Annotated in this window: 52 protein-coding genes and 2 tRNA genes (1 of these 54 running past the window's edge); 23 read left to right on the forward strand and 31 right to left on the reverse strand. The window is 68.8% G+C overall.

Features of this window, described 5'->3' with window-relative positions; genetic code table 11:
* From ACFO3J_RS30460 to ACFO3J_RS30480, 5 genes are all read left to right on the forward strand, one after another.
* Positions 1-27: the final stretch of an alpha/beta hydrolase gene (locus ACFO3J_RS30460; RefSeq protein ID WP_386436267.1), read on the forward strand. Its footprint begins 1,602 nt before the window's first position; 27 of the gene's 1,629 nt are visible here — the last part of the coding sequence; the start codon falls outside the window, past its left edge; it ends in the stop codon at positions 25-27.
* Positions 28-166: 139 nt separating this feature from the next.
* Positions 167-240: transfer RNA gene (locus ACFO3J_RS30465), tRNA-Thr, on the forward strand.
* A 1,125-nt stretch (positions 241-1,365) separates the two neighbouring features.
* Positions 1,366-2,571, forward strand: a complete 1,206-nt coding sequence (locus ACFO3J_RS30470; RefSeq protein ID WP_386436270.1) for an ABC-three component system protein — start codon at positions 1,366-1,368, stop codon at positions 2,569-2,571.
* A complete protein-coding gene (locus tag ACFO3J_RS30475) occupies positions 2,568-3,056 on the forward strand; it encodes a three component ABC system middle component (RefSeq protein WP_386436273.1) in 489 nt (162 codons plus the stop codon). The genes ACFO3J_RS30470 and ACFO3J_RS30475 overlap by 4 nt, the downstream gene beginning before the upstream one ends.
* A gap of 34 nt (positions 3,057-3,090) precedes the next feature.
* Positions 3,091-5,040 carry a DUF3732 domain-containing protein gene (locus ACFO3J_RS30480; RefSeq protein ID WP_386436276.1) on the forward strand — a complete coding sequence of 650 codons (1,950 nt, stop codon included), beginning with the start codon at positions 3,091-3,093 and terminating at the stop codon, positions 5,038-5,040.
* Positions 5,041-5,201: 161 nt separating this feature from the next.
* Here the strand turns inward: ACFO3J_RS30480 and ACFO3J_RS30485 are convergent, their stop codons facing one another.
* Positions 5,202-6,815: a tyrosine-type recombinase/integrase gene (locus ACFO3J_RS30485; RefSeq protein WP_386436279.1), complete on the reverse strand. Its 1,614-nt coding sequence runs from the start codon at positions 6,813-6,815 to the stop codon at positions 5,202-5,204.
* Positions 6,812-7,471 carry a helix-turn-helix domain-containing protein gene (locus tag ACFO3J_RS30490; protein WP_386436282.1) on the reverse strand — a complete coding sequence of 220 codons (660 nt, stop codon included), beginning with the start codon at positions 7,469-7,471 and terminating at the stop codon, positions 6,812-6,814. Before ACFO3J_RS30490 ends, ACFO3J_RS30485 begins: the two co-directional genes overlap by 4 nt.
* 94 nt (positions 7,472-7,565) lie before the next feature.
* Here ACFO3J_RS30490 and ACFO3J_RS30495 point away from each other — a divergent pair, with 94 nt between their 5' ends.
* Together ACFO3J_RS30495 and ACFO3J_RS30500 are read left to right on the forward strand one after the other, a co-directional pair.
* Positions 7,566-7,850: a hypothetical protein gene (locus tag ACFO3J_RS30495; protein WP_386436285.1), complete on the forward strand. Its 285-nt coding sequence runs from the start codon at positions 7,566-7,568 to the stop codon at positions 7,848-7,850.
* A 97-nt stretch (positions 7,851-7,947) separates the two neighbouring features.
* Entirely contained in the window at positions 7,948-8,334 is a 387-nt protein-coding gene (locus ACFO3J_RS30500; protein WP_386436288.1) for an HIT domain-containing protein, read from the forward strand.
* Between the two features lie 3 nt (positions 8,335-8,337).
* Here the strand turns inward: ACFO3J_RS30500 and ACFO3J_RS30505 are convergent, their stop codons facing one another.
* The 11 genes from ACFO3J_RS30505 to ACFO3J_RS30555 all read right to left on the reverse strand — a co-directional run bounded on the left by ACFO3J_RS30505 (position 8,338) and on the right by ACFO3J_RS30555 (position 17,739).
* On the reverse strand, positions 8,338-9,444 hold the full coding sequence (locus ACFO3J_RS30505; RefSeq protein WP_386436415.1) for a UDP-N-acetylglucosamine--N-acetylmuramyl-(pentapeptide) pyrophosphoryl-undecaprenol N-acetylglucosamine transferase: 1,107 nt from the start codon (positions 9,442-9,444) through the stop codon (positions 8,338-8,340).
* A 120-nt stretch (positions 9,445-9,564) separates the two neighbouring features.
* Positions 9,565-9,638, reverse strand: a tRNA-Thr gene (locus tag ACFO3J_RS30510).
* Between the two features lie 194 nt (positions 9,639-9,832).
* Positions 9,833-11,485, reverse strand: coding sequence for a proline--tRNA ligase (locus ACFO3J_RS30515; RefSeq protein ID WP_386436291.1), 1,653 nt, complete (start codon positions 11,483-11,485; stop codon positions 9,833-9,835).
* Complete coding sequence (locus tag ACFO3J_RS30520) at positions 11,478-12,587, reverse strand: glycosyltransferase family 4 protein (RefSeq protein WP_386436294.1); 1,110 nt, start codon at positions 12,585-12,587, stop codon at positions 11,478-11,480. The genes ACFO3J_RS30515 and ACFO3J_RS30520 overlap by 8 nt, the downstream gene beginning before the upstream one ends.
* A complete protein-coding gene (locus ACFO3J_RS30525) occupies positions 12,584-13,318 on the reverse strand; it encodes a WbqC family protein (RefSeq protein ID WP_386436297.1) in 735 nt (244 codons plus the stop codon). The genes ACFO3J_RS30520 and ACFO3J_RS30525 overlap by 4 nt, the downstream gene beginning before the upstream one ends.
* Positions 13,315-14,010 carry a PIG-L deacetylase family protein gene (locus ACFO3J_RS30530; protein WP_386436300.1) on the reverse strand — a complete coding sequence of 232 codons (696 nt, stop codon included), beginning with the start codon at positions 14,008-14,010 and terminating at the stop codon, positions 13,315-13,317. The genes ACFO3J_RS30525 and ACFO3J_RS30530 overlap by 4 nt, the downstream gene beginning before the upstream one ends.
* Before the next feature lie 31 nt (positions 14,011-14,041).
* Positions 14,042-14,566, reverse strand: coding sequence for a dCTP deaminase (locus ACFO3J_RS30535; RefSeq protein WP_386436303.1), 525 nt, complete (start codon positions 14,564-14,566; stop codon positions 14,042-14,044).
* On the reverse strand, positions 14,563-15,108 hold the full coding sequence (locus ACFO3J_RS30540) for a dCTP deaminase (RefSeq protein ID WP_386436306.1): 546 nt from the start codon (positions 15,106-15,108) through the stop codon (positions 14,563-14,565). Before ACFO3J_RS30540 ends, ACFO3J_RS30535 begins: the two co-directional genes overlap by 4 nt.
* Complete coding sequence (locus ACFO3J_RS30545; protein WP_386436309.1) at positions 15,105-15,926, reverse strand: TauD/TfdA family dioxygenase; 822 nt, start codon at positions 15,924-15,926, stop codon at positions 15,105-15,107. Before ACFO3J_RS30545 ends, ACFO3J_RS30540 begins: the two co-directional genes overlap by 4 nt.
* On the reverse strand, positions 15,926-17,116 hold the full coding sequence (locus ACFO3J_RS30550) for a metallophosphoesterase (protein WP_386436312.1): 1,191 nt from the start codon (positions 17,114-17,116) through the stop codon (positions 15,926-15,928). Before ACFO3J_RS30550 ends, ACFO3J_RS30545 begins: the two co-directional genes overlap by 1 nt.
* Positions 17,113-17,739 (reverse strand): rRNA adenine N-6-methyltransferase family protein, encoded by a 627-nt coding sequence (locus ACFO3J_RS30555; protein WP_386436315.1) that lies wholly within the window; start codon positions 17,737-17,739, stop codon positions 17,113-17,115. Before ACFO3J_RS30555 ends, ACFO3J_RS30550 begins: the two co-directional genes overlap by 4 nt.
* Positions 17,740-18,100: 361 nt before the next feature.
* On the opposite strand from ACFO3J_RS30555, the gene ACFO3J_RS30560 reads away from it, so the two are divergent.
* Positions 18,101-19,540, forward strand: a complete 1,440-nt coding sequence (locus ACFO3J_RS30560) for a Twin-arginine translocation pathway signal (RefSeq protein ID WP_386436317.1) — start codon at positions 18,101-18,103, stop codon at positions 19,538-19,540.
* Between the two features lie 76 nt (positions 19,541-19,616).
* On the opposite strand, the gene ACFO3J_RS30565 is transcribed toward ACFO3J_RS30560, so the two are convergent.
* The 8 genes from ACFO3J_RS30565 to ACFO3J_RS30600 form a co-directional block, all read right to left on the reverse strand.
* Positions 19,617-19,862, reverse strand: a complete 246-nt coding sequence (locus ACFO3J_RS30565; RefSeq protein ID WP_386436320.1) for a helix-turn-helix domain-containing protein — start codon at positions 19,860-19,862, stop codon at positions 19,617-19,619.
* A 120-nt stretch (positions 19,863-19,982) separates the two neighbouring features.
* Positions 19,983-22,169 carry a regulator gene (locus tag ACFO3J_RS30570; RefSeq protein ID WP_386436322.1) on the reverse strand — a complete coding sequence of 729 codons (2,187 nt, stop codon included), beginning with the start codon at positions 22,167-22,169 and terminating at the stop codon, positions 19,983-19,985.
* Positions 22,166-23,434, reverse strand: a complete 1,269-nt coding sequence (locus ACFO3J_RS30575; RefSeq protein WP_386436325.1) for a tetratricopeptide repeat protein — start codon at positions 23,432-23,434, stop codon at positions 22,166-22,168. The genes ACFO3J_RS30570 and ACFO3J_RS30575 overlap by 4 nt, the downstream gene beginning before the upstream one ends.
* Before the next feature lie 276 nt (positions 23,435-23,710).
* Positions 23,711-25,570 carry a glycoside hydrolase family 15 protein gene (locus ACFO3J_RS30580; protein ID WP_386436417.1) on the reverse strand — a complete coding sequence of 620 codons (1,860 nt, stop codon included), beginning with the start codon at positions 25,568-25,570 and terminating at the stop codon, positions 23,711-23,713.
* 87 nt (positions 25,571-25,657) lie between these two features.
* A complete protein-coding gene (locus tag ACFO3J_RS30585; protein WP_386436328.1) occupies positions 25,658-28,942 on the reverse strand; it encodes a lantibiotic dehydratase in 3,285 nt (1,094 codons plus the stop codon).
* On the reverse strand, positions 28,939-29,499 hold the full coding sequence (locus ACFO3J_RS30590; RefSeq protein WP_386436331.1) for a DUF6302 family protein: 561 nt from the start codon (positions 29,497-29,499) through the stop codon (positions 28,939-28,941). The genes ACFO3J_RS30585 and ACFO3J_RS30590 overlap by 4 nt, the downstream gene beginning before the upstream one ends.
* Positions 29,496-29,978 (reverse strand): hypothetical protein, encoded by a 483-nt coding sequence (locus ACFO3J_RS30595; protein ID WP_386436334.1) that lies wholly within the window; start codon positions 29,976-29,978, stop codon positions 29,496-29,498. The genes ACFO3J_RS30590 and ACFO3J_RS30595 overlap by 4 nt, the downstream gene beginning before the upstream one ends.
* Before the next feature lie 50 nt (positions 29,979-30,028).
* The gene (locus ACFO3J_RS30600) at positions 30,029-30,490 is read right to left on the reverse strand and encodes a hypothetical protein (protein ID WP_386436337.1); all 462 of its coding nucleotides are present in this window, start codon (positions 30,488-30,490) and stop codon (positions 30,029-30,031) included.
* 519 nt (positions 30,491-31,009) lie between these two features.
* Here ACFO3J_RS30600 and ACFO3J_RS30605 point away from each other — a divergent pair.
* Both ACFO3J_RS30605 and ACFO3J_RS30610 read left to right on the forward strand, forming a co-directional pair.
* Complete coding sequence (locus ACFO3J_RS30605) at positions 31,010-31,879, forward strand: helix-turn-helix domain-containing protein (RefSeq protein ID WP_386436340.1); 870 nt, start codon at positions 31,010-31,012, stop codon at positions 31,877-31,879.
* A 186-nt stretch (positions 31,880-32,065) separates the two neighbouring features.
* Complete coding sequence (locus ACFO3J_RS30610) at positions 32,066-32,287, forward strand: DUF397 domain-containing protein (RefSeq protein WP_386436420.1); 222 nt, start codon at positions 32,066-32,068, stop codon at positions 32,285-32,287.
* 211 nt (positions 32,288-32,498) lie between these two features.
* Here ACFO3J_RS30610 and ACFO3J_RS30615 read toward each other — a convergent pair whose 3' ends face one another.
* The 3 genes from ACFO3J_RS30615 to ACFO3J_RS30625 are packed head-to-tail and all read right to left on the reverse strand — an operon-like array spanning position 32,499 to position 35,393.
* Positions 32,499-33,662: a cytochrome P450 family protein gene (locus ACFO3J_RS30615; protein ID WP_386436342.1), complete on the reverse strand. Its 1,164-nt coding sequence runs from the start codon at positions 33,660-33,662 to the stop codon at positions 32,499-32,501.
* A gap of 4 nt (positions 33,663-33,666) precedes the next feature.
* Positions 33,667-34,851: an MAB_1171c family putative transporter gene (locus ACFO3J_RS30620; protein ID WP_386436344.1), complete on the reverse strand. Its 1,185-nt coding sequence runs from the start codon at positions 34,849-34,851 to the stop codon at positions 33,667-33,669.
* Positions 34,848-35,393 carry a regulator component gene (locus tag ACFO3J_RS30625; protein WP_386436346.1) on the reverse strand — a complete coding sequence of 182 codons (546 nt, stop codon included), beginning with the start codon at positions 35,391-35,393 and terminating at the stop codon, positions 34,848-34,850. Before ACFO3J_RS30625 ends, ACFO3J_RS30620 begins: the two co-directional genes overlap by 4 nt.
* A 350-nt stretch (positions 35,394-35,743) precedes the next feature.
* Here ACFO3J_RS30625 and ACFO3J_RS30630 point away from each other — a divergent pair, with 350 nt between their 5' ends.
* The gene (locus ACFO3J_RS30630; protein ID WP_386436348.1) at positions 35,744-36,583 is read left to right on the forward strand and encodes an MmyB family transcriptional regulator; all 840 of its coding nucleotides are present in this window, start codon (positions 35,744-35,746) and stop codon (positions 36,581-36,583) included.
* A 41-nt stretch (positions 36,584-36,624) separates the two neighbouring features.
* On the opposite strand, the gene ACFO3J_RS30635 is transcribed toward ACFO3J_RS30630, so the two are convergent.
* Entirely contained in the window at positions 36,625-37,089 is a 465-nt protein-coding gene (locus ACFO3J_RS30635; RefSeq protein ID WP_386436351.1) for a Secondary metabolite protein, read from the reverse strand.
* 417 nt (positions 37,090-37,506) lie between these two features.
* Between ACFO3J_RS30635 and ACFO3J_RS30640 the strand changes: the two genes are divergently transcribed.
* The 9 genes from ACFO3J_RS30640 (at position 37,507) to ACFO3J_RS30680 (ending at position 44,620) form a co-directional block, all read left to right on the forward strand.
* Positions 37,507-37,830 carry a transcriptional regulator gene (locus ACFO3J_RS30640; RefSeq protein WP_386436354.1) on the forward strand — a complete coding sequence of 108 codons (324 nt, stop codon included), beginning with the start codon at positions 37,507-37,509 and terminating at the stop codon, positions 37,828-37,830.
* 1 nt (position 37,831) lies between these two features.
* Entirely contained in the window at positions 37,832-38,860 is a 1,029-nt protein-coding gene (locus ACFO3J_RS30645) for a hypothetical protein (RefSeq protein WP_386436357.1), read from the forward strand.
* Positions 38,860-39,564 (forward strand): ATP-binding protein, encoded by a 705-nt coding sequence (locus ACFO3J_RS30650; protein ID WP_386436360.1) that lies wholly within the window; start codon positions 38,860-38,862, stop codon positions 39,562-39,564. Before ACFO3J_RS30645 ends, ACFO3J_RS30650 begins: the two co-directional genes overlap by 1 nt.
* A gap of 120 nt (positions 39,565-39,684) precedes the next feature.
* Positions 39,685-40,251: a WhiB family transcriptional regulator gene (locus tag ACFO3J_RS30655; RefSeq protein ID WP_386436363.1), complete on the forward strand. Its 567-nt coding sequence runs from the start codon at positions 39,685-39,687 to the stop codon at positions 40,249-40,251.
* Positions 40,248-41,360, forward strand: a complete 1,113-nt coding sequence (locus ACFO3J_RS30660) for a DUF2637 domain-containing protein (protein ID WP_386436366.1) — start codon at positions 40,248-40,250, stop codon at positions 41,358-41,360. The genes ACFO3J_RS30655 and ACFO3J_RS30660 overlap by 4 nt, the downstream gene beginning before the upstream one ends.
* A gap of 103 nt (positions 41,361-41,463) precedes the next feature.
* Positions 41,464-41,688, forward strand: coding sequence for a hypothetical protein (locus tag ACFO3J_RS30665; RefSeq protein WP_386436369.1), 225 nt, complete (start codon positions 41,464-41,466; stop codon positions 41,686-41,688).
* A gap of 200 nt (positions 41,689-41,888) precedes the next feature.
* A complete protein-coding gene (locus tag ACFO3J_RS30670; RefSeq protein ID WP_386436371.1) occupies positions 41,889-42,353 on the forward strand; it encodes a plasmid mobilization protein in 465 nt (154 codons plus the stop codon).
* Complete coding sequence (locus tag ACFO3J_RS30675) at positions 42,353-44,110, forward strand: relaxase/mobilization nuclease domain-containing protein (protein WP_386436374.1); 1,758 nt, start codon at positions 42,353-42,355, stop codon at positions 44,108-44,110. Before ACFO3J_RS30670 ends, ACFO3J_RS30675 begins: the two co-directional genes overlap by 1 nt.
* A gap of 105 nt (positions 44,111-44,215) precedes the next feature.
* Complete coding sequence (locus ACFO3J_RS30680) at positions 44,216-44,620, forward strand: hypothetical protein (protein WP_386436423.1); 405 nt, start codon at positions 44,216-44,218, stop codon at positions 44,618-44,620.
* A 68-nt stretch (positions 44,621-44,688) separates the two neighbouring features.
* On the opposite strand, the gene ACFO3J_RS30685 is transcribed toward ACFO3J_RS30680, so the two are convergent.
* The 5 genes from ACFO3J_RS30685 to ACFO3J_RS30705 all read right to left on the reverse strand — a co-directional run bounded on the left by ACFO3J_RS30685 (position 44,689) and on the right by ACFO3J_RS30705 (position 48,314).
* Positions 44,689-44,919, reverse strand: coding sequence for a hypothetical protein (locus ACFO3J_RS30685; RefSeq protein ID WP_386436377.1), 231 nt, complete (start codon positions 44,917-44,919; stop codon positions 44,689-44,691).
* 398 nt (positions 44,920-45,317) lie between these two features.
* Positions 45,318-46,331 carry a hypothetical protein gene (locus ACFO3J_RS30690; RefSeq protein ID WP_386436380.1) on the reverse strand — a complete coding sequence of 338 codons (1,014 nt, stop codon included), beginning with the start codon at positions 46,329-46,331 and terminating at the stop codon, positions 45,318-45,320.
* Positions 46,332-46,390: 59 nt separating this feature from the next.
* Positions 46,391-47,119, reverse strand: a complete 729-nt coding sequence (locus ACFO3J_RS30695; RefSeq protein WP_386436383.1) for a class F sortase — start codon at positions 47,117-47,119, stop codon at positions 46,391-46,393.
* Between the two features lie 21 nt (positions 47,120-47,140).
* The gene (locus ACFO3J_RS30700) at positions 47,141-47,902 is read right to left on the reverse strand and encodes a hypothetical protein (RefSeq protein ID WP_386436386.1); all 762 of its coding nucleotides are present in this window, start codon (positions 47,900-47,902) and stop codon (positions 47,141-47,143) included.
* A 202-nt stretch (positions 47,903-48,104) separates the two neighbouring features.
* On the reverse strand, positions 48,105-48,314 hold the full coding sequence (locus tag ACFO3J_RS30705; protein WP_386436389.1) for a hypothetical protein: 210 nt from the start codon (positions 48,312-48,314) through the stop codon (positions 48,105-48,107).
* Between the two features lie 219 nt (positions 48,315-48,533).
* On the opposite strand from ACFO3J_RS30705, the gene ACFO3J_RS30710 reads away from it, so the two are divergent.
* The 3 genes from ACFO3J_RS30710 to ACFO3J_RS30720 all read left to right on the forward strand — a co-directional run bounded on the left by ACFO3J_RS30710 (position 48,534) and on the right by ACFO3J_RS30720 (position 51,627).
* Entirely contained in the window at positions 48,534-49,007 is a 474-nt protein-coding gene (locus ACFO3J_RS30710) for a hemerythrin domain-containing protein (protein ID WP_386436393.1), read from the forward strand.
* A gap of 107 nt (positions 49,008-49,114) precedes the next feature.
* On the forward strand, positions 49,115-51,331 hold the full coding sequence (gene tkt, locus ACFO3J_RS30715; protein ID WP_386436396.1) for a transketolase: 2,217 nt from the start codon (positions 49,115-49,117) through the stop codon (positions 51,329-51,331).
* Between the two features lie 125 nt (positions 51,332-51,456).
* On the forward strand, positions 51,457-51,627 hold the full coding sequence (locus ACFO3J_RS30720) for a hydrophobic protein (protein ID WP_386436398.1): 171 nt from the start codon (positions 51,457-51,459) through the stop codon (positions 51,625-51,627).
* A gap of 179 nt (positions 51,628-51,806) precedes the next feature.
* Here the strand turns inward: ACFO3J_RS30720 and ACFO3J_RS30725 are convergent.
* A partial coding sequence (locus ACFO3J_RS30725; protein WP_386436401.1) for a hypothetical protein occupies positions 51,807-52,025 on the reverse strand: 219 nt, incomplete at its 5' end.

A 52,025-nucleotide genomic window follows, 5' to 3' on the forward strand; every position in this document is an offset into this window, starting at 1 on the left:
CCCCCCAACGGCAAGAAGTGCACCTGACCGCCCCACCTCCCGAGCCCACCTCCCGGGTGCCCTCTGACCAGCCCCTCCCCATGATCCGAACGGCGTCCGGACCACCCCCACGAAGCCTGTAGACTTTCCCCGCTGCTGCTGCCACCCTGTGTCAGCACCCCAGCAAGCCGCCTTAGCTCAGTTGGCCAGAGCAACGCACTCGTAATGCGTAGGTCTCGGGTTCGAATCCCGAAGGCGGCTCCGGAAGGCCCCAGGACTCACTCGCCGTGACCTGGGGTTTTTCCTTGTCCTTGACCCTTCCCGGCGGGCGCAGGAGTGTCCAGTCGGCGTGGCGACGGCGATGTGCGGCCGAGGTGTGGCCATTTCTGCAGCGCCGCTGCAGACGTGAGGCCGACGCGGCCTTGCCCCGGGAGATGCCTCTCAGCTGGATTTTGTGGGGTCTCTACAAGCGCGTGCAAACGGGCGCATCGCTCGCCCCAGCCCAGGAGCCTTAGCTATCCTCCCCCCGAGTGCCTATGTCTACCCGACCGGCACAGATCTCCCACCCCGGCACGTTCCAGCCGGTCCGACCGGTCCGAGAACGGTCTGCGGTGCTCCCCCATCACCGCCCGCAATGAGGCCGGCATTCCGAAGAGCACGGCCTGGATTGACTGCTGCCGCACGTGGGCTCCGCGCTTGGCCTTGCGTGCACTACCTCACGGGTCTGAAGTCGAGCCTCTGCCCGAAGCTGAGATCTCCGTGGTCAATACCCGGAACGACCTGGACTGACTGATCCAGGTGCACCGACCGCCAGAGGATGCGCCGATGCACTGCGGCGCGCCGGATTGGGGGCTTTGGTCGAGAGCGGCTGCGACGCCATTTTCGTCTCCGAGGAGGAGCTGGCCGCGAACGAGGAACGGCATCCGATTACGGAGCCCTCGCTATCGGGATGGGAGTGCCCCAGCCTGCTGTGGTTGCGGCCAGCCCACCGGCTCACCGGGCCAGCCGGCGCGGGCTGCGCTGGCTACGGCCGAAGTGCAACGCCTCGATGGTCTAGCGCGCAACCCGCGCGAACTGCGAGCGCAGCTACGGGCATTGGGCAATTGAACCCGGTTCCACCCTTCTCGGCCAAGACGGCACCTACTCCTCCGCTATCGGCTTAAATGCCGAGCATCGGCTGGTAAGTTCGGAGTGCGGTTGGGGGACTGCGGGCGCTCGGGATCCGAGACATGCCGTTCGATTCGGGGGGACGCGGTCAGAGGACTCCCGGCCATCCCGGCAGGGCTAGTCAACAACGCGCCGCAGAGGCGGGGTTGAGGTGTAGGACGGTCTCGAGCACTAGTGGGGAACGTGGCGCAAGTAGGATCGCATTCGGCCGCCGGTCAGATGACTGGCTATCTCTATCAGTGTGAGCTGGCCCTAGTGGAACTGGCCGAGCGCAGCCTGGACGACCCCGTAGTCGAGGTGAGGATGGAGGTCCTGGACGACGTCGAGTTCCTCCACGGGGCCGGGTCCCCGAGTGAGTTACTGCAGTCCAAGCACCGGAGGAGTGCCGGGCAGCTCAGCGAGACCGGTAAGGACTTTTGGCGGTCAGTTGCCTCGTGGATCGATGCACTGACAGTCCTGGGCACGAGCACATCCGGGCCGATGCCACTGCTGCGCCTGGTAACCACGCAGGTCGCGACCGAAGGTACGTTTTTCTATCTGCTGCGCGGAAGCCCGCAGCGCGACGTTGCGGCTGCCCTCGACCGCATGGAGGCGGTGGCCATCGCAAGCGAGCCGGAAACCACCGCAGAGGACCGTAGGAAGTTCATGGATCTGACGCCACCCCAGCGCTACCGGCTGGTCGCTGCGATCGAGATCAGCGACGGCGCACCGCTGATGTCAGATCTCGACCATAGGCTCGCCAGAGCACTGGGGATTGCGGCACGCCGGCACGGGCAGGCCGTCCTCGACCAGATCAAGGGGTGGTGGTACCGCATGGCAGTCCAGTTGCTGGAGCGGAAGAACCCGGCCCTGAACAGGCCGTCGGTGAGCGCGCAGGAGCTGCAGTGTCGGATCGAGGAGATCACCGACCAGTTCGCCGGGCAGAACCTGCCCGTAACTCAGGAACTGCGCCGTCTGACCGAGGCGGAGACCGCCGCGTATCGCGACCAGTTGGTCGTGCGGCAGATGCAGTGGATCGGACTGAACAACCGCTCAATCGCCATGTACCTGCGGGACTACCACCACGCATCGGCCCAGCGATCACAGTGGCTGCGCGCTTTCACGATCACCGAGCAGGGGTTGGAGGAGTACGAACAGCGCCTGTGGGACGAATGGGATCACATCTCCGCTGACCTGACCGACGGCCATGATCAGGACTCCGAAGACAAGCAAGCGAGTGTCGGCAAGGAGGTGCTGAAGGAGACGATGGACGCGGTAGCGGACGAGCCAGCACGTCTGGGCAGCACCACGGTCGGCTGGATCGGCCGAGGCACCATGCATAGTCTCGCCGACCGAGCTGGGACCGCTCAGGAACCAGTGGGCTGGCATCCCCGCTTCCGGCACCTGCTGGGCCAGAGTGCCGAGGATGAGGAGCAGGGGCAGTGACCGAGACAGCTGCCCCTCAGGTACCCGAGGCACGCGCCCTGCTTAACCCTGCGTTCGGCGCCTACTTGCTGGCCTGCAGTGTCAACGCAGCTACGAGATCCGCCGCTCGAACGCCGGTGCCCTGGCCCGCGGCCTTCCTGGTGCTGCCGCTGGTGCTGCCAGCCGACACGCGTGCGGACATGCCGGCACGCGCCAGTCGTTCCATGGGCGCGTGGCTGACCCAATACCCTCACCACCAAGCTCGGTTCGCCGAACGCGCTCACGAACTGACCGGCTACACCCGCGCCAGCCTGCGCACCGCCCTGCGCCACCATGCGATAGAAGTCACCGGTACCGGCTTGCGTACGCCGCGCGCACCGACCCCGCTGCCCTCGGACTTCGGCGAGGAAGTCACCGACTGCGCCCAGCGCGCCGCGCTGGTGGGCAGGTGGCTGGCTGCGACCGACCTAGCGACTGCCTTCACCTTGCTGGGCGTCCGTCCCTGACCTGCCTCTCCCGTAAGGAAGTCACCAACCCGCCATGCAGCTAATCGCCCTGGCCCTCTACCATCGCGACGGACGGCCCGAGCCCCGGGTTATCCGTTTCCGGCTAGGGGCGCTGAACATCCTCACCGGTGAATCCGAGACTGGGAAGTCGGAAGTCCTCGACATCGTCGACTACTGCCTGGGACGCAAGCAGCCCAATCTTCCCGACGAGCCGATCGACCAGACCGTTGGGTGGTACGCGCTGTTAGTCTCCTTCGGGACCAGCCGAATGCTTACTGTGCGCCCCCGCCCGTCAGGAGCTTCGACTATCAAGGCCATGGTCCGCACTGGCGACGAGACGCTGGACTTCCCACGCGGCGATGAATTGCGCCTCGACTCGGATGTCAGCGTAATTCGCAGTCAGCTCAGTGCCCGCCTGGGCATCGAGGACTTCCACTTCCAACCGCCAACTGGCGCAGCTCGCGCCGCCTTCGACGTCTCCATCGGGCAGGCCGCTCTCCTCTGCTTCCAAAAGCAGGGCGAGATCGCCAACCAGGGTGCTCTCTTCCACCGCCAGAGCGAAGACGGCATCCAGCAGGCAATCAAAGACACACTGCCCTACTTCCTCGGCGCAGCAGGACCGGAACAGGCCCTGCGCCGTCACCAACTGGGTCAGGCTCTACGCGCCCAGCGTGCCGCGCAGCGCGCCCTGGAAGATGCAAGCCGCCGGCAGGAAGGGACCGACACGCGGGCAGTGGCGCTGCTGCGCCTAGCCGAAAGCGAGGGACTGCTCAGTGACGTCCCGGTCACTGTGGACCCTCGTCGGATCCCACAGTTGCTGGATCAAGCCCTCAGTGTCTCCTCTGCGGTGGAACAGGCCGCCCCGGCCGACCGCCGCCAAGCGCTCCAAGACGAACGGCGCATTTTGCGCGAGCAGTGGCAGCAACTGGGTGACGCCCTTGCGCTCGTGGACCGCTGGCACGAACAAGGACAGGCATATACCGGAGAACTGCACCTCCAGCTCAACCGCCTAAAGACCCTCGACCTACTAGGGCCCGCGCAGCCCGGCCATGACTCGGGCACCTGCCCCCTGTGCACTCAGCCGCTGCCCGAACCCGACCCGTCCGCCGCGGACATCACCGAACTGACCTCGAACCTAAGCGTGGAGCTTGAGCACGCTCAGACACTCCAACCCGTACGCGACGAGCACCGCCGGAGCCTGCAAGTTCAGCGCGACGCCGCTGCCGAACGTCTCCGTTTGAACAGCGCCCAGCTTAGAGACCTCAACGCCAGCGACGAGCGCATGCGCAGCCTGCAGGACCAGCAACTGCGCGCCGCATACATTCAGGGGCGCATCGCCCAGGAAATCACCGCCGCTGGCCAACTGTCACCCGACGACATCAGTGGACTCCGCAACGAGCTGGTCCTGGCCCAGGAGCGCGCCGAGCAACTTCAGGAACTGGTTGACGAGGACGACATCACCGCAGAAACAGAACGACGCCTCACCGATGTTGCCGCCTACATGACGCCCTGGGCACGCCGCCTCAACCTCGGCCAGGCCGCAGCAGCAGACGAAGTACGCATCAGCCTCGCCCAGCTCAACGTCGTTTTGCGGCGTCCCGCAGGCCGCCTGCCACTGACCCGCATCGGCAGCGCGAAGAACTGGATCGGTTACCACCTAGTTGCCCACCTCGCCCTGCATACTTACTTCCTGCAACACCAGCGGCCTGTACCGCGCTTCCTGATGCTCGACCAGCCCACCCAGGCGTTCTTCCCCGAAAAGATCCGCGACGCCACCACTGTCCAAGACGCGGACTGGGCTGCCGTCACTAGCTACTTCGAGCTTCTCAGAGACGTCGCCGACTCCAGCGACGGTGGACTGCAAATCATCGTGTGCGACCACGCCAACCTGCCCGAGCAGTGGTTCCAGGAAGCGCTGGTCGAGAACTGGCGACCTCGAGATGGCCGCAGGAACGCTTTGATCCCCGAGGACTGGCTCGAATAACAGCGTGGCGTAATGAACCAGACCGTCTTTCGTTACGGGTCGTGCCCTTCCCGTTTGCTGCTCTTCCCCTACCCCTCGTGCGGAGCGGGACGCGGACTGGCTTGCCGAAGGTGCTCCGGTCAGATACCCCCGCTGACCGGAGCCTCTCCTTGCCACCGTTCTCAGGCGGTGTCCTTCTCTTCCTTGCCCGGGGGCCGCTTGGGGGGTTGCATCCTCGGCAGGGCGCGCGTCGGATCCGGTGTCCGGTTGTCCGGGACTGCGGTCAGGTGCGAGCGGCTGTGGGGTACGAGCTGGACGACCTTCTCGGCGGCGTCGCGGGCGAGGTCGTCCAGGACAGCCTGATAGATGTCACGGGTGATATGGGTGTCGGAGTGGCCAAGGGTTTCGCTTACGACCTTGATGTCCACCCCGGCCGCGAGCATGAGGGTGGCAGCGATGTGGCGTAGGTCGTGGAGTCGGATCGGGGGGAGGCCGGCAGCAGCGATCAGGCGCTCGAAGAGGTCGCTGACCTTGCCCGGGTGGAGCAGGGAGCCGTCCTCCTGGGTGAATATTCGCCCGGTGTCTATCCACCCCTCGCCCCATTCGTCGCGCTCGCGCTCCTGGCGAAGGCGGTGAGCCTGGAGAACCTCGAAGGTTTCGTCGTCCAGGGCGATGAGGCGGATGCCCGAGTCGGTCTTCGGAGTGCCCTCGTGGATCTCCCAGCCGTCCTGGACGAGTTGGGTGGCGATGGCCAGAGAGTGCTCGGTGGCCGACAGATCCTCCCAGCGGACACCACACGACTCACCGCGCCGGGTACCCCGGAAAGAGATGAGCCGCCACAGCGGGTAGAGCCGGTCTCCGGCAACGAAGTCGAGGAACCGCCCCGTTTGCTCCGGGCTCCAGACCATGACGGGCGACGGCCTGACGCCGGTCGCCTGCCAGCGAGCTATGCGCTCGTCAGTCCAGATGAGGGCCTTCGGCCTCGTGCCGGGTAGGAGTTCGACGTGCTCGGCCGGGTTGAAGGGGGACATCACCTGCTGGGCGATGGCCACGTTCAGGGCGGCCCTGAGCGTGGCCTTTATGTGCGGCTGGGTGTTGAGGCCGGTGATCCGGCGGAACGGCGGCATCGCGTCGAGCTGGGCCCGGAGCGACGTGCGGCGGGCCCGGTTATCGGCGCCCCGGTTCGGGGTGGCATTGAGTTCGGCCTGGACCGCCCTCCGCTGGGTGTTCTGCTCCTGGATCTCGATGTTGCGCTCGTTGATCGTGTCGAACATCGTGTTCAGGTGGTGGACCCTGAGCTTGTCCAGCCGGATGCTGCCCAGTTGGGGCTTGAGGTGGACGCGGACGTCGCAGGCGTAGCGCTTGTAGCCGGTGACGCGAAGACGCTTACGTCCGGTGAGCCAGGTGTCTAGCCATTCCCCGACGGTGGTCTTGGAGTTAAGGGTCTGGCCGGTCTTGAAGCGGCGCAGAGTCTCGTCGTAGTCCGGCAGCGGCTCCTTGGCCGCCGCGCACGCTTCGAGGAGATCGCTGATGGAGAGCTGACCGGCCGGGTCGTCCTCGTCCGGAATCGCCATGAGTGCGGCGGCCTTGGACAACTCGGTCTTCGCGTCGGTCGCAGTCTCGAATCCGCCCCGGCGGAAACGGCGGCGGGTGCCGTCCTGACGTGGGACAAGCTCCTGGACGGCGTACCAGAGGCCGTGCCGGGTGTTGGACGCCTTCGGGCAGGCCGCCCCGTACGGCTTGCCAGTGGCGGGATTGCGGCAGGCGCACCGCCGGACGGTGGTGCCCTTTTTCACTTGTCGGCCCCCGGGCTGTTGCTGGTGTCAGGGTCATCGACGAAGGCGAGTTCGTCGGGAAGAGCGGGGGGCACGAGGCTCCGCTCGCGCATGTTGTTCCGCAGGGCCCGCAGTTCCTGGCAGTCCTCGAAGGCGTGCTCCTCGTAGCCTTCGGCACGCTGCAGGAGGGTGGTCCGGCGGGCTCGGTCCAGGGTGGTGCTCGCACTGCGGCGGCGTTCCCTGGCCAGGGCTGTGGAAGCTGCCGCACCGGCTACCAGGTCGCCGTGCTGCCGGAATACGTCGAGGACATCGCGGGCAGTGCCTTCGGTGGCAGGCCGGTCCACGGGCGCCTCACCGGTGAACCACGTGAGGGCGTCCCAGGTGGACACTTCCTGTCCCGGCAGGACCTCTACGGTGGCAGCGGAGCCAAGGGGGAAGAGGAGGGTCACGGGCGGAACGCCGAGAACGTCGGCCAGGACGAAGAAGTCGGCGACCGTGACGCTGGTCTTGCGCCCCGATTCCAGGTTTTTCAAGGAGTGCTCCGTGACCTCGGGCAGTCCGCGGTCGGCACAGCCCTGGGCGACGGCAGCCATGGTGAGGCCGGCCGCCTTGCGTGCGTCTCGCATCCTGTGGGCGATCCGACCGGTGAACGCTGTTGGCCATTGATCGGGTGTCATGGAGACACTTTAGATCGATAAAAAGCGCATCCGCAACACCGTGATACATATATAGCGGCACCGCGACACCAGGAGACACAAGGAGAGCGCCGTGATGGCATCCGATTTTTCCCGCGGAACACAAGGGCTCACGAGTGACGAGCTGCTCACCCTCCCGGTGGTCATCGACCTCGACACCGCGAACAGGGCCCTGATGATCGGCCGTTCAACGGGGTACGGGCTCGCCAAGCAAGGTGCGTACCCGGTCAAGGTGCTACGCCTCGGCAACGCCTACCGGGTGGTGACAGCCGACCTCTTGAAACTGCTCGGCCTAGAGCGCCGCACGTCGGACGCATCCCGTGAAGCATCTGGAGGCGAGCGACACGGTCTCTGCGCGTAGAACATGATCGCCTCACGTGGTCCCTCCGCGAGGGGCGCCCTGCCGGAACTGTAGGGTGTCGGGAGCTATCACTGCCTGACGCGGAAGGCTACCTACTGTGACCGCTGCTGCGCCCCCTTCGACCTCCGACTTCTACTGCCACCAGGCCATCCCTGGGCTTACGCCGGTCAAGGTGGTGGCGGAGACCGAGCACGTGCTCGCATTCGAGCACACCAACCCCGCGCACCCGGTTCACGTCGTGGTCGTCCCGAAGGTGCACACGCCATCCCTGGTCGATCTGGGTGGCGGGGGCGAGGAGCTGCTCGCCAAGGTGATGGCAGTGGTCCGGCAGGTCGCAGCGCAGGTGGAGGAGGAGCATGGGGCCGCCTCAGTCACCACGAACGTCGGTCTCTACCAGGAGTCCCGGCACCTGCATTTCCACGTGTACCACCGCGGGGAGTCGGACGAGCAGATTCTGGCGATGTACGGACACCACGACGGCTGAGTCCTACCGGGCGTGCAGCGCGCGCCGTGGCCGGGCTGCTGCCACGGTCTCGTGCGCGATGAGGTCGGACGCGCGGTGAACCGCCTTCGGGTCAGGGCGCTCCACCGGGCCGGAGCGGGTTTCGGCGGCCAGCTCCATGCATGCTTTGGCGAGCGACGCTCCGCCCTGCAATTCCTCGTTGTCTGGGATCACGACGCACTGTCCCGGGTGGCGGCGTGCGTAGGCGTCGGCGTTGTCGAGCTGGTCGCCGCGACTGACGGTTGAGGGCAGCGGGATGAGGACGGCTCGTTTGCCGAGCGCTTCGAGTTCGGCGAGCGTGGTGGCGCCGGCGCGTCCGATCACGAGGTCGGCGAGCCACAGGGCGTCGGCCATCTCTTCGTGCAGGTACTCCAGTTGCCGATAGTCCGGCATGCCGTGGAGCGAAGGGTCGAGGTTCCCCTTGCCGCGCACGTGGACGACCGCGAAGCGCGAACACAGAGTGTCGAGCTGGCTTTTGACGGCGTCGTTGACGCGCTGGGATCCGCTGCTGCCGCAGAAGATCAGAAGGACGGGCCTCGCCGGGAGGTCGAGGCGGTGCCGCAGCCGTTCCGGGTCGCCAGCGGCCAGATCGTGCCGCAGGGGCAGGCCGGTGACGACGGACTTACGGGCAAGCCATCGCGGTGCACCGGTCGGGGGCGCGACGGACAGGCACACCCGGTGGGCCATCCGGGCGACGATCTTGTTGGCGAGCCCGAGGGAGTGGTCGGACTCGTGGACCACGATGGGAACCCGGCAGAGCCAGGCTGCGACGCCGACGGGTACGGAGACATAACTGCCCTTGGAGAACAGGGCGTCGGGCCGCTCGCGGCGCATGGCCCGTACGGCGGCGCCGATTCCGCGCAGGACCGTGAAGGGCATGAGCAGGTTGCTCCACGAACCGTAGCGCTTCAATCCTGCTGAGGGTACAGCCCGGAACGGGACGCCGGCCTTTATGGCGTATTCGTGTTCGATGCTGTCAGCGCGTCCGAAGAACACCAGTTCCGTCACGCCCTGGGCGGGGAGCCGGGCCGCTACTGCGAGCGCGGGAACGACGTGCCCGGCGCTTCCGCCTCCGGTAATTCCGATTTTCATCTGCACCGCACCTGGTCCACGTAATCGTCGTTGCGTTCGGTCTCGGGGTTGTCGTTCTCCCGGCCTCCCGGGTGCACGGCCTGCTGTACCGGGCACCCGGGCCACTGGTGCCAGAGGGCTTGGTCGGGCCGGCTGGAGTTGAACCAGCTCCTCGGCAACACTTATGCCGTGCTCCGCCTTTGAGCTACGACCCGGTGGCTGATCCGAGGCTAGAGGGCATGAGGCTTGGCGGTCAATGCGCTGCCCGGTATTGGCGGCGGCTTTCGGTCATTCGATTTTCGCGGTTCCGCACCGGAGCTTATTTGTTTTTCGGCAGCCCAATTCTGTCGCCGTCCATAACTGCCAGACGATGACGTGAATTGGGTTCCACCTGTTGGTGGGCCGTGACTTAGTGCAGGCTCCAGGTGTCGGGGATCTGGCTGATTGGCGCGCGGCTGGTCCGGGTTGTCCACCGGTTGACGAGTTCGACCTCGTCGTCCTGCTGTTGCGGGGAGAGGACCAGCCTGTGCGGGAGGCCGAGGAGGCTGGCGTACCGGAACTTCTCGCCGGCCGGTTCGTGCCGGTCGTCGATGAACAGGGCTGCGCCGCGTCCGCGCAGGTGCTGTACGACGCGCTCGGTTCGTTCGCGCATGGCGGGCAGGTCGGGGCGCAGGACGGTGATGTGGAAGTCGGCCGGGGCGGTGTCTGGTTTCCACCGCAGGCCGGCGTTGTCGCGGTGGAGGTCGGCGAGGGTCTGCAGGCAGCGGGTGATGCCGATGCCGGAGCATGCTGAGTAGGGGGTGTGGGCGGTGCCGTGCTCGTCGGTGAAGGACAGGTTCATTGGGGCGGCGTACTGGGTGCCGAGTTCGAAGACGTGGGCAAGCTCGATGGCGCGTGCTTCGCGGTAGTGGCCGTCTTCGCAGTGGCTGCATTTCATGCCTTCGGCCGCGCGGTGGAGGTTGACGGCGGTGGGTGACAGAGCGGCGAGGTCTTTGGTGCCCGACCAGGTGACGTTACGGCGAAGGCCGGTTGCGCCGTCGGAGATGGCGAAGGTGTCCAAATGGGCGACTGATTCGTCGAAGAAGGTGGCCGTTCCCGTGCAGTCCCAGGGGGTGATGGTGCCGGCCTCCTTGCCGAAGTGCTCGGGCAAGTGGGCGGGTTCCAGGAGAGCGACGCGGGCGGCGCCGGAGGCAGCAGCGAGCTTGCGGGGGCTGACCTGGAGGTCGGACCGGATCACTACGGCAGCCGGAGTGGTGGTGCCGTCGTGGGCGGTGAGGGCGAAGGCGATGACGTTGACGACCGGGTCGCTCTGCGGGACCGGCCGCCCGCCCAGGATGGCGTGATCGCCGCGGTGACCGCAGTGGTCGCAGACGAGGATGCTGCTCTGTCCGGTGTCGCCGAGGACGAGGTGCTCGGTGGTCGGGCCGGCCGAGATGCTGCCGCCGTCGGCAGCGGCCTGAAAGACGCCGGTCAGGCCCATCCCCACCAGGGCCGCCCGGCAGGCGTCGTTGAGGAAGCTGGCCGAGGTGCGCATCCCTTGGGGATCGGTGTCGAAGGTGTAGGCGTCGGCCATCGTGAACTCGCGGCCACGCATCAGCCCGCCGCGCGGAGCGATCTCGTCGCGGAACTTGGAGGTGCTCAGGAACAGCCGTACCGGCAGGTCGCGGTGGGACCGCACGTGCTCCCGTACGGTGGCCGAGGCGATCTCCTCGGAGGTGGGGGCGAGGCACATCTGTTCGCCGCCCCTGCTCGTGGACGTCAGCAGCGCACCCTCGGACTGGTAGACCTCCCACCGGCCCGACTGCTCCCACAGCGAGCGGCTTTGCAGCGTGGGGAAGGCGACCGTGTTGGCGCCGCGCTCCTCGAACGCGGTCCGGGCGATCCGGACCAGCCGGTCGTGGACGCGCAGCCCCAGCGGCAGCAGGGTGAACACTCCTGTGGCGTCGGTCCTGGCGACGTACCCGAGGGATTCCAGCAGGTTCATGGTGGAGGCGGAGGCGTCAGCCGCGCGGCGCCGTACGGGGGGGAACAGCCGGCTCGCGTAGAGCGGGGTCTCAGACACGGGCAACTCCCAGGACGGACTTCGACAGGTTGCGCAGGTGCGCGGCGGTCGTCCTGATGTCGTGACGCCGGGCGCTGACTGCTGCGGCGATGCTCAGGGTGCGGCGCAGGCCGGGGTCCTCGGCGAGCTGGTCGACGCACGCGGCCAGGGCGGCGGCGTCGCCCGGCTGGTAGGCGAGGGCCCCTGCGCCGAGCGTGTGTCGCAGGCCGGGCAGGTCGCCGTAGACGACTGGAAGGCCATGGGCCTGGGCCTCGACGGCGACCAGGCCGAACGCCTCCAATTGCTTGGTGGTGAACAGGAACGCGTCGAAGTCGGCGAAGCGGCGCCACAGCTCCTCGCGTGGCATGAAGGGCTCGAACCGAATCCGGTCGGTGAGGCCGAGGTCGGCGGCTCGGGAGGTGAGGGCGAGCAGTTCGCTGCCGCTGCCGATGACGGTGAGGTCGTGTCCCTCGGAGGTGAGCGCCAGGGCGTCGATCGCTGTGGCCGTGGACTTGTTAGCGTCCAGGCGCCCGGCGTGCAGCAGCCGTAGTCGGCGGCCTTCGGTGGGTCGGACGGTGGGGCGGTCTGGCAGCGGCAGGCCCCAGGGCACGGTGACCAGCCGGTCGGCGAACCTTCCTCCGGTCAGGGCGTTCACCCGCTCAGCCATCGGCGCGTTCGGGACAGCGACGGCCGTACTTGCGGTCACGATCTCGATCAGTGCCTCGGACGCCTGATCGTTCTCGGCGGCGGCGATCACGTCGGTACCGTGCGCGATGGAGATCAGCGGGGTGCTGCCCGCAGCACGGGCGAAGGCGAGGGCCAGTCCGAAGCCCAGGTGCTGGGCGTGAATGAGGTCAGGGCGCCGGTCGCGCACCAGGCGCGCGACCTCGTCGGTCAGTTCCTCGGCGTACCGGGGAAAGTCCGGGCCGTACGGCTGCTTCGCGGCGCGGAGATCGGTGGTCTCCTCGAACCGGTGCTGCCAGACGCCGGAGCCGGGCAGGGCCAGGAATGTGCTGCGGAAGTCGCCGGCGAGTCGGTGGTAGACGTCGCTGCACCAGATGGTGGAGCCGCAGGACGGCTCCAGAGGAAGGTCGATGCCCGTCAGGATGCGCGGTCGGGTCATCGTGCTTCTCCGGAAGGGGCGGTGGGGTGGTAGGCGCGCAGGCCGGCGCGGAGCATGGCCGACATCCCGGCCCAGCCGATCGCGCAGGCCGCATCAATGACGGACAGGCCCGGCACAAAGCCCTGCTTGGGCCACGCCTGGGCATAGCGGGGATGGCGGCCGGAGAACTCGTTCCAGGTGACCGTGATCCCGCTCGCACTCAGCGCTGCCGTGTCGAGGTACTCCCGTGTGCCCGAACCGGCCCACAGATTCGTCTCCCCAGCGGCCTCACAGATGTTGACCAAGCGCACGTTCTTGTCGTCGCAGTCCGATGAGGCCATCTGGGACGTGAGGAGCAGTGCGGCCCGGGAGCCGAGCGCGAGCGCGATCTGCGTCACGAGGTCGAGGTTGAGGTCGGTCAGCCAGCGGTGCCCTGCGGACAGCGCCGGGGCGATGACCTGGAGAGCTTCGTCGATGTACGCGGTTCGTCCGTACGCCAGGCGGATGCCCTTGATCACGGCCGTGGGGTCGAAGCTGTCGGCGATCCGGGTGTCGCGAATGAGCTGCCCGGTCTTGCGGGAGGCGGGGACGGTGATCCAGTTGACGCCGTTGGCGGTCTTGATCCGGTTGCGGTTCTGCCACCCGCGTTCGGTGAACTGCACGTCGTCGTAGAGCGCGACGGTGGTGGAGGCGAGCAGCGCTTCGCAGAAGCCAAGCCACGGCAGGAAGGGCGGTTGCTCGATGTAGATCACGGGCGCTCCTGTTCCGGCTGGGAGTTCAGCAGGGTGAGCAGGGGGGTCTCGAAAGCCTCGAAGACCCGGCCCGCCGCGGCGTCGGTGGGCCGCAGCCGCCAGCCGGCCGCCGCTGCCCGCTGGCGGGTGTAGGACTCCTCCAGGTACCAGCGGCCTCCTTGGGTCCTGTGCTGGGCCAGCGCTTTGACCTTGTCGTCGAGGAAGGCGGTGATGTCGACCAGGACGGTGGGGGCGAAGTTGCTGCGCGGGGCATGCGGTTCGCCATACAGCACGGTGCGGCAGGAGAGCACGCGGGCGGCGGCGTTGGCGGTGGCCGTCGCGAGCGCAAGGTGGTCTTGGTGGTCGTTGTCCGCGTGCGGGCTGTGGGTGATGACGGTCGTGGACCCCAGTCGCACCAGTTCGCCTTCGACGGCGGAGATCAGACTCCGGTCGGGGCGCAGCGCTCCGTCGGCCAGGCCGAGCCAGGCCACCTCGACACCGGTGCCGGCCCACGCGGCCTGGACCTCGCGCGTGCGGGCGTCTTCGGCCAGACGGATGCCGCGGGCGGCATCGGCGAGCGAAACGCCGCCGGCGCCGTGGGTCGCCATCAGCACGGTGACATCGGCGCCGAGCTGCCGGTAGCGCAGCAGAGTGCCGTAGGCGAGCAGTTCGGCGTCGTCGGGATGCGCCACCACGGCCACCACGCGCTCCATCGGGGCCGGTTCCTTCTTCGGAGGCACCGGGTCACCGCCCCTCGAAGTCGCGGTGGATCTGTGAGGGCATCGCCTGCTGGGCACCCTGGTATTTGCCGTCGTACAGGACGATGTCGCCCTGGACCGTCCAGAACGTGACCTGCCCGATCCTCAAGTTCGGGTAGACCCTCACCGGCTGTACCGCGTGCAGTTGCATCGTGAGGTGGTTGTGCGAGCCGATGTCGATCAGGTCGGCGGTCACATGGACGAACAGGCCGAGGCGTGCCACGGAGGAGCGGGCGCGGATGATCGGCACGAAGTGGTCGCTGCCGATGCGCTCCGCGGTGGCGGCGAGGTAGATCCGCTCCGGGGCGAGGACCATGCCCTCGGGCGGGATGGTGTGGATCTCGAACGCGTTGTCCCGGGCACAGTCGAGACGCTGCTCGCTGTACCAGCCGACCGTATCGCCGAGGTGGAAGTCGTAGCTGTTGGGGCTCAGCAGGGCGGGGTCGAACGGATCGATGTCGATCTCTCCGCTCTTGACCCGGAGGTCGATCTCGGGTCCGGTGAGGATCACGCCGCGCTCTCCTCTCGCAGCGGTACGCCGGCCAGAGCCCGAGGTGAGCAGGCCGTCGGGTCGCTGAGTGAGCCGTAGTGGCCGCGGTAGGGCATCGACGCTCCGACCGTGTCCCAGAAGGAGACCTGGCCGACGCGCATCCCTGGGTAGACGGTCAGCGGCTGGACCACGGTGATCTCCAAAGTCCACTGGTGGAGCGAGCCGAGCTGCTGAAGGTCGGCGGAGATCTGAAGGAAGCACCCGAGGCGTCCCAGCGAGGACCGGCCGATGAGGGTCGCCACGTAGCGAGCGCTGCCGATCTGCTCGGCCGTGACTCCGAGGTAGACCGTGCCCGGCTGCAACTCGTACCCGCCGACCGGGATGCGGATGGTCGCCAGCTCCGTCTCCTGACGGGGGTCGGCCGGGCCGCCGACAGCGACCTTCAATGTCGGACCGAGTCGGTAGTTGTAGCTGTTGGGGTTGAGCAGGCCCGGATCGAAGGGGTCGATGGTGATGTCCCCGCGCTCCACGGCCTGCCGGACGGCGGATCCGGTGAGAATCACCGAGCACCTCCGGAACTCGCGTGGCCGACATAGCCCTGCTTGAGCAGGCGCCGCTGTTCGGCGGGCACCTTGTCCTGACCACGTCCCAGCGGCATCCGACCGTGGGCGTAGCGCCACTGGTCGAAGACGAGCAACTGCCGCGGAGCCAGCCGGACAGTGATGCGATGCTCGTAGGTGGCACCGACGAGGCGGTCGAACGCCTCGGTGATACAGGGGACGGTGCTGCTGTCGGCCTCGACGAGTTCACCGCGCCGCAGGTGGGGGAGCATCTTGCTCGTGAAGCGGATCGGTGTGCCGGCATCGGTCCGCTCGGGGAGGACAGCGAAGCGGGGCAGGCTCCCGCCGACACCGTGCACGCCCTCGTCGGCCCAGTAGGAGAACACAGGGCGGCTGAGCAGCCTCCGGTCAGCGGTGCTCAGGTCGCCGGCGGCGGCCCACAGATCGGACAGGGCCGACGCTCCCCCCACTCGGGGATCGTCGCGGACGCAGTAGAGGGCGATGTAGCGCGGACTCAACTCGCGGTCCACCAGGTCGACGTGCAGCCGGTTCTCGCCGACGCCGTGGGTGCGCGCGGGGTCGGCGTCGAGGCGGACCTTCAGGTCGCTCCAGCAGCCGTCGTCCGGGTACACGCTCAGCACCGGGCCCAGCGTGGACATCAGCCCGAGGCCGAGTTCCAGGTTGCGGCGGTGGTCGGTGCCTTCGGGGAAGGAGACCAACGCGGCTCCGGCGCCCTCGCCGGTGAGCCGGGCCGCGAACTCGCGCGGAGCGGTTGGGCCGTGCAAGAGGTCGTTGCCTTGCAGGGTCAACACGTCGCTCATCAGGACTCCTTAACGAGATCGGTGAGGATGCCGCGCAGCGTGCGCGGCGGGTCGACAGGCCGGGCGACCAGACCCAGCCGTTCCGCGAGGTAGCTCGTGGTCGCCACGGTGCGCGCATCGCCCACACCGCTGGCCGAGGAGTATGTGACGGGCTCTTCGCCGAGCAGACGCAGCCGTTCCTCAACCGCTTCCGTGAGGTGCTCGCCGTCCAGGAGAACGAGGTCGGCGTCGAAGGGAGCGCAGCTCGTGAGCGCCTGGCGGGTGACGCTCTGCGGCAGCCCCTCACGCAGGGTCCACAGGCTGAAGACGAAAGCGTCGGCGCCGGCGGTGGCCTGGGCTCGCTGAGCCAGAAGGCGGGCGACATCTCCGCGATCCGGGAGGGACGCAGGCAGGGTGCCGACCGGTGCAGCACCCCAGTCCGCGTACCGGGCCAGCGCTTCCTCCAGCCCGTCCCGAACCACTGGCTCGATGATGGTCGGGAAGGTCTCGATGGTGAACCGGTGATGTCCGTGCCCCGGGTCGAGATCGAGGCGCAGCAGTCCTTGTCCGATTTCTGGGGCCTTGAGAACCTGCCGGCCGCCCGACGCCCAGTGGTACCAGGCGCTGTGGCAGTGCCCGGAGACGACCAAGGGCAGCGGCCAGCGAGCCTCCTGATCGGTGACGTCCACAACGAAGCCGCTGTGGCTGACGCCGATGACTATGTCGGCACCCGCTGCCTGGAGCCGGTCGCGCTCGGCCGCGATCAGGCCCGCGGTCGGGTCCACGAAGGAGAACCCGGCACGCTCATGGGCAGGAACGGCGTCGTACGCCTGCCGGCCCAGGTAGCCCACCATCCCCACCCTGGGCCCGGACCCCGGGAGCAGCAGGCCGCTTTCCCATCGGCCGGCGAATGCCCGGGGCGGCCGAAGGTTCGCGCACACCACCGGTGGAAACCGGGCGGGGTTTTCCAGGCGCATCAAGTCGGCGAAGTCGTGGTTACCCGGCACGAGCGCGTCGTACAGCTCGGCGAGCAGCCGCTCCTCCACCCTCCCTTGCGAGAACTCGTGGAAGGCGGTGCCGCCGAAGAAATCCCCGGCGTCCACGATCCGTGCACCGCGGGCGCGGTGCTCGCGCACAGCGGCCAGCAGGGCACGTCCCCCGGGCACGCCGGAGTGGAAATCGGCCGTGACCACCAGCGGCGCGGTGTTCATCGGTGCCTCTCGATGGACACCACGCGCAGCGCCTCGGGGGCCTTCGGCCAGAATTCGGAGCGCGAGATGCCGTCGACTTCGCGCAGCCGCAGCCCGCCCGCTTTCTCGCCGGCCGCCTGGTACTGATCCAGCGTCCGGCTCGGCACAACCACAAGCCCACGTTCCACTTTCGGCGTGGCCGCGAAGACGTGCCGGGTGAGCGCTGCCGACAACTCCCAGTCGAAGGGCATGATCGCCAGGAGCACAGCGCCGACGTCGAGACCTTCGTGCAGGTCCACCTCGCGCACGTCCGAGATGCTCACTCGGGCCAGCGGACCGAAGCGGCGCAGCGCCCCCTGAAGGATTTCTCCGAGCCGCCTGTCCTTCTCCACCGCCCAGATCCGGCAGCCGGCCTCCGCCACGGTGCCGGACAGCGTGCCCAAGCCCGCCCCTACCTCCAGGACCTGGCCTTGGTATGGCAGCTCGGCGGACTCCAGGAGCCGGAGCGCCGCCTCCTTCGACCGTAGGAAGTGCTGGCCGAGATCGGAACGAGCGTCGAACCCTGCCTGCGCCAGAAGGTCGGCGGAGGCCGGAGTGACTAACGGGGGCGGCGAATCAGCCCGTTCGTGGGGTTGTCGCGTCATGGGCGCAGACGTCCCTTCGAGGTTCTGGGGTGTGGCAGTCACTGAGGTCGCTCCCATCGGGCGGGGGGACGCTCCAGCCGTGGCGGAGGCTGGGGCAGCTACATGGCGCCAGCAGGCCGCCGGCCGGGCCACGCCCGGCGGTCGGTAGGCAGCCATTTCGGACAGGGTGCGGAGCCGAGGCGAGGAATTCACTACGCCTGTTCATCGTCTGATCCGCAGGACGGCGGGTCATTGCCGCTCGGCTTTGCGCGCATTGCGGGCAACTCGCAATGTCGGCAGCACACCTCGGAGGCGCACTGCCCACGGACCGGGTCCTCGGATACCGTGACGCGCAGTCAGCCTCATTGCCGGGGGTGAACGAATGATCACGGTCAGTCGATCGCGTCGCGCCGTAATCAAGAAGACCGCCGCCGAGATCCGAGCACGGTGTTTGCACAGCGGACGAGGAGTCGAGCAGACGGCTGCCGCAATCTGCGCTGAACTGCCCGAAGTGCGCTCGCTGGAGGCATGGCGTCTGGCCCTCGGCTGGCCCCGCTCGCGCACCGTCGAGCGAGTCGGCGCGCTGTACCAGTCCCGTGGGCTGCTGCCGCCGGGCCTGTCGGAGTCGATGCTCTGCCGGTGGGAGCATCGGCCCTACGAGCGCCCCAGCCAGGAGTACGTCGAAGCGCTGTGCAGCGTGTACCAGGCACCGCCCGCATCGCTCGGACTCGACCGTGCCGCCGAACGCGACCGGGCTGATGGGGACCAGGGCAGTGGATACAGTGCTTTTGGGCCTGAAGCGTTCGTGCTGCCCGCACGGGAAAGCATGGTGACCATGACGACCTCTGCCGGTCTGCCAGCCGTCCGGGACTCGCTCCACCTCGCGCTGCTCGCCGACCCCGCGGGCAGCACTGCGGTGGTCGACCTCACCGAGGCCGCGGTCGAGCACTACGCCCTCGGCTACAGCAAGCACCCGCCGCACATACTGTTCACCGAAGTGCACGGCGCGCGCACCCTGCTCATGCACGCCCTCACCAACGGCACGGCTGTACCGGCACCCATTGAGGCCGAACTGCGCCGGGGCATCGGATGGCTCTCCGCCCTGCTGGGCAACCTCGCCTTCCATCTCGGTGACGCCACCGGGGCACGTGCCCACCTCGCCACCGCCGTCACCTATGGCGACCGCGTGGGTGACGCCCGCCTGGCGGCTTGGGGATGGAGTGCCCAGGCGATGGTCGCGCGTGCCGCCGGCGAGCACATCGTGGCCCTGACTCATGCCGAGCGGGCAGCGGCTTGCGCACCGTCCGGCCTGCCACGCGCTCAAGCACACGCCTGGGCACGGCTTCCGTCCCTCGCCGAACTTGGGCGCGAACGGGAGGCCGACGCGGCCGTGGCGATGGCCACCCGAGAACTGGAGTCCGACGCTCGTGGATGGGCCCCCGGACGGTTCGGTTACGACGCCGCCGAACACGCCCTCCACGAAGCGGAGGCCCATCGCGCCCTTCGGCGTACGGAGCGCGCGATGGCTTGCGCCGAACAGTCGCTGAACGCTGCCACGCCCGGTACGCCGGGATGGGCCGCCGCGTCCCTGCTCATGGCCCAGGCCGAGGCTGCCACCGCGCCGTCCGATGCGGCACAGCGTGCAGACCAGGTGCTGACGCGAATTCCCGCCGCACGGCTGCGCTCCACCTCGCGCGCGCGCCTCACGCAGCTCGCGTCCACCCTCGCCGGAGTCGATGCCGCCGGAGTTACTGATCTGCGCGAGCGCGTACGCGCCATGCCGCCGTCCATCGACGCACACGGCGGAGCCGCGAGCGCCTGACACGGCGGTACCACGGCTGATCAGCCCGGGAAGCAGCACCTGGTGCATCGCGACCAAGGCCGTAGACCGGGCAGTGTCATTGGTCATCGTTGTTCTTCCTTTTCCGGGAGGCGCCACCCCGTCCACGGAGCGGTACGCCGCGGTCGGACAGCAGCCTGTGGACGAATCCGTAGCTGCGGCCGGTGAGTTCGGCGATGTCGCGTATGGAGCCACCGCCTTCGTAGACGGGCTGGATCTTTGCCCCTGCTGTCTCCCGCTGCTCGGGCGTGAGCCGGCTACGGGGCTTCAATTTGGGAAGGTCGTACTCGTTGCTCTCAGGCACTTGCGGACTGCTCCTTGCTAGTCGTTGACAGAGTGGGGTCAGGGGGTGGGAGGCGGATCCGGGCCAGCGGAAGGCCGCGACAACGGCGCAACGCGAGCTATACCGGGGGAGGATGAGGCTTTACGGCGTGCTGCCGCCGGTTTCAAGGCTGTGCAGCGCCGTGTCGAGTCGGCCGACGTCTCGGGGGCTGTGCAGGGTCGCGTACAGCTCGCGGGATGCGGTGAACAACTCCCCTGCCTGGCCGAGTCGATGGTCATACCGGGCGGCTTCGCCGAGCCATTCGAGGATGCGCGCCCGCCAGTGATGGGATCCCGTTGCGGCGAACTCCTCTGCGGCCTGCTGCAGGCAGATCTCACCGGTCTCGATACGACCGTCACGCACATTCGTCCGGCCGAGCAGGGCCAGAGCGCGGGCGCCGTCGTACGCGTCGCGGATCTCAAGGAGGATGGTGCGCGCCTTTTCCAGGTGGTCCAGGGCCTGCAGCAGATCACCCTGGTCGGCAAAGGCTTCGGCCAGCCGGATCCGCGTCAGCCCCGTTCCCCGGTCATAGCCGATCTCCTCACGAATGCTCAGGGCCTCCAGCAAGGGGGGAACAGCCTGTTGTGCACGACCGGCCTGCTGGTGACAGGCCCCGATCCCATCAAGGGCCTGGGCTTCGTCCCTGCGGTGACCGTTCTGGCGGGCGTTGGCCCAGGCCAGCTCGTACTGGATGAGGGCCCGGTCGTACTCGGCGGCGCTGCGCAGGCCGCCGCCGAGGGTGGTGAGCATTCTGCGCACGACGCGGGGATCGCCGTCCCGCTCGGCGGCGGGCAGGCCGTACTCCTCGTGGACGCTGATCCAGTCCTCCGTGTGACGTCCGCGCAGAAATAGCGGCCACATCGCGTCCGTGATCTGCCATGTCAGGTCGTACCAGCCGGCGGCGAACGCCGTGTGCACGGCCGACAGCAACTCGCTGCGTCGGTGCTCCAGCCAGGCCAGCACCTGCCGGTCGGACATGCCGTCGAACAGGGCCCTCCCGTGAAGGACGTAGCGGGGGCTGCGGCGGAGCGACCGGTGGCTGGGGGCCAGCCGCTCCTCCGCCTGGGTCGCGGCGAGCAGATACCACTCAACCCAACGGCGCCGTGCCTCCTGCTGGGCTGAGGGGGGATCACTGTCGGCTTCACGCCGGGCGAGGTCAGCCACCACGTCGTGGAAGGAGCACTCCAGTGCCGTGCGTGCCTGACGCTGGTCGTCGGGGCGCCGGTCCTGGACCAGCTCGGCCGACAGGAGCTGTTCCAGCAGCCGGGTCGCTTCGGTGTGATCGATGTCGCGGACGGCCGCCACCACGTCCGGGTCGAAGGTGTGTGCGGGGAGGGCACCGAGCAGCCGGAAGGTGCTCGCCACGTCCGCGCTGAGGGCTTGATAGGTCTGCTGAAGGCTGTCCACGACGGCTCCTTCGTCTTTGTCCTGGTCGTGGGGGACGGACGGGGCAGAGGCGGGGTGCAGTGCTGGCGCGAGCTGGGTCAGTGTCGTTCGGGGCTGCAGTACGGACCGGGCGGCGGCAGTCCGCAGGGCCAAGGGATTGCGGGCGCACATACGGGTGATCCGAGTGGCCGCCGCGATGTCGCCGTCGCTGATCGCCAGGCCGGAGCAGCGCGTCAGCAGCTCGATCGCGGCGTTCTCCGGCAGGGGCAGCAAGTTGTGGAGTGCGGCGCCGTCAACAACGAGGTCCGCAAGGGGATGGCGACTGGTCACCACGATCAAGGAGCCGGGCCTTGCGGGCAGGAGCGGCCGGATTTGGTCGGCGTCGCGGGCGTTGTCAGCGAGGACAGTGACATGACGCTCGGCCGTCGCCGACCTCCACCAGGCGGACAGCTCTTCCACGTCGGAGGGGAGCGTGCCGTATCCGAAAGCCCGCAGAAACCGGCTCAGGACCTCGACGGGCCGCAGCGGAACCCCGCCGGGGTGTCCGCGCAGGTCGACGTAAAGCTGGGCGGAGCCGGCGGCGGCCCCCAGACTTCTCAGCAGCCGGATGGCCAGAGCGCTTTTACCGATGCCGCCGGGCCCGCTGATGGCCACACAGTGGATCCCCTCACCTTCGCCGCAGCATGCTTGTATCAGCTGGTGCAGATCGTCCTCGCGGTCCACCCACACCTGGGGTGTGGCGGGAAGCTCGCGCGGAGTGGGCGGGAGGACCTGTGCCCCGTGGAAGTGAACTGCCTGGACGGTGCCGGCTTGGATGCTCGGCCCGTAGGCCACGCCATCCACCAGCTCGTTGTGGACCACGTTGGCAGCCGGGCCCACGCCCGAGCGGGGAGTGGCGCTCACAGGGCGCGCTCCAGTTGTCGGAGTCGGTCTGCATCGGCGGGGCGGATGACTGCGTACAGCTCCGCGGCCTCGCGGTAGCACTGCCGGGCGGTTGCGGGGTCCAGCCGGTCGCGGTGGGCGCTGCCGAGCAGCTCCAGGACGCGCGCGAGCCACCGGGTGCTGCCGGCGGCCCGGCAAACGTCGGCGGCGTCTTCCATCTCTCCGATGCCGGTTTCGATGTCACCGGTAAGGACGCGAGCGTGGCCGTGGAGGGCGAGTGCGCAGGTGGCGTCGTACGAGTCCTCGGCGCCGAGCAGGATGCCGCGGGCGTCCGTCAGCATCGCTTGTGCTCGGCGGGGGTCGTCGGTGAGGACGATTTCTCCGAGCAGGATGGTGGCCAGAGCGACCCCTCGCGGGTAGCCGCACCGCTCCCACAGGTCAGTGGCCTCCTGCAGGTACGGCTCGGCTTGCTGCGCACGGCCGGCTTCGTGGTGGCAGGCTCCGAGGCCGAACAGCGCCTGCCCCTCGTCGCGGATATCACCTGCCTTCCGGGCGGCTACCAGTGCCTCGATGAACCAGGCGAGGGCTTCGTCCAGCCGACCCGCCGTTTTCAGACCGATGGCACCGGAATTGAGCATCTGCCGCACTGCGGCGGGGTTGTTCGCGCGGCGGGCTGAAGCGAGGCCGATCTCGTGGGCCTCGGCCCATAGCGCGTAGGGATGCCGCCGCAGGAAGAGAGGCCAGAAGGCATCGACCAGCCGCCAGACGATCTCGTCCCATCTGCGCTCCTGCGCCATCCGCAGCACTCCGGGCAGGCTGCGCTCGTGTCTCTCCAGCCAGGCCATCGCCCCTGCGTCGTCCTCGAAGGGAACGCGGACCGCCGGTACGAGCGCGTCCGGCTGCTGGAGAGCGGCCTGCGCGCGGGTGAGCCGCACCTGCGCAAGCTGGGCGATGGACAGCATCCACTCGGCCAGGCGGCGCAGGACGCGGCTTCGGACCACCGGCCCGTCGTGGCGAAGGGCGAGCAGGCGGGCGTGCTCGTGCGCTGTGGCAGAAAGGCGGTACCGCTCGGTGAAGTTGGCGACGGGAGGGAGTAACTCCAGCATCCGCTCATCGGCAAGCATTTCGAGCAGCCACTGCGCCTCCCCCCACGTCATCCGGCAGGCAGCGGTGATCAAGTCAGGGTCGACGACGTCGACCGGGAGTAAGCCCAAGCTCCGGTAGACCCTTTGGGCGCGGGCCTCCAGTCCTGCATAGCTTTCGTCCAGTCCAGCGGTGGTGGCCATTCCTGCAAGGTCCTTATCTTCGGAGTGGGCATCATCGGAGTGACGGGCGGGAAGTTGGCGACGCCCGCGAGGGTGTGCTGGGGGTGGGAGGCCAGCAGGACGCCGACCAGGACGAGCGGCTACGGGTGGTGCGCACGCACGCGGCCAGCCGGACGGCGGCGCCAGGTTCGGCGGCGAGGCGCTCCTTGCCCGCGAAGCGGGACTGCAGGTCGACTGGAGCTGCGGGGCCCAGGGGCCCGATCCGGTGGAGGCTCGCTCCATCGGTGAGGTGAGCGGTCATCGGACGTACCCGGTATCCAGGACGAGCGCGTCGTCACGAGGCACCCCGGCCGCAACCGGTGGGGCCGCGAGCCTGAGCGCGGCCAGGACAAGGGCGAACAGCGAGAACGCCTGGGGGAAGTTACCGACCTGCCGCTGGTGGTGCGAATCCCACTCCTCGGCGAGCAGGCCGAGGTCGTTGCGCAGGCCCAACAGCTTGTCGAACAGCCGGTCAGCCTCGTCTAGACGGCCGATCATCACCAACGCCTCGACCATCCAGAAGCTGCAGGCCAGGAATGCTCCCTCATCGCCGAGCAGACCATCGACGCCGGCGCTGCTGCCCGCGGTCGGGTAGCGCAGAACGAAGCCGTCCTCGGTGGACAACTCGCGCTGGATCGCCTCGATGGTGCCGATGACGCGCTTGTCGGTTGGCGGCAGGAAACCCGTCTGCGGAATCAGCAGCAGGCTGGCGTCCAGCTCACTGGACCCATAGGACTGGGTGAAGGTGTTGCGCTCCGTGTCGTATCCGTTCTCGCACACGTCCCGGTGAATCTCGGCGCGCAGATCCGTCAGGTGTTCCAGGGGTCCGGCAGCGTCGCCGGACTCGATGAGTTGGACCAAGCGGTCCACCGCCACCCACGCCATGACCTTGGAGTGCACAAAGTGACGGCGCGGACCGCGCACCTCCCAGATCCCGTCGTCCGGATCCCGCCACACCTTCTCCAGGTGACGCAGCAGCTCCAACTGGAGCTGGTGCGCGTCGTCGTGGAAGTCCAAGCCGGTGAGGTGGCCCAGGTGAAGGGTGTCGATGACCTCGCCGTAGACGTCGATCTGGAGTTGTCCGGCGGCTGCGTTGCCCACCCTCACCGGGCGGGAGTCCGCGTAGCCAGGGAGGTCGATCTCCCGCTCGGGGAGGTCGCGTTGCCCGGTGATGCTGTACATGATTTGGAGCTGTTGCGGGTCGCCGGCAACCGCCCGCAGCAGCCACTCGCGCCAGGCGCCGGCCTCCTCTCGGTATCCGGTGCGCAGGAAGCAGGCGAGGGTAATCGCGGCGTCCCGTAGCCAGCCGAAGCGGTAGTCCCAGTTCCTCTCGCCGCCCACCTCTTCGGGCAGCGAGGTGGTGGGAGCGGCGACAACAGCTCCGGTGGAGGCGTAGGTCAGCGCCTTCAAAGTGACCAGGGCGCGAATGACCGCTTCGGTGTGCTGTCCGGTGTAGGTGCACCGGCTCGCCCAGCCGGTCCAGTAGGCGTCAGCGTCGGCCAGGGCCTGGTGCGGGTCAGGTGCTGGCGGCGCGGGGAGGTGGGAGTGCTGCCAGGTCAGGGCGAACTCGGCTGTCTCGCCCTCCCGGATGGTGAAGTCAGCACGTGTGGTGCCGTCGGGAGCGTCAAAGGTCTCTACGGAGCTGTCCGACCAGACCGCGTCGGGCCCTGCAACCGCCAGGCCACGGGCCAGGCCGAAGGGCCGCTGAAATCGTGTACGACGTGGGATGACCTGCCCGTAGCCGAAGACCAGCCGCATCGTCGAGGACATCTCGACCGTGCCGCGGACGCCTCGGACGATCCGGATCAACTGCGGCACGCCCGGGGCTTCCGCCGGGCGAGGCGGCATGAACTCCGTAATCCGAACCGTGCCCGTGCTCGTAACCCACTCGGTTTCCAGGATGACTGTGTCACCGCGATAGCGCCGGGAGCGCGGGAGAGCCTGGCCGACCGGCGCAATCCGCCACATCCCATGGGCGTCGGTACCGAGGAGGCCGGAGAACACCGAGGGAGAGTCGAAGGTCGGCAGGCACAGCCAGTCGACCGAGCCGTCTCGGTGCACCAAGGCTGCAGTCTGCATGTCTCCGATGAACGCGTAGTCCTCTATACGGCGGTCCATGGATTTCCAATCGGGTGCGGCCACGGCGGTGTGGCGTGACGAACGAACTTGGGGCACTGCTCGGCGGACAAGGCGGTAGTCACCGGTTCACCGCTGCCGTTGGTGCGGTGATCGGGCTAGATGGGCGAGCGCAACCGAGCGGGCCAGGCGCCTCACGGTGCGTTCGCTATCCGAGCTGCTGCCGTCGACCCGGAGGATGTGCTCGTGGAGCAGCCGGTCCAGGACCTGATCCGGATCGACATGCGGGTGCTCGATGAGGCTGGCGCGGTAGGCGGTCAGCGCTTCGCGGCGGGCCGGCCACCCGGCGGTGAGGGCCGCCCCGCCGGGTATCGACCGCAGGACTTCGAACTGACCCTGCGGGTCGGCCACCCGGACGGCTTCCTTCTGTACCGGCCGGGGCAGTGTGCCGGATGCCGGGGCTGACACCGGGCGGTCGGCCAGCCAGCGCATGCCCCCGGGGATGCTGCCCGTGAAGGCGACGCTGATCGCGATGAGGTTGGCGGCGCTGAGCACTCGTGGGTCGAGTCCTGCAGGGTGCCTTACCTGCTCTAGGACCGCGCGTGAGTCGCTGGCGAAGACCTCCTCTGCCACCCGGAGCAGGGCCCCAGTGCCCCATTGCGTGTCGGGGCAGTAGGCGACGATCTCGATGTCCTCGCCCCGGACCACCCGCTGCACGGCCAAGCGCTGGGCAAGAGAGCTGACGCGGTGTACGGCTTTGGCGAATTTGTCGGCTTCGGCCAGTTCAAGGTGCAGCCGAAGGTGATCTTCCTGGGGGGCGAACCACCAGAGAGGGTCCTGCCCGTCGTTGCTGAATTCGGCCAGCAGCTCGGGTAAGTAGTGTGCTACGAAATCGTGCTGACGCTGGCGGCGGGCGGGCAAACGGATGGACAGCCAGGATGAGTCCCCGGGCATCTGTGCTGTGCCGGGGAGTACGGGGGCTGCTTCCGGCAGGTGCGACCCGATCGGCCACGGGTCCGCGGGTTGTACTGCGCGGAGCAGCGCGACGACCTCGTGAGGGTGGCCGTTGAGCCATCCGTACACCTCCGGCCCGGCAGCCTCGATGAGAGTGATCGGTCCTACGTGCGGTCGTTCGAGGTGCGAACGTAGTACGGCGCGGTGGCCGGACTGGTCGAGGTCCAGCCGCAGCCGCTGGTCGAAGTACGTCAGCAGAACCAGGGCCGGTATCCGAAGGCGCGCGCGTAGGGCGGCCAAGGCATCGTTCCACTCCTGCGTGGACGCGGCCCGGTCCGGGAGCCCGGTGTGGTCCAGAAGCCACCGTGCCGGGGAGAGTACGGTCCGCCGGTAGCGGACGCGTGGCAGGAACGGCAGGCCGGCGGCGGCTCCCCAGTCGAACCCGGTGACCACGGCAGCCCGGCCCCGCGCGATCTCGGACAGGAACCGGACCAGCGTCGGAGTGTGAAATTCGAGCTGAAGCGGGTGGAACGCGGCGGCCTCCAGCCGCTGGCCGTAGGAGTGGGACATCAGGAACAGGCGGTCGTCATCAGCGCCGACAACGAGGTCGTCCAGCGAGATCACCCCAGGCCCAGGAGCACGGTGCTCACCGACGCTGATCAGGGCCGGCAGGAGCTGAGGGGTACGGGTGATGTGCGTGGCGCTCGGCGCGAGCGCTGGAAAAGCGAGCTGAACAGGCAGGGCGTCCAGCTCGCTGGTGGGCAGGTTTCCCAGCGCAGCCGGAACTCCATCGCGTCCCGAGGGATCGAGCAGCGCGGCGAAACGGCCGCCGCTCATGGTGCCGAAACCGCGCGTGACGCTCCCCACAACGATCTCGAACTCGCCCTCCGACAGGGCAGTCTGGCTGGCGGCCCTGACCTCGAACGCCATCTCCAGATGGGCCGGAGCCCGCATCTCCTCGGCGTCGCCGGTCGTCAGCTCCCGGATCAACTGCTCGTCGAGGACAATCTCGTCCCAGCCGTCCAAGGCCGCCAGCTCCACCAAGGACAGCAGCCGCCCGTCGCGCGCTGAAAGAGGCGGCACGGGCACCGGACCGGTCCCGAGATAGCCCTGGGGATACCCCAGCCCGACGTCCGGATCCAGCAGGTCCAGCACTGGCACCAGCGCGTGTTGCCCGTACCGACTCAGAAACCGCCGGTGGTAGTCCCGCCAGGCACCAGGACCGTACGGGTGAGGAGAGACGCGGGTGAGCACCGCAGCCGCTGCTTCGGTTTCCCGAGCGACCTTGCGCGGCAGCACTACGTCGCAGTCCAGACGGACATCGACTGCCAGCGCCCTGTCCGCAGCGCTCAGCTCCGACATCCGCCGGACCAGTACCTTCCGCAGCGCAGCGCTGAGGACTGCGGGGAGGCGGTTGTGCTTGCCCATGAGCTGGCGGACTTCGCGCAGCGCGGCGATGGTCGATGCGGCCACCGCCTCACTGGCGGCGTCGGACCTTTCCAGCTCCGCCACGATGTAGCCCAGGGCGTCGATCGCGGTGCTGGGCGGTTGCAGGCTGCTGAGCAGGACCCGGCACTCGATGAGCTGGTCAAGCAGCGCGTGGGCCGCCGGACCGTCGATGGAGAACCCGGCCCGAACCTTGGCCACCAAGTCCCGGTAGGACACCGGGCTCTTCGCCAGGACGGTCACAGCGCGGACTTCCGGCGTGAAGAGCAGTGACACCTCATCGATCCCAGTCGAGGTGCTATCGAGGTCGCGCGGGCGCCACGGAACGACAATGCGGCCCCCACGCACCATCACCGTGTTGTTGGTGACCATCGCCAGGCGGTGCCTTATCTCCGGCACCGCCTCCAACTGAGCGACCACGTCTGCGATCCAAGCGCCGCCCGCGCGCGCCACCGCGCGGTGGTTGGCGCCCCAGCGCGCAGTCACCGCAGGGGAGAAGGACGCCGGAGCCACCCCAGCGAACAGCCCGAATGGCGTGGGCCGACTGGTAAGCCGCAGTACGTAAGCGCCGAGCCGCAGCACCATACGAACGGCGTGCGGGACGAGGATGGTGGCGGGGTCGAGATGGTCGAGGTCATGGCTGAGATCGGGGCTCGCGTGCCGCACTGCATCTGCCACTGCGGGGATCGCCCACACCTCATGCAGCCACGCGCACCAGCGCTGAACGCCCGCCGGCCTACGGTCTTCCAGGTCCGGCCACGCCGGTATCTTCACCGTGCTGTGCGGAGCGGCGCGAAGCAGAGCATCCTCGTCACACTCGAACCGCAAGTGTCCGACGGCGGAAACGGCGTTTCGGGCGGCGCTGTCGTAGCCGAGCAGGTCCCGCATGCCGTTGTCGGTCCCCTCGACGCGCACCCTACGAATCTTCAGGTCGATGCGGTCAGCGTCGGAGCCGGAGGCGGCTGGCAAGCTGGAGACGGTGACTTGGCCGTGCGAGGACCGGAGCGCGATCACGCCGCCTCCTGGTCTCGGTTGCTGTTCGTCACCAAGACGAAGGCTCTTGCCGGAGCTTCCCGGCGTACAGCGTGCTGTTCTGCGACGGTGAGTGATGCTCCTAATGCCAGCCGGCCCTCCGCAGCCGTGAAACCGGCGGAATCGTCTTGGCTCGGATAGTCGGCCGGGCCGCGGATTCCGTAGAACTCGTGCCGGGCATGGCGGGGAAGGCAGGCCGGCAGCGGCTCACCCCACTCGACCGCGTAGCCACCCACCGGTTCCGTCGCCACAGTGAGCCGGACGTCGGGGAAGCCGTGCAGCCCACTCAGTACGGCAGCAATGGCCTCGCCCACGGGGACGCTGTTGACGCTCAGGGTTCCCCCTCGCCGTCGGCCGCCGACGGGAATAGCAAGGAGCGGTGCACGGAAGACCCGAATGGCGATTGCTCCGGCCAGCAATTCCGGGTCCAGGAGACTGTTCGCCATGTGCTCGTAGTCATAGGCAACGTGAGCAGGCAGGACGGAGATCGTCAGGGGCGCGTGATGCTGCTGCCGGGTGCCGGCCGCCTCCCAGCTCATGACTCGTCCTTTATGAGCCCGGCCATCGACATCTGCTCGACCAATTCCTCCGTGCCCCAAGCAAGGGCACGCAGGCGGCTCAGTTCTCCGACGGCATCTCTCCGTCGGCCCCTGTGGGTGAGCCGCTGCATGAGGGTCCGTTCACGAGCGATCGGTCCCGGCTCCGAGAGGAGGGGAACGGCGTACTCGACGGTGCGGGCGATCACCGGGGGGAGCTGTTCCGGCGGCGTAGTGTGACCGATGTTGACCAGATTGGCCAAGGTCTTTCGGAGCCGCTCTGCGGTCCGCTCCAGCTCGGCAGGATCCGTACCGGCATGAGCCGTCTGCGCCGCGTTGAGGTCATCGAAGATGTCGTCCAGCACCAGCGGAGCCCACTCGTCGAGACCGTCGAGAAAACGCCGGAGTTCTGCAGCCTCCAACGGAGGAGTCCACCTAGGAACATCAACAACATGCTGTTGACCAGGGGTGATCAGTGACATGGCTAGCTCCGAAAATGGGGGATGGGACAGGCGATGGAGCGCGCGGACGCTCAGCGCGAGGAGTTGCCCCTGTAAGTGCGGGCCACCTTCTGCAAGGCGTGCGTCAAGGCTGTGGCCTCCAGGAGGGGGAGCATTGCCGGGCTGGAGCCGAGCCACGGCGGAGTGTCCCAGCGCGTGTTCGATGACGGCGGCAGCGTCAGCAGCGCATCAGGGCCGGATACCACCCGAACGAAGTCCACGTCCGCGAGAGCCTGTCCAGTCCCCAATTCAACGAGGAACGTCACCTTTTCCAGGCCCCGAACGCAGGGAACTCGTACGTCAGCCCGTTCGATGACGACCAGAGCGTCGAGCCCCAGCTCGTGCGGCACACTCACCAGGTCGAAGCTGGTGCACGGTGTACGGAGAACCATGTTGGGATCGGCGTTGAGCAGCCGGTCCACCTCCTCCGCCCGGACGGGTTCACCTTCAGCGAGGAGACGCCAGCCCAGCACACTCTCGTAGGCGCGCAGCACGGCGGATCGCTCGCTTGTCCACGGCGGCCAAAATTCTCCGTTGGTCTCTCGGGATCTCACCGCTCCTCCCGCCCCCTCCGGATACGCCCCGCAGAGGCGGTGTGGCCGGCAGGCAGAAGAGCGTCTATCGCCGCTGTGTCGCTCGGAAGCCCCATCCCAGCCGCGTTCAACCAAGCGTGGCAGCCAGCGGATAAGCCCCTGACCAAGGGGTTCTCCGGGACGTGGCGTGCGGGGAGCTGCGAGGTATGAAGCATGGGCCGACCTCCTCGTCCAGAGGGATGGCACAGGAGGCAGGCTGGTGTCTACTCAAAGTGAGCAGCCAACTGCCAACTGTTGCGACTTCCTGGAGTATGGCAGTCACATCTTCGATGCGTAAAGCACTACTGCGAAAATTTCACCACTGGCGTCCTCGGTGGAGCCCCGGCTCGGCGCGCGGCTATGGTCGTTGCATCGCGAGGGCGTTGCTGATGCTTCCTCGGCACGTCAGAATGACGACAAGTCATCGACCAAGGAGCACAGTTGGCTGTCACGGACGACAGATCGGTCGCCTTGTGCCGCATCCTTCTTCGCCTGCAACTCCGCCGACTGCGCGAGGCGCGAGGGCTCACCGCCTCGGCCGTCGCGAAGCAGTTCGGTTGGTCGACTGCTCGCATGACGCGGCTGGAGACGAAGGACACCGCAGTCGAGATCGGCGATGTCCGCGTGCTGTGCGATCTCTATGAGGCGCCACGCGAGCTTCGTGAGGAGCTGGAGAACTACGCCCTCATCACGAAGACCAAGAAGGACTGGTGGGACCAGAAGCCCTACAAGGGACTGATCCCAGCCTGGTTTCAGGCGTGCCTGGGTCTGGAGGCGGCGGCCAAGACCATCCGTATCTACCAGTCCGAGTTCATCCCCGGTCTCGCCCAGGATCCTGGTTACGCGAGGGCCATCCTCAGCTTGTCGGAAGACACCACCGAAGCGACTCAGGAAACCCAGGCGGAGGTCAGGAAGAAGCGACAGAGCATCCTGACACGGAGCGGCACTCGACCCGAGGTGACGATCATCCTGAACGAGGCGATCATCCGCCGTCCGGTCGGGAGTCCCGATGTCATGCGGCAGCAGCTCCAGAGACTGCTCAGCCTCGCCGAGGAGCCCAACGTCACCGTTCGGATCTTGCCGTTCTCCGCTGGTGCGCACCCAGCCATGCACGGGCCATTCACCCTGTGGGACTTCGAGGACGAGACGGTGGGAGACCTGGCCTGCCTGGAGAATCTGGTCGACGGCGGCGTGCTCTCCGACAGAGAGATGGTCGAGCCGTTCATCGCCGCGTACAACAGGTTGGAAGAGTTGGCCGGGTCGGATGCTGAGTCCGTAACCATGATCCGGGCGGTTGTGTCCTCCCTCTGAAGCTGAGTTGTCCGAAGGACACGGCCCCCTGAATCTGAGAGCTGATCGGCCCCATGTGCTGTCGACGGGACGAATGCACCACCCCCCTATGGCCCTATGACGCTCTAAGGGAGACTCTGTGAGCAGACCCCCAGGTCGAGTGCCTGGCCTACCCGCGCAAGCGGACCCATGGAAGATCAACCGGATATGGAGAACCACCCGTTGACAGAGAAAATCGTGTGGCGCAAGAGCAGCTACAGCGGCCAGAACGGAGGGGACTGCATCGAGTGCGCAACCCCGTCGGATGCCGAGGTGCTCGTGCGCGATTCAAAGGATGCGCGGGGGCCCCAGCTCGCCTTCGCGCCAGCGGCTTGGGCGGACTTCGTGCGCGCCGTAGCCGCAGACTCGTTCGCAGCAATCACACCGTAGGCCCACCCCCCCGTGTGGCACGACAGCGTCCCTCCTCAATCCAAGTGAGGAGGGACGCTTCGGTTTTCTACCTTCCCCCCGCAGTGGACCATGTGGCAACCATGCGGCACGGCGGTTGGACGAACGCGCAGTTCGCTCGTGGCCGGCGCAGAGCATCGCGCCAAGTCGAACGGACCAGATTTCGCCGTAGCCCGCGAGCTGCGGCTTGGACCTAGTGCGTCTGGACGGGGAGCGAGACCAGTCCCCGCACCAGGCGGGTTCGGCGCCATTCCAGTTGGCCGGCCGGGACGGCGAGCCTGAGCCGGGGGAAGCGGGTCAGAATCGCCCGTAGAGCGATGTCCGCTTCCGCTCGGGCGAACGGGGCACCGACGCAGCGGTGGATGCCGTGGCCGAAGGCGAGGTGGCCGGTGGCCTCACGGTCGAGGTCGAGCTGATCCGGGGCCGGGAACCGCTGCGGGTCACGATTGGCGGCGCCGAGGGCGACCAGCACGGGAACATTGGCCGGGATCTCGGTGCCGCCGAGTGTGATGGCTTCGGTGGTGTACCGGAACGTGGCCGTGCTGACGGGCGAGTCGAAGCGCAGCAGTTCGTCCAAGGCGGCCGGAATGCTCTCCGGGTTGCTGCGCAGGCGCTCCAGTTCGACGGGGTGCTGGAGGAGCGCCAGGGCGGCGTTGCCGAGGAAGTTGGTGGTGGTCTCGTGTCCGGCGACCAGCAGCAGCACCGCCAGGGAGACCAGCTCCTCCTCGGTGAGGCGGTCGTCCCCGTCGCGGGCCGCGATGAGGCTGTCGAGGAGTGAGCTTCCGGGCCGTGAGCGCTTGGCGGAGATTAGTCCGGTCATGTACTCGGCCATGGAGTGCGAGGCATCGTCGATGAGGTCGGGCTTGCCGGCGGCGAACAACTGGGCGGACCAGCGCTGGACGTTGGGCCGGTCGGTTTCCGGCACGCCGAGCAGCTCGCAGATCACGATGACCGGCAGCGGTACGGCCAGGCTGGCGACGAGGTCGATCTGCTCGCCGAGGGGCCACTGATCGAGCAGGCGGTCGGTCGTTTGGGCGATGAACGGGCGCAGTTCAGCGACAACGCCAGTCGTGAATGCCTTGGTCACCAGCTTGCGGAGCCTGGTGTGCTGGGGCGGATCGGTGGCCAGCATGTTGTGCGCGACTGCCGGGTGCAGCCGCCGCCGTGAGCCCTTGTCGGCGAAGAAGGCGGCGGTGTCTTTCGAGAGCCGGGGATCGGCCAGAGCCTCCCGGGCTTCGGCGTAGCCGAGGACCAGGTAGTTGATGTGCCCGCCCGAGCCGGTGGGAACGGTCTGCACCGGACACGCGGAGCGCATGGCCGCGTAGGCGGCGTACGGGTCTTGAGTGGGGTCGGTCATGTGGTCAGGCTCCAACTGGTTCTGGCTGCTCGCCGCTGGCGACGCGCGCAGTACGGTGCGAATAGGCGCTGGCCACCTGGAGGAGCCACTGGGTCTCTTCGCGGAGGTCTTTGCGTGACGGGGCTTCCGTCGGCGGCAGGGCGACTTCCTCGGCCAGGAGACCGGCCTTCATTGCCGCAAGTGCCGCCTTTACGACGGCAGCCTCGATGGTCGCGGCCGGGTCCTCCGTTACGGCGTCGGTAGTCCGCTGGGCCGTCTCCAGGACCTTGCGGGAGCGGTAGGGGCGAAGGGCGAGGATGCCGTCGCTGATCTCGATGACCCGGCGCTGGAGCAGGAAGTCCGCGTCGGTCGATGCGTTGGCGTTGACGTCTTCGGCCGGGAGAACGATCTCCGGCATGGCGGCCGACAGGTCCTGCCAGAGCGGACCGAGCGCTTCGAAGGACCGCACCTCCCAGCGTCGGCGGCGGGCCTGACTGACCGGGTAGACCACAGCCGGCAGGGTGAGGCCGACGCAGATCAGGAGAACCGCGAGCGCGGGGGACGTCACGCTGAAGACGCAGGGCGAGGACGTCAAGGTCGAGCAGTGCTGGTGATCAGGGATCAGGTGGAATCCCAGGCCCAAGGAGACGAGAACCATCACCTTGTACGCCGCGTAGACGAGCGCGAACAAGCAGCCGGCGGCTGCGAGGCGGAGGCCAAGCCGGACGCTAGTCCGGCGGGTCGACTTGGACTGCCGCAGAGCCTGCTGCAGGAAGTCGATGATGGCGAAGCCGAGGTAAGTGATGAACGCGAGCAGGTAGAGCGCGTACACCTGCGGCGATCGGTGCGTCACCTGCTCGTAGGCGAAGAGCACCGTCATGCCGAAGACGGAGGCAGCCAGGAGAAGGAGCCGCAGCCGTATGCGGCGTCGTGCTTCCGCGGATTCCAGGTTGAGCTGGAAGGAGACGGCCACGACGGAGGTAGCAGCGGCCAGGGAAGCGGAGTTGCTCAGCAACCGGGCCACGTCTGGTACGACTGCCTCGACGGCGTTCTCGAACAGCGGCGCGTAGGAGGCGAAGGCCAGCGCGAAGGAGGCGAGCAGGCTTCCCATGGCCCATGTCCCTGCAGGGCGCGGGGTGCCCCGCCCGAGGATCCAGTAGCCGGCAGCTACTGCCAGGAGACAGGCCATGCCAAGAAAGAGGGCATTCATTGTGAGCGGAACCGGCCTTTCTTGATGGGCTGGGCGAAGAGTGCATCCCAACTGTCCGACCCCTTTTCAGGTCGGCGGGAAGGCGATATGCGTTCGCGATAGATAAGCTGGCGAATGATGGTCGCCATCATCTCCGCCTCGCGTTCGTCGGCGGTCGAGTAGCTCGTGCGCCCCGACATGCGCATCACCAGAGTCGGATCCACCCCGAGGGAATGCGCCGTGGAGGCGTCCACTTCCAGGCTTCCGGGGTGGTCGAGGTACACGTGCATCAGTTCGTGGGTGAGTATGTGCCGTTGGTGGTGGACGGACGTCCCCTCCTCGTAGAAGAGGAGGTCTGCCTGTGGCGTCTCCAGGCGTATGCCGCAGGGGGCGTCGATTGCCCCGAGCGTGTTCAAGGACTTCAAGAAGATGGGCTTCCCGCGAACCGCGGTTATCGCTTCACGCAGCTCCCTCGTAGTGAAGCGATACGGCAGGGACAAGCGGTCGACTTTCTGCTCACAGGATGTGCGCAGCAGATTGTCGTCGACCCAAGGCAAAGACATGGTAGTTCCCCCCTCAGCCGGAGTTGTTTCAACTGCGAGCGACTGATGAGGAGAGGATGCCAAGAGGGTTGCTGATGTGGTGTTTATAGGAACTCGCACTTCCGGTTACGCACGGTGTTGCTGTGCCGGGTGTGACACAAGAGATGACTGTTCATCGACAACCGTCCTCTGGCTTCCTTGGGGCCGCAGTCCCCGATATTTCGGGGGTCGGATCGCGCGCCAAGTCCCCCTCCTTGGGGCCGTCGTCCTTTATGTCTGACTACGGAGGATGACGAACAGGTGATTTTCTGACGGAAAGTCACGGCATGTTGTGACCCACATCACAGATGGTCGCTCTACGATCTGTCCCCATGGACTCCCGCGAGGGGCGAGGCGATGACAGATTCCGAGGCGAATCCCTGACTGAGCTGCTGCGCTCGTGGCGCCGGCGCCTGGACCCCCGGAAGGTTCCTGGGCTGGAGTCCACCGGCAGGCGTGGCGACGGCCTGTCCCAGCGTGACGCCGCCCACTTGGGCGGGGTCAGCGAGCGGTGGTACCGAGCCCTGGAGGCCGGAAAGTCCGCCAACTACTCGGTCGAGTTCCTCGACCGCCTGGCCATCGGACTGCGGTTAAGCGGTGCCGAGCGACACGCCCTGTACTTGAGGGCCACCGGAAGACCGCCAACGCTCCTGGCCGCCCCAGAGCCCGATGCTGCCGCGGAGATGGATGAGCAGCTGCAGCAGTTCCTGGACACCCAACCTCCCAACCCCGCCTACGTGTCCGACGTGGCGTGGAACATCGTCGGGCGCAATCAGCCATTTCGCGCATGGTTCCCCTGGGCTGTTCGCGACGGGAATCTCATGCGCTGGATTCTCCTGGATCCGGAAGCACGTGACCGGCTCGTCAATTGGCGCGAAGACTGGGCCCGTCCCGCCTTGGGGCAAATCCGCTATGCGCTGAGTCAGTATCCCAAGAACGAAGCCCTTCGCCGCTTAGAACGCGATGTCCTTGCGGGACCTCGGGACATGCGCGAAATGTGGGGCCGGCGCGAAGTCTACGAACACCCCGAACGCGACGTGCGCAGACTGAGGTTGCCGTACCACGCGGGTCGGGAAGTCCCGGTCCGAACCATCGATCTGGCCCCCGCGCGCAGCGCAAGGCTTCGTGTGGTGCTGTTCATGGAAACCCGACGGGACGCCTCCAGTAGGTGAACGGCGGCGCGGGATTTCTCGCCCGATGGTTCTGGGGCGGATTATTCGTCGTCCAGCAGCTCCGAGCCGTCTGAGTCGTCCGGCATGCCTTCGAGCCGCCGAGCCTGGTCGATCACCGCATTCAGCATCTGCAGACTGGACGTACTGAGTCCGTTGGCGCGAAGGGCGACCCGGCGCACCTCCTGGTCGCGCATCGCTGCGACCACCTTGATCTCCGCGCGCGCCCGCTCCGCCACCTCCTCGTCGAAGAAGTAGCCCGGTGGGACGCCGAAGAAGCCGGCCAGCGCGCGGATCGTCTGCATCTTCGGGTTCGTATTGGTCCCGGTGCGCAGTTGCTGGATGGCGCTCGCCGAGATGGCCACCCCGGAGGTCTCCCGGATGCCCTGTGAGACCTCCGCGTACGTGAAGGAGCCTCCTCCCTTCGGGTGGACCTCCTGGAACAGGTAGTCGAGCAGCTCCGCGAAGGACCGCTCCGGTGTCTCGGTCATCTCCGGCCCCTTCGTCATACCTGCGATCCTATCCACTCCAGTGGTGTTTCTGCTCTTTGGGGCGTCATATCTCGACATCGCAGTTGACGTAGGCGGGTTATTGCGGTGTACGTTGACCACCATATCCGTCCAGTGCAGTGTTCCATGCCTGGTGGGAGTGGGTATGAAGGCTGGACTTGTGCCAGGGGTCGCCCTATGGTTCTGGTCCCGGCGCAAGATCGCCGGATGCCGGAGAGGCGAGCGGGGAGGGGAGGGGCCATGCACGGACGAGGGCCGTGACGACGGCTGGGCTTAACGCGACCGGCGCCCGGGAGCTACGAACTCCAGGGCGCCGGGCCGGCACCGCGAAGGGCGCCGATTCACATCTCGCGGGCGGCGGGGCCTTCTCTGCACGAGAACCGCCGCACCGCGCTCCTACGAACAACGGAGTATCGCATGCTCACCGCCCAAGGCGGAAGTTCGGCCTGCCCGGACGCCGACCGCGCGCAGCGCCTCGCTCTTCAGCTCGCCGACATGATCCCCGGCGTGGCCACCCTGCGCGTGAGCCTCACCGACCCGACGCAGACCTGGCCCCATCCCCACGCCGTGGCCAGGGACCGGGCGGGGCAGCCGGTGGAACTGAGCCGGACGACCGCGAAGATCGCGGCGCGCTGGATCCTGCGGGTCTGGCCGGAGGCCGACTGGACCCGGCCTCATACCTTCGACCTGGTCACCGCCACGCTCACCCGTAGCGACCTGGTCGCGGGCCGGGGCCGCTGACGTGTCACGGATACGCCCCGTAAAGCCCGAGACGTGGACGAGCGAGACGCTCGCCGCGGTCCGGATCACTGCCGAGCGCACCTTCCTGGCGATGACCACCATGGCCGACGACCACGGCCGACACCGCGACAACGCGGCGATCATCGCCGGGCTGATCTGGCCGCTGCGCGCCGAACACGGTGCCGTCCAGGTGGAGGAGGACCTCACCCAGCTCGAAGACGCCGGAGCGATCTGCCGGTATATCGGCTGCGACGGCAAGCGGTACTTCCACTACCCGACCTGGTTCAAGCACCAGAAGATCGACAAGCCCAGCGCGTCGCGGCTCCCCGCCTGCCCGAAGTGCGCTCCCGAGCGGTGCGGGGTCTGCAAGGGCCCCTGCGCCCAGCGCGCCGACGCCTCCCCGAAGGCTCCCGGAGGATTCGGGGAGGACTCCCCGAACCTTCCCGGAACCCTCGAACCGCCCGCGCGGCCCGCGCCGACCCCTCCCGCACCCACCCCGGACACCCCCACGCCCGCCCAGGACGCCCCCGGCGCCCCCGCCACCACCACCCAGGGTGCGGGTGACAAACCCGCAGGTCAGACGCGACTCGCCGAAGCCTCTCCGAGGACTCCCCGAAAGGTCGGGGAGGGCTCGGCGCCTGGATCTAGGATCTTGGATCCTGGATCTTTCTTCCCTACGGGGCGCGATGCGCCCGACGCGAGCAGCGTCTCAGCGAAGGAGCTGATCGGCGAGTACGTCAACTCGTGCCGGGAGCGCCCCCCGGGCGACGTGATCGGCCACCTCGGGGGCATCACCAAGAAGCTCCTCGCCGAGGGCATCGCGGTGGAGCACGTCCGGGCCGGGCTGCGGCGCTTCGGCGAGATCCAGGGCCACCCGTCGCGGCTGCCGAGCCTGGTCAACGACGCGATGAACGCCCCCGGCGGGCCGGGGGCCGGTTTGGCCGGTCCGGGATTCCGGCCTAACGTGCCCGCTCACAGGGCCTGGACCAACCCGGTCGACGCCGCCACCGCCTACGCCGAGGAGCTGTGATGCGCACCCGAACCCGCGAACCGCAGACCCTCGGCGGAGCCGGAACCCTGGACCGGATGGCCCGGATCCTGGCCGCCCGGAACATCGACCCGGCCGCCGCCACGGCCCCGGACGAGCCGGAGCCGTACTCGCCGCTGGACGCAGTACGGGCGTCGGTGCCGCCGCGCTACCGGGACGCGGTAGCCGACCACCCGCAGGTCCTGGCCTGGTGCCGGGAGGTCGCCGCACAGGCGGTCGCCCCGGGCCTGGGTGCGCGGCGGCAGGTGGCGACGGGGCCGTCGCTGCTGATGGCGGGGGTGGTCGGCGCGGGCAAGACGCACCAGGCGTACGGCGCGGTCCGCGCGCTGGCCGGGGCGGGGGTCGGGGTGCGGTGGCGGGCGACGACGGCGGCCGACCTGTACGCCGAACTGCGTCCGAGGGCAGGGGTGGACAGCGAGCGGGAGCTGGCGGCGGTGGCCCGGGTTCCGCTGCTGATCCTGGACGACCTCGGCGCGGCGAAGGCGTCGGAGTGGACCGAGGAGATCACCTACCGGCTGGTCAACCGCCGGTACAACCACGAGCTTCCGACCCTGATCACCAGCAACCTGCGCATCGGGGACCTGCGGGCCTACGTCGGTGACCGCGTCGCCAGCAGGCTCACCCAGATGACCACCCGCGTCGAGTTCGACCTGGTCGACCGCAGACGCACCCCCGCCGCCGCCTGACCTGCGGTCAGACGGTCCCCCTGCCGGGCCCGCCCCCAGCGCGCCGCCCGCACGAACTTCCCGACCAGGCACCTCCGCCGCCGCCGACAGCGCACGGAGGGCGATCGGAGCACACCGCGCATGCCCAGCACGACGAACACCCCTGCCCGCCACCGCTCGCTGGGGGACCAGACCTGGCAGAACAGCGCCGTCTGCCAGCCGACCGAGTACCACCCGGTCGACCCCGAAATCTTCTTCCCCTACCCCGAGGAGATGGACAAGATCCGCGCAGCCAAAGCCCTGTGCGCCCAGTGCCCCGTCCGCCAGACCTGCCTGGACGCCGCCCTGGAAAACGGCGACACCCACGGCATCCGGGGCGGCCTGACCGAGCAGGAACGCGCCCCGATGCACACCCGGCTCCCCGCCCGCCTGGACTACTCCCGCGTCAACGCCGCCGTCGCCGGACGCGACATCCACCTCACCTCCGCCGAACGCCAGGCCGTCATCCACGCCGCCTACCGCCACGGCGTGCCCGCACACCGCCTGGCCTGGATCCTCAAGATCGACGAGGAGACCGCGCAGAAGCGCTACCGCGAGATCCGCCACGCCCTGCGCCACCGCGACGCGGAGCCCACCACACCCACCAGCCCGCCGCCGCAGCAGGGCGGACAGCACATGAGCCGCGACGACTTCGGGACGGCGGCGTGAACACCGCGAGCGCGCCGGAGACGGTGCTCGTCACCGGCTGGGACCGCCTGGCCGTGATCGTCCTGGGCGGCGCCGGGTGCGCGCTGTCGGCCAGCGCGCTGATGCAGATGGCCATCGCCATCCATATCCGCCCCGCCCTGTGCTGGCTCTTCCCGCTGGTGGTCGACGGGTTCATCGCCTATGGCATCCGGGCGCTGCTGGTCCTGCGCACCGCCCCGCTGCGCGCGCGCCTCTACGTCTGGACCCTGGTGGGCACCGCGACCGGGGTCAGCGTCTGGGCCAACGCGCTGCACGCGGTACGGCTCAACGAGACCGCCCCGGCCGGCGGACTGCGGCTCGGCGACACGGTGGTCGCCTACCTGTCCACGGTCGCGCCGCTCGCACTGGCCGGAGCGGTCCACCTGTACATCCTCATCGCCCGCGGACCGGACAACCACGCCGACCGCACCGACCGCACCGACCGGACTGACCGTCACGGTCAGGTCGGTCACCCCGGTCAGGCTGACCGATCCGGTCAGTCCGACCCCGCCAGGGGCATCGCGGTCACTGCGGCTGACCGGGCCGGTCAGCGGTCACCGCACGCCGGTCAGTCCGGTGCCGGTCAGCCGGTCACCGCGCCGACCGACCCGCCCCGGGCGACCGGGAACCCGCCCGTCCCGGTCACCCGGTCGCTGACCGGGGCCGGTGACCCGGCGGGCAGTACGGGCTCGGTCACCGGTCTCCACGACACCCACGTCCGACGGACGCAGGCCGCTGACCTGGGCGGTCAGCCGGACAGTGGCCCGGCGGTCAGTGACCGACTGGCCGCCACCGAGCCGGTCACCGCCCGCCCGGTCAGCCACCCGCCGGTCACTGACCCGCCGGTCGCTCCCTCGCCGGTCAGTGACCGCGAGCCCCGCAGACCGGCTGACCGGCGAACTGACCTGGACACCGAGGAGCTGCTGGAGATCGCCCGGTCAGCGGTCAGGGCCGAGGACAAGCTGACCCGGCAGGTGGTCGCCCAGGCCATCCGGGGTCAGCGGATCCCGCTGTCCAGCGACACGCTGACCGCCCTGATGGCCCAGCTCCGCGAACAGCGCGACCAGCCGGTCACCACCTCCCGCGACTGACCGCACACCACGGCGGCGGGTGACCGGGCCGGATAGCCCGGCCGGTCACCCGCCCCCGAAGCGCCACCTTCCGACGTCCTCCCACCGACTGGAGAGCACGAACATGCGCACCAACCCCGCCACCGCGTCCGAGGTGGAGACCTGGCTGGCCGTCCTGCACGAGCGCGGTCACCTCTACCGCGCCGAAACCGGACCCGACCGCACCTGGATCGTGCAGCGAGGCCGTCACAGCCGACCGTGGACCCTGCACCACCCGGTCCTGGCGATGGACTGGATCGAGGACGTCCTGCGCGACGTCCACCGACACGAAGCGGACTCCGACCGGTGACCGCCAACGACCCGGCGGCCACCACCCCTGACCAGCAGCGACAGGTCAACTCGGCTCCTGGCGGAGCAAGTTGTCGCGGTCGACGGTCCTACGGCCCGTCGATCGCACTTGCCCCCGCCCAGGGGGGCGGGGGAAGTCCGGCTGGTCGCCGCGCGAGGGCGCACGGGGACCAGCCGGAGGTCCGGCACCAGGGGGCGCCAGTGGGGGGAGAAGCAGCCGACCGCGCGCCGCGCGAGCAGCCCAGCCCCAGCCCGCCAGTGCCCGCGTTTCCCGACCGCGCGCCTCGCCGCCGCTCCCGCAACCCGAGCCAGCGCAACTACAAGCTGACCACGCGCCTGTCCCTCGCCGAGAAGACCGAGATCAGCACTGCCGCCGCACAGCGCGCCGTCACCGTCGCGCGCTTTCTCGCCGCCGCCGCGCTCGCCGCCGCCCGCGGTTCGCTGCCCGTGCAGAGCAACGAGCAGCTCGACGCCGCGATCGACGAGCTGGCCGCCCTGCGCACCGCCGTCTCCCGTGTCGGCAACAACATCAACCAGATCGCGTATGTCTACAACTCCGGCGGGCAGTCCCGCCCCGGCGAACTCGACCACGTACTTGGCGTGCTGAACCGGATCCTCGTCCGCGTCGATGACACGGCCGACACCCTGGCGCGCAGGAGGCTCTGATGGTCCCCAAGATCCGGCGTGGCTCGCGCACCCACGGCGTGCTCGCCTACCTCTTCGGCCCTGGCAAGCGGGACGAGCACACCGACCCTCACCTGGTGGGCTCGTGGGACGGTTTCGCTCCCGACCCCGGCCGCGACGCCAGCCCTGACCCCGACCCGAAGGTCACCCTCGCCCGGCTGGCCGCCGCGCTGGACCTGCGCGTCACGCAGGCCGGCACGGCAGCTCCGGCCCAGCACGTGTGGCACTGCTCGGTGCGTACCGATCCCGGCGACCGCATCCTGAGCGACGCCGAATGGAGCACCGTCTCCCGCCGCCTCGTGCAGGCCACCGGCCTGGCACCCGACGGCGACCCGGACGGTTGCCGCTGGGTCGCCGTTCGGCACGCCGAGGACCACATCCACATCGTGGCCACCATGGTCCGGGGCGACCTGCGCCGCCCCCGCATGAACTACGACTTCAAAAAGGCCCAGGCCGAATGCCGCCGCATCGAGAAGGAGATGGGACTGCGCCAGCTCAAGCCCGGTGACGGCACCGCAGCCAAGAGCCCCACCAGCGCCGAGCGGTTCAAAGCCGAACGCACCGGCCGCACCGAAACCCCCCGCGAGACGCTGCGCGAAGCCGTCCGCCAGGCCCTGGCCGGAGCCGCCACCGAGGCGGAGTTCTTCACCCGGCTCCGCGACAAGGGGGTGCGCGTCAAGCTGCGCGACGCCCCTTCGGGAGACGTCATCGGGTACTCGGTCGCGCTGCCCGGCGACCGCAACCGCGACGGAGCACCGGTCTGGTTCCCCGGATCCACCCTCGCCCCGGACCTGTCCCTGCCCAAGATCCGCCGCCGTCTGGCCGACGCACCCGGCGACGACCCGGCAACGCCGGAGGCCGGTGCCGGTGGAAAGCAGTGGTCGCCGCCCGCCCGGGGACGGCGCACCGCCACCGGGATCGCCGAACGCGCCGTCGTCGTCCTGGACAGCAACCGCGATGACGAAGCCGCCGCCCAGCTCGTAGGTATGGGCGAACTGCTGGACGCCGTCGCCCAGACCTCCCCGGCCGCCGCCCGCGCCGAGCTGGCCGCCGCCGCCCGCTCCTTCGAACGCGCCACCCGCAGCCACACCCGCGCTGAGCAAGCCGACACCCGCGCCCTGCGCTCGGCCGCCCGGGGCATCATCCGGGCCGGCGGGGCGCTGGGCCGGGGCGAGGACGGCGGCACCACCGCGATGCTCCTGTCCACCCTGGTCCTGGTCGCCGTCGCCGCCGCCCGCTGGCACTCCGCCCGCGGACACGCCCAGCAAGCCGAAGCCTCCCGCCAGAGTGCCCAGCACCTGCGCGCCGCCTACCGCCAGGCCGCCGCCGCACCCATGAAGACCCTGCGCTCCCAAGGCCGCGCCCTGCCCGAGGCCAAACGGCGCAGCTACGAGATCACCATCCGTGCAGCACTGGCGCACCGCCTCACCCACGCCGGTGCCGAAACTCAGCACGACGCGATAGCCGCCACCCTGGCCCAGGCCGAACAGGCGGGCCACGACCCCAAGACTCTGCTGCAGCAGGCCGTCGACATGCGCGAACTCGACTCAGCTGAGGATGTGAACGACGTCCTGGTCTGGCGGCTGCGCCGCCTCGCCGGCCTCCCCGCCCACCCGGGCAACACCGCTCAACGCCCGAAGGCCGGCACCGGACGCGCTCCTGTATCGGCTCAGCGGGCCGGTGTCCCCACTGCGCCGCTGGCTGCACCGGACCCCCGTAACCGTCCGCCACGCCGCTGAACACTGGTCCGGCGGGCCGGCGCTCGGCCTGCCGGACCGGTCGAAGTCTCTGGACAACCGGCCCCACCTGCTGTTATGGATGAACAGACAGGCCCTGAGATGGAGATGACGCTCGTGCCCAGAACGACCGACCACCCCATAGAGGCACCCACCGCTCCGCCTGCCGCCCCTGTAGACAGCGACCCGCTGCTGCAACTGCGGTACGCGCCTCAGCCTCCCAGCGGTCCCCACGCTTTCCACTACATCCGTCACCCCCAGGAACTGGCCCTGCGCGGCATCCCGGTGATGTGCACGGCCTGCCGAGCCCGCCGGGACTGGCTCCTGATCAATCAGGGCCGCAACGTCTGGATCCACTGCCGCTGCAACAACGAGTGGCACGAACCCGAGATCACGCGCGCCGCATTCCAGGCCCTGACCCGCCTCCCGGACACCACCACGTACGCCAGCGTGGCCGAGGGCGTGGCCGCCATGGGTTTCGACGGGAGCTTCGCCGGCATCTACCTCGAATAGCCGGGCGGGGCAGGCGAACGCCGAGGAGCGCCACCGAGTTCCGGTGGCGCTCCCTCGTTGTGCGGTGGTCAGCCGCGGTTGCTGTATTTGGGGAGCTGGCCCCGGTAGTCGCAGCCGGGACAGGTGTCCTCGCCTTCGATGTGGCCCTCGTACCAGCCGTGAACAGCGGCGTGGAGGACCGCGTCCTTCCAGTCGGCTTCGCCACTCTCCACGGAAGCGATGGCGTTGCCGACGATCACACGGAGCACAGGGCTGTCCGGTGACGGGTATGGCGGGGAGGGCATCGGCGAGTCGGTCATGCTCACGAGCCTAGGGGCCGTCCAGCCACAGGCCAGCCGCGATCGGTACAGAGGCGCAACCACCATCCGGAGGGCAGGTGACCCCCAGGGCGGGACGGCTGGCCCAGGGACGGGACCAGCGCAATCGGAGCTGTTCTCGCGTCCCTCGGTGATCATCACGGGATCATTCGGGAAGGTACGCCCTTCGCCTGCCCTTCCGGAAACGATCCACAGGTCTTGGGCATTGCTCTAATTGGGGGGCATTGTGGAGTGGAGGAGGCTACCGCCACGTGGTCGGCTCACTGGGCGTGCATGAGGCCGGCCGGTCGCTGAGCATGGCGGGCATCAGACGAGCAGGTGCGTTCCCGTCAAGGATCGGGTTGTGATGATTGCGCACCGGTCGGGTCGGCAGTTCTGCGTCATAGAGCGGCTTCGCCGGGCGGATGGTTGGTTGCGGATGTGACGGGCGCGGGGCGTGCGACGCTCGGGTGGTGTCGCCGGGCGGGCATGGATGCCGGCTGTTCTGGCGCTGGGTTTCGAGGTTCGAGGATGCTCTCGCGGATCCTCGGTGTGCCCTGGGTGCTGAGCACGGCAGCGCCGAGCAGGACGAGCAGGGGGCCGGCGTCGGGGTCGGTGGACTGTCCGCTGGTGAGCTGTCCCGCGCCCTGCCCGATCACCCAGAACAGCAGCGCGAGGGCGATGCCGCTCCATGCGGCTGCGGTGCGCCAGGACCGTGGTGCCAGGGCGGCCAGGCCCACCGCTGCGGTCACGACGGCCACGGTGATCGTCACCGCAGTGCTGTCCGCGCCCAGGGCGGAGGCGAGCGCACGGTCCAGGGAGGCAAGAGGTCCGGGTGCGTCGTCGGCCGAGGAGGCGAGGGCCTGTACTGCGCCGTTGCCGGGCAGCACTTGCAGGAGGGCGCCGCCGGTCCACACCAGAGCCCATGCGGGTGCGGCCCATGTGGGAGGCGTGGTGTGACTGCTCCACCGGTCGCCGGGACTGTCCACGCGGGATGGGTGCTCGGGCCAGGCCATCGCGGCGGCCAGGGCGTAGAGCGCGACGGCTCCGGGCGCTCCGGTCAGCAGGAGGGCGTGGCCGCTGGCCAGGCCGCCGAGGCCCTCGCCGAGCCACCACACCGCAAGGGCCCAGCCGATGGAGGCGGCCAGGGACCAGCGGGCGGTGCGCGCCCACAGCAGCCCTGCCCCGAGGAGGAGTTGGCCGAGGGCGAAGGCTGTGTTCGTCAGGACGGGTGCGGCGGCGATGAGGTGTGCGGCCCAGTGGACGGACGCGGCCACGGCGGCGGGCTGGCCGGTGGCGGCGGGTTCGATGATCTGGTGGGCGAAGCCGCTGGTGAACATGAACGGCTGCAGTTGCAGGGCGCCGTCCAGGAGCCACAGCACTCCCAGGATGATCTGGATATGTCGGCGGGTCATGGTCACGGCGGTCTCCCGGTCGAGGGGGCGGCGGACGGGTGCGGCGGGGCGGTGGGCCCTCAGCGAGTGATCGAGGTCAGGGCAGCGAACACCACCGTGTTGCCCAGGTAGGAGTGGGTACCGGGGTTCCAGTCACCGCAGGTGATCAGGCGCAGTTGCGGGATCGTGCTGGGGGTGGTGTAGACGCCCAGGGTCGGGAAACGATCCTTGGGGTATTCGCGCACCGCGGTGACGGTGAACGTCGCGGTGCTCCTGTCCGCCCGGGTCACGGTCACCTTCTGGCCCGCGACCATGGCGCCTAGGCGGTAGAAGACGGCGGGGCCGGTCTGCTCGGAGTCCACGTGCCCGAGCACGATGGAGGCACCGATCTGTCCGGGGGTGGCGGAATTCCGGTACCAGCCGGCCTTCAGCGGCTGCCCGGGGACCTGCACGCTGCCGTCGGTGTTGCGGCCCAGCCGTAGCAGGTCGCTGTGCACCCCGATCGCCGGAATGCTCAGGGAGGTGGGTGCCGAGGCGGGGAGCACCAGGCCCGGCCCTGCGTCATGACGTGGGGAGGCGGTGGCGGTTCCGGAGGGAGACCGGTCCGGGCCGGCGGAGGGTGAGGCGACGGTCGGGGGTGTCGGGTTGAGGGAGCCGGCAGCGGCACGGGCCGGCTGCGGCGGCTGGTCGGGTTGGTCGGTGAGGGCGACGGCGATGGTGGTGGCGCCGCCGGCGGCCAGCACGGCGGTGGCCGCCGCGGCGACAAGGCCGCGGCGGCCACCGCGCAGGATGCGCACTATCGGTGACATGGCGTCAGGACCGGCTGATGCCTAGAAGCCCTGCGTGGTGCGGCGGCGCAGGAGCCAGGTACCGCCGGCCGCGGCGACCATGGCGCCGCCGGCGGCCAGCAGGTCGATATCGGTGGAGCCGTGGCCGGCAGGGCCGCTGCCGGTGGCCGCGCCGCCGCTGGGCATGGCGCTGAGCACTCCGCACAGGGCCGGGGCGGTGGCGACCTGGGGCAGCTTGGGGTCCAGCTCACTGGCGCCGAGCACGTTGGTGAACTTGCCGCTGCCGTCGTAGTCGATGCCGTGCACCACGATGGCGGCCTTGCCGGCCTTCAGGTTGGCGACCACGTCGCTGGTGACGGTCACGGTGCGGTGGTAGTGGAACGAGGAGCCCATCGGGAAGCGGGTGACGGCCAGAGCGCTGGCGGGGGTGGTGTCGCCGGTGGTGGTCAGCGAGGTCCCGATCATTCCGTAGGATTTCATGCCGTCGGTGGTGTTGATCGCGGTGTGGCCGTTGAGCTGGGTGGCTGTTGAGGCCGGGGGGCAGATGCCCTGGCCGTCGACGTGGATGTGCATCGCGTGCGGGACCCCGGCCAGCAGCCCCGAGACGGTGACGTCCACGGTGGCGCGGTCGCCGTTCAGGGTGACGCTGGCCATGCCGGAGCCGGTGACGTGGTTCGTCGGCACCGGGTTGAGCGTCGTCTGCAGGTTGCCGGAACCCGCGCTGTCGGCTGCGGCCATTGCCGGGAAGGCCGCCGTGATACCGAGCGCGGCTATCGCTGCCGCGGAGAGAACTGCTTTGTTCATGATGACCACTCTCAGTCTGGCTCCGGGCCGCGGCGTCGGCCGCGGGCTCACCGGAACAAAAGTCCTGCCTGACTGTTCGCCATCCGACGTAAAACTCTGTCGGATGCGGGCTGACACGCCCTCACGGCCGGGGTCATGGGCCGTATGTCGCTGCGTTGGGGAGGAGCAGGCGGCGATCGCCCGCTGCCCGGCCCTTCAGGAGTCATTCGGAGCCGGCAGGTCCGCGGATTGGTGCCAATTCGCACAGGCTGCGGATCACCGCGAAGTCCTGACTGCTTTGGGGCAGCGAATGGGCGGTTTGTGAAGCTTTCACCGGATTCGGCAAAAATCTGATGCCGTCGATGCCGTCGGGCAGCGTAAGGGGGCTTGAGAAGGCGATGCCGGCGTAGCCGTGAAGGTGCTCGGCAGGCATCCGCAAAATGGAGATGCGCTGGGCCCGTCTTCCCGCTGTGATCGCGACGCTTCCACAGCTGACCGGTACCGCGCTGATGGACTGCCGGTCTGCTTCGGGCGGGTCGGCCGCCCTTGGCAGGGTAGGCGGCGTTCGGGAGCCGTTGACGTTTCGGCATTCCAGGAACGACCGCACCCCGTGTTCTGGCGGGATGTGCCCGACAACGCGAAGGCTGGCCTGATGGATGCGATCGTGCTGCTCAAGGACGACCACAAGACGGTGGAGAAGCTGTTCAAGGAGTTCGAGCAGGCCGGCGACAGTGCCTACAAGACCAAGCGGGCTATCGCCGACAAGGTCATCGAGGAGCTGACGGTCCACACGTGGATCGAGGAGAAGATCTTCTACCCAGCCGCCCGCGCGGCCGTACCGGCCACCACCGACCACGTCCTGGAGAGCGTCGAGGAGCACCACGTCGTGCTGTGGATGCTCTCCGAACTGGCGGGCCTCGACCCCAAGGACGAGCGCTTCGACGCCAAGATGACCGTTCTCATGGAGAACGTGCGCCATCACGTCGAGGAGGAGGAGCAGGAGTGGTTCCCCCAGGTCCGCTCCGCCATGGGCCGCAACCAGCTGGTCGAGCTGGGCGAAGAGCTCACGGCCGCCAAGCCCGGTGCCCCTCGCGATCCCCTCAAGGTCCCCAGCGCCCGCGAATGACGGCCGCCGGAACCGCGTGGCGGGTCGAAGATCCCCGGCTTCGCCCCGCACCTTGAGGTGCGCATTCCGGGAGGTTTTTCGCCTACGGTTTTCCGAAGGAGCAGAGCATGGCAAGTGAGCAGTCGGGCAGAGCGGTCCAGCGGACCCGGTCGGTGACAGAGCCGGTGGCCGAGCGCGCCGGTTGGGACGTGGTGGACGTACGGGCGGTGGACACCGCGCGGCTGCTGGCGGCCGACGCGGTGCAGAAGGCCGGCAACGGCCACCCCGGGACGGCGATGAGCCTGGCCCCGCTGGCCTACCTGCTGTTCCAGAACGTCATGCGGCACGACCCGAACGACGACCAGTGGCTGGGCCGGGACCGGTTCGTGCTGTCCTGCGGACATTCGAGCCTGACCCTCTACATCCAGCTCTTCCTGACCGGCTACGGCCTGGAGCTGCCGGACCTGGAGGCGTACCGGACCTGGGGTTCGGCCACTCCCGGACACCCCGAGCACCGGCACACCCGCGGCGTGGAGATCACCACCGGACCGCTCGGCCAGGGCCTGGCCAGCGCGGTGGGCATGGCGATGGCGGCGCGCCGCGAACGCGGACTGCTCGACCCCGAGGCCGAACCGGGCACCAGCCCCTTCGACCACCACGTCTACGCCATCGCCTCTGACGGCGACATGATGGAAGGCATCACCGGTGAGGCCGCCTCACTGGCCGGCCATCAGGAACTCGGCGCTCTCACCGTCTTCTACGACTCCAACCACATCTCGATCGAGGACGACACCGACGTCTCCTTCAGCGAGGACGTCCCGGCCCGCTTCGCCGCCTACGGCTGGCACGTGCAGACCGTCGACTGGACCGGCACCGGCACCTACGTCGAGGATGTCGACGCACTGCTGGCCGCGACTCGCAGGGCACGGGAAGAGACCGGCCGCCCCTCCTTGATCATGCTGCGCACCCTGATCGGCTGGCCGGCCCCCACCAAGCAGAACACCGGCAAGGCCCACGGCTCGGCGCTGGGCGAGGACGAGGTCGCGGCCACCAAGACCCTGCTCGGCTTCGACCCCGAGGCGCACTTCACCGTCGAGGACGAGGTCCTGGCCCGCACCCGGCAGGCGGCCGAGCGGGGCCGGCAGGCGCACGCCGCGTGGGACGAGCCGTTCGCGGCCTGGCAGAAGGCCAATCCGGAGCGTGCCGCGCTGCTGGACCGGCTGCAGAACCAGGTACTGCCCGACGGCTGGACCGATGCCCTGCCCGCGTTCCCCGCCGACCCCAAGGGCATGGCCACCCGCGCCGCGTCCGGCAAGATCCTCACCGCGCTCGCGCCGGTCCTGCCCGAACTGTGGGGCGGCTCGGCCGACCTGGCGTCCAGCAACAACACCACCATGGACGGCGAGCCCTCCTTCATCCCCGCCGACCGCCAGACCAAGGACTGGAAGGGCGGCCCCTACGGCCGCACCCTGCACTTCGGCATCCGCGAGCACGCCATGGGCGCGATCCTCAACGGCATCGCCCTGCAGAGCCTGACCCGTCCCTACGGCGGTACGTTCCTGACCTTCTCCGACTACATGCGCCCCGCCGTACGCCTGGCCGCGCTGATGAAGCTGCCCGCCACCTACGTATGGACGCACGACTCCATCGGCCTCGGCGAGGACGGCCCCACCCACCAGCCGGTCGAACACCTGGCGGCGCTGCGCGCCATCCCGGGTCTGGACGTGGTCCGACCCGGCGACGCGAACGAGACCACCGCCTGCTGGCGTACCGTCCTGGAGCACACCGACCGCCCCACCGGGATGGTCCTGACCCGGCAGAAGGTGCCCGTCCTGGACCGCGACAGCGGCGAGTACGCCCCCGCGGCCGACGCGGCCCGCGGCGGATACGTCCTGGCCGACACGCCGGACGGCGCCACACCCGATGTGATCCTGGTCGCGACCGGCTCCGAGGTCCAGATCGCGCTGGACGCCCGCGCCCTGCTGACAGCCGACGGTCTCGCGGTGCGCGTGGTGTCGATGCCCTGCCGGGAGTGGTTCGCCGCCCAGCCCCCGGCCTACCAGGACCAGGTGCTGCCGCCCGCCGTCCGGGCGCGGGTCAGCGTCGAGGCCGCCGTCGGACAGGGCTGGCGCGACGTCGTCGGCGACGCCGGCCGGATCGTCAGCCTGGAACACTACGGCGCCTCCGCCGACTACCAGCGCCTCTACACCGAGTTCGGCATCACCCCCCAGGCAGTCGCCGCAGCCGCCCACGACAGCATCCACGACACCCACCACGCACCCCGCCCCGGCGGCCACCAGCAAACCTCAGCCCCCACCAGCGGCGGCACCGGCGACCGCCCCTGACGGCCCCCGCCGATGGGTGTCGTACAGGCTCGTGATGGTGGTCCTCGCGTCGGCCTGCACTGGCGCGTGGATATCTGCATAGGTGTTTCACTCGGGGGCACACGGCTCCATGGAGGCTGATAATCATGGGACCGTTGCTCATCGTTCTTCTGCTCGCACTGATTCTTTTCGGTGGGGGCTTCGCGCTCCACCTTCTGTGGTGGGTCGCCGTTATCGTGCTCGTCGTGTGGGTGCTGGGATTTGTCATGCGTGGCACCCACTCCAGCGGCAGCCGGAACCGGTGGTACCGCTGGTAGAGCGCATACCAGCTCGTTCCGCGGGCGCCGCCCACCCTCCGAGGTGGGCGGCGCCCGCTGCCGTTCGGGGAAATGCTTCCCGGCGGTGGGGTGAGCCGGGCAATAGCGGATAGGAGCACGGTGCCGGGGTGTCTCCGGAAACACGCAGCGGATCACCTCCACCGGGGACAGCCCGGCACTCAGGACCATTGTTCCAACACCGCTTCACCGAAAAGGCAGGGATTTTCTCCGGCCGAGCCGGGGACATCTTCCCCCTGTGCAGCGAGCATCCGGCGGGCTCCGCCGGCGACCGTTCTGCCGATCGGCAGCCAGCGGCCCGGTGGGCCCACTGGGGCCCACCATCTTCCCTGGAGGATCATCATGTCCGTTTCCAGCGCGTCCGATCCACTTGCCGAACT

The sequence above is a fragment of the Streptomyces polygonati genome, from assembly GCF_042650325.1.
Taxonomy (GTDB): domain Bacteria; phylum Actinomycetota; class Actinomycetes; order Streptomycetales; family Streptomycetaceae; genus Actinacidiphila; species Actinacidiphila polygonati.

Bases quoted from the DNA above. Each gene is read 5' to 3' on its own strand.
- ACFO3J_RS30625 (WP_386436346.1), bottom strand. From the start codon at position 35,393: ATGTCTTTGCCTTGGGTCGACGACAATCTGCTGCGCACATCCTGTGAG.
- ACFO3J_RS30595 (WP_386436334.1), bottom strand. From the start codon at position 29,978: ATGTCACTGATCACCCCTGGTCAACAGCATGTTGTTGATGTTCCTAGG.
- tkt (WP_386436396.1), top strand. From the start codon at position 49,115: ATGGCAAGTGAGCAGTCGGGCAGAGCGGTCCAGCGGACCCGGTCGGTG.
- ACFO3J_RS30640 (WP_386436354.1), top strand. From the start codon at position 37,507: ATGCTCACCGCCCAAGGCGGAAGTTCGGCCTGCCCGGACGCCGACCGC.
- ACFO3J_RS30580 (WP_386436417.1), bottom strand. From the start codon at position 25,570: ATGGACCGCCGTATAGAGGACTACGCGTTCATCGGAGACATGCAGACT.
- ACFO3J_RS30470 (WP_386436270.1), top strand. From the start codon at position 1,366: ATGACTGGCTATCTCTATCAGTGTGAGCTGGCCCTAGTGGAACTGGCC.
- ACFO3J_RS30690 (WP_386436380.1), bottom strand. From the start codon at position 46,331: ATGACCCGCCGACATATCCAGATCATCCTGGGAGTGCTGTGGCTCCTG.
- ACFO3J_RS30705 (WP_386436389.1), bottom strand. From the start codon at position 48,314: ATGCCTGCCGAGCACCTTCACGGCTACGCCGGCATCGCCTTCTCAAGC.
- ACFO3J_RS30630 (WP_386436348.1), top strand. From the start codon at position 35,744: ATGGACTCCCGCGAGGGGCGAGGCGATGACAGATTCCGAGGCGAATCC.
- ACFO3J_RS30575 (WP_386436325.1), bottom strand. From the start codon at position 23,434: ATGGCCACCACCGCTGGACTGGACGAAAGCTATGCAGGACTGGAGGCC.
- ACFO3J_RS30635 (WP_386436351.1), bottom strand. From the start codon at position 37,089: ATGACGAAGGGGCCGGAGATGACCGAGACACCGGAGCGGTCCTTCGCG.
- ACFO3J_RS30680 (WP_386436423.1), top strand. From the start codon at position 44,216: ATGACGCTCGTGCCCAGAACGACCGACCACCCCATAGAGGCACCCACC.
- ACFO3J_RS30650 (WP_386436360.1), top strand. From the start codon at position 38,860: ATGCGCACCCGAACCCGCGAACCGCAGACCCTCGGCGGAGCCGGAACC.
- ACFO3J_RS30720 (WP_386436398.1), top strand. From the start codon at position 51,457: ATGGGACCGTTGCTCATCGTTCTTCTGCTCGCACTGATTCTTTTCGGT.
- ACFO3J_RS30560 (WP_386436317.1), top strand. From the start codon at position 18,101: ATGATCACGGTCAGTCGATCGCGTCGCGCCGTAATCAAGAAGACCGCC.
- ACFO3J_RS30675 (WP_386436374.1), top strand. From the start codon at position 42,353: ATGGTCCCCAAGATCCGGCGTGGCTCGCGCACCCACGGCGTGCTCGCC.
- ACFO3J_RS30615 (WP_386436342.1), bottom strand. From the start codon at position 33,662: ATGACCGACCCCACTCAAGACCCGTACGCCGCCTACGCGGCCATGCGC.
- ACFO3J_RS30700 (WP_386436386.1), bottom strand. From the start codon at position 47,902: ATGAACAAAGCAGTTCTCTCCGCGGCAGCGATAGCCGCGCTCGGTATC.
- ACFO3J_RS30610 (WP_386436420.1), top strand. From the start codon at position 32,066: ATGGAGAACCACCCGTTGACAGAGAAAATCGTGTGGCGCAAGAGCAGC.
- ACFO3J_RS30495 (WP_386436285.1), top strand. From the start codon at position 7,566: ATGGCATCCGATTTTTCCCGCGGAACACAAGGGCTCACGAGTGACGAG.
- ACFO3J_RS30545 (WP_386436309.1), bottom strand. From the start codon at position 15,926: ATGAGCGACGTGTTGACCCTGCAAGGCAACGACCTCTTGCACGGCCCA.
- ACFO3J_RS30505 (WP_386436415.1), bottom strand. From the start codon at position 9,444: ATGAAAATCGGAATTACCGGAGGCGGAAGCGCCGGGCACGTCGTTCCC.
- ACFO3J_RS30695 (WP_386436383.1), bottom strand. From the start codon at position 47,119: ATGTCACCGATAGTGCGCATCCTGCGCGGTGGCCGCCGCGGCCTTGTC.
- ACFO3J_RS30480 (WP_386436276.1), top strand. From the start codon at position 3,091: ATGCAGCTAATCGCCCTGGCCCTCTACCATCGCGACGGACGGCCCGAG.
- ACFO3J_RS30530 (WP_386436300.1), bottom strand. From the start codon at position 14,010: ATGGAGCGCGTGGTGGCCGTGGTGGCGCATCCCGACGACGCCGAACTG.
- ACFO3J_RS30665 (WP_386436369.1), top strand. From the start codon at position 41,464: ATGCGCACCAACCCCGCCACCGCGTCCGAGGTGGAGACCTGGCTGGCC.
- ACFO3J_RS30490 (WP_386436282.1), bottom strand. From the start codon at position 7,471: ATGACACCCGATCAATGGCCAACAGCGTTCACCGGTCGGATCGCCCAC.
- ACFO3J_RS30520 (WP_386436294.1), bottom strand. From the start codon at position 12,587: ATGACCCGACCGCGCATCCTGACGGGCATCGACCTTCCTCTGGAGCCG.
- ACFO3J_RS30620 (WP_386436344.1), bottom strand. From the start codon at position 34,851: ATGAATGCCCTCTTTCTTGGCATGGCCTGTCTCCTGGCAGTAGCTGCC.
- ACFO3J_RS30685 (WP_386436377.1), bottom strand. From the start codon at position 44,919: ATGACCGACTCGCCGATGCCCTCCCCGCCATACCCGTCACCGGACAGC.
- ACFO3J_RS30655 (WP_386436363.1), top strand. From the start codon at position 39,685: ATGCCCAGCACGACGAACACCCCTGCCCGCCACCGCTCGCTGGGGGAC.
- ACFO3J_RS30550 (WP_386436312.1), bottom strand. From the start codon at position 17,116: ATGAACACCGCGCCGCTGGTGGTCACGGCCGATTTCCACTCCGGCGTG.
- ACFO3J_RS30710 (WP_386436393.1), top strand. From the start codon at position 48,534: ATGGATGCGATCGTGCTGCTCAAGGACGACCACAAGACGGTGGAGAAG.
- ACFO3J_RS30555 (WP_386436315.1), bottom strand. From the start codon at position 17,739: ATGACGCGACAACCCCACGAACGGGCTGATTCGCCGCCCCCGTTAGTC.
- ACFO3J_RS30590 (WP_386436331.1), bottom strand. From the start codon at position 29,499: ATGAGCTGGGAGGCGGCCGGCACCCGGCAGCAGCATCACGCGCCCCTG.